Genomic DNA, 57,671 nt, shown 5'->3' with positions numbered 1-57,671 from the left:
CGTCACCAGTGGCGATAAGTTTTCCCTTCATTGATGACCAAATTGATACAATTCATCCATGACCGATACGCTGAAAGATATTCCCGTTTTCGTTGCCTCCGTTGAGGCAGGAAGTTTTGCCCAGGCCGCCGTCCGTCTGCATTTGTCGCGCTCGGCGGTAGGAAAAAGCATTGCTCGTCTTGAAGAGAGGCTGGGGGTTCGTCTGTTTCATCGGACCACCCGCAGCCAGAGGCTGACCGATAACGGCGCGCTTTTTTATGAACGCTGCCTGCGCGCGCTGGAAGAGATCCGTGGCGCTGAATCGCAGCTTGAAACCGGAAAACATCAGGTCAGCGGTCGGCTGCGTGTTGCCATGCCGGTGCTGTTTGGTCGCCAGTGTATCGCCCCGCTGCTAATAGAGCTGGCGCAGGAGCATCCCGGGCTTGAGCTTGAAATGTCCTTTAGCGACCGCATCGTGGATCTTGTGGAAGAAGGGTTTGATATGGCGGTGCGCAATGGCACCCTGGCTGACAGCGCCGTGCTGGTCGCCAGAAGGCTGGGAGTGCACCGAATGGTTCTGTGTGCCGCGCCGGATTATCTGCTTAAGAATGGCCAGCCGCAAAGCGTTGATGATTTACGCCAGTATACGGCCATTAACTACACGCGTGCGGGCAGAGTCTTACCCTGGCAGCTGATGGATTACGATGGCACGTCGCGCACGTTTATTCCCCGCTCATCCCTCAATATGGATGATTTGCAGGCGATCTGCGACGCGGCGCAGGCCGGCCACGGTATTGCATGGTTACCCTGCTGGATGGTCATCAAAGAAATTCATCAGGGAAATCTTGTCCCGCTCTTTAAGCAGGCCCCGGATGTACGCTTCGACGTTCATGCCGTCTGGCAGCAGACGCCACACCTGCCGCTAAGGGTAAGAATTGCCATAGATATGCTGGTCAAACGTTTACCGGCAGTGATGTCGCTGGAGTTTCCTGCGTCCATAAAAAAGCCGCGCTAAAGCGCGGCCAGTTATGTTGTCGTAAAGCGACGATTAAATATCGATATTCGCCGCCTTCAGGGCGTTCTCTTCGATGAAGGCGCGACGTGGTTCAACCGCATCGCCCATCAGGGTCGTGAACAGCTGATCCGCTGCAATCGCGTCTTTAACGGTAACGCGCAGCATGCGGCGGCTTTCCGGATCCATGGTGGTTTCCCACAGCTGATCCGGGTTCATTTCGCCCAGACCTTTATAACGCTGAATAGAGAGGCCGCGACGGGACTCTTTCACCAGCCATTCCAGCGCCTGCTCGAAGCTTGCCACCGGCTGACGGCGCTCGCCACGTTCGATGAACGCATCGTCTTCGATCAGACCGCGCAGCTTCTCGCCCAGGGTGCAGATACGGCGGTATTCCGGACCGGTAACAAACTCGTGCTCCAGCGGGTAGTCGGTATCGACGCCGTGGGTACGCACGCGGACGATCGGCTCGAACTGCTGCTCAGCGTTCTGCTGAACGTCGAACTTCCACTGGCTGCCGTGCTGCTCTTTCTCGTTCAGCTCGCTCACCAGGGTGTTCACCCAGCGGGTGACGGTCTGCTCGTTGCTCAGATCGGCTTCGGTCAGGGTCGGCTGGTAAATCAGCTCTTTCAGCAGCGCTTTCGGATAGCGACGCTCCATACGGCCAATCATTTTCTGCGTGGCGTTGAACTCGGAGACCAGACGCTCCAGCGGCTCACCGGCCAGCGCTGGCGCGCTGGAGTTTGCGTGCAGGGTCGCACCATCAAGGGCGATCGCGATTTGGTACTGATCCATCGCGTCGTCATCTTTAATGTACTGTTCCTGCTTGCCTTTTTTCACCTTGTACAGCGGTGGCTGCGCAATGTAGACGTGGCCGCGCTCAACGATTTCCGGCATCTGACGATAGAAGAAGGTCAACAGCAGCGTACGGATGTGCGAGCCGTCGACGTCCGCATCGGTCATGATGATGATGCTGTGATAACGCAGTTTGTCCGGGTTGTACTCGTCGCGACCAATGCCGCAGCCGAGCGCGGTGATGAGCGTCGCCACTTCCTGAGAAGAGAGCATCTTGTCGAAGCGCGCTTTCTCAACGTTGAGGATTTTACCCTTCAGCGGCAGAATCGCCTGGTTCTTGCGGTTACGGCCCTGCTTTGCAGAACCGCCCGCGGAGTCCCCTTCCACAAGGTACAGTTCAGACAGCGCCGGGTCGCGTTCCTGACAGTCAGCCAGTTTGCCCGGCAGGCCTGCCAGGTCCAGCGCGCCTTTACGACGGGTCATTTCACGCGCTTTACGCGCCGCTTCACGGGCACGCGCCGCATCGATAATTTTACCCACCACGATTTTCGCGTCGGACGGGTTTTCCAGCAGGTATTCGCTCAGCAGTTCGTTCATCTGCTGTTCAACCGCCGATTTCACCTCAGAAGAGACCAGCTTGTCTTTGGTCTGTGAGGAGAACTTCGGATCCGGCACCTTCACGGAGACCACGGCAATCAGGCCTTCACGGGCATCGTCACCGGTGGCGCTGACTTTCGCTTTTTTACTGTAGCCTTCTTTGTCCATGTAAGCGTTCAGGGTACGGGTCATCGCCGCGCGGAAGCCCGCAAGGTGCGTACCGCCGTCGCGCTGTGGAATGTTGTTGGTGAAGCAGTAAATGTTTTCCTGGAAACCGTCGTTCCACTGCAAGGCCACTTCCACGCCGATACCGTCTTTTTCAGTAGAGAAGTAGAAGATATTCGGGTGAATTGGCGTTTTGTTCTTGTTCAGATACTCAACGAACGCCTTGATACCACCTTCGTAATGGAAGTGGTCTTCTTTGTTGTCGCGTTTGTCGCGCAGACGAATCGACACGCCGGAGTTCAGGAACGACAGTTCACGCAGGCGTTTCGCCAGAATGTCGTACTCGAATTCGGTGACGTTGGTGAAGGTTTCAAGGCTCGGCCAGAAACGCACCATGGTACCGGTTTTCTCGGTATCGCCCGTGACGGCCAGCGGCGCTTCAGGCACGCCGTGCTGGTAGATCTGACGGTGAATTTTGCCTTCGCGCTGGATAACCAGCTCCAGCTTCTGCGACAGGGCGTTTACTACGGATACGCCTACGCCGTGCAGACCGCCGGAAACTTTATAGGAGTTATCATCGAACTTACCGCCTGCGTGCAGAACGGTCATGATCACTTCCGCAGCAGATACGCCCTCTTCCGGGTGAATACCGGTTGGGATGCCACGGCCGTCATCGGTAACGGACACGGAGTTGTCCGCATGGATCGTGACCACGATGTCTTTACAGTGACCCGCGAGCGCTTCGTCGATAGCGTTATCTACCACCTCGAATACCATGTGGTGCAGACCGGTGCCGTCATCCGTGTCGCCGATATACATACCCGGGCGCTTACGCACCGCATCCAGCCCTTTCAGGACTTTGATACTGGAGGAGTCATAAGAATTCGACATCAACGTTTCTCGCTCATTTCAACTTGGGTTAATCCGTTATTTTACCCTTTTCCACGGTAAACATCTTCGAATTTTCGTCCGACATGTCCATAACGTGTTCAGCGCTAATGGCGCTGACGAAAACCTGCGACTGCGTGGCTTTCAGGCGGCTGGCAAGCAGCCCGCGCCGCGCGTCGTCAAGTTCCGAGGCAAAATCATCTATCAGGTACAGGCAGCGTCGCCCACTTTCGCGGGTGAGGAACTCCCCCTGCGCCAGGCGCAGCGCACACATCAGGAGCTTCAGCTGCCCGCGCGACAGCGTGTCTTCCACCGGCGCACCGTCGGCACGAATGCGGAAGTCCGCCTTGTGCGGGCCGTGCGCGGTGTAGGTCAGCATGCGGTCGCGCTCGAAGCTTCTCTCTAACACCTCGGCATAATCCGTCTCTTTCTCCCAGCCGCGCTGGAAAGAAAAGGTGAGAGAGAACTCGGGTAAAAACTGTTTGCAGGTGTCGGCCATGTCTTCGGCGATACCTGCGCTGTATTCGGCACGCCAGCGGCTGATTTGTTCCGCTAGAGGGATGAGTTCCATGTCCCACGGACGCAGCTGGGCGTAGCGCGTGACCTGGCGCAATGCGGCGTTACGCTGTTTAAGCAGACGCTTCAGGTTGCTCCAGGCGTTAAAGAAACCGGCTTCATTGTGAAAGCATCCCCAGTCGAGGAACGCTCTTCTGTATTTGGGGCCGCCGTTGAGTAAAGTAAACCCCTCGGGCGTAATCAGCTGCATCGGCATCAGCAGCGCCAGCTCCGCCACCTTGTGGCCATCGGTGCCGTCGATGCGCACCTTGCTGTCGCCCTGCTTGTCTTTGGTCAGGCCGATGGCGGTTTCCCGCTCTGCGCCCTGCAAACGCCCATGCAGCACAAACGCATCCTGTTCGTGGCGAATCACGCGACCAATCTGCAAACTGCGAAACGCCCGGCCGTGGCCGAGCGTATAGATGGCTTCCAGCACGCTGGTTTTGCCGCTGCCGTTCGCGCCAACCAGGAAGTTAAAGCCAGGGGATAAAGCGAGATCCGCGCTTTCGATATTGCGAAAGTCGCGGATCAACAGACGGGTGAGCGACATTACAGTCTCATTGGCATGACAACATAAGCAGCCGACTGTGATGCGGCATCTTCAATCTGTACGCTCGAAACGGAGTCAGTCAGCAGGATGCGAACGTTCTCGCATTTCAGTGCATTCAGCACATCCAGCACGTAGCTGACGTTGAAGCCGATTTCCATCTCAGCCCCGGCGTAGGTGACGTCCAGTATCTCTTCTGCCTCTTCCTGCTCCGGGTTGTTGGCGGTGATTTTGATCTGGTTTTCACTCACGTACAGACGTACGCCGCGGAATTTCTCGTTCGAGAGAATAGCGGCACGCGCAAACGCCTGCTTGAGGATGTCGCAACCCGCCTCCAGCGTTTTGTCCGGATTCTTCGGCAATACGCGGCGATAATCCGGGAAACGACCGTCTACCAGCTTCGATGTGAAGACAAAATCGCCCACGTGGGCACGAATATTGTTGCTGCCAATCTGCACGCGCAGTGGGGTATCGCCGCCGTCGAGCATGCGCATCAGTTCAATTACGCCTTTACGCGGTACGATCACCGAATGGTTTGGCAGTGAATCGCCAATCGGCATGGAACAGACCGCCAGACGGTGACCGTCGGTCGCCACGGTACGCAGCTCTTCACCTTCGGTTTCGAACAGCATGCCGTTTAAGTAGTAACGAACGTCCTGATGCGCCATGGAGAACTGCGTGGCTTCAATCAGACGCTTCATCGTCGCCTGCGGCAGGGTAAATTCAACTTCGCTCTGCCAGTCATCCAGGTTCGGGAAGTCCGCAGCGGGCAGCGTGGAGAGGGAGAAACGGCTGCGGCCAGAGCGCACCAGCATGCGGTCGCCCTCCAGCTGCACGGCGATTTCAGCGCCTTCCGGCAGCCCACGGCAAATATCAAAGAATTTACGTGCCGGAACCGTGGTCGCGCCCGCGTCGTGCGGCTGAGTCAGCGTAACGCGCGCGATCATTTCCATTTCCAGATCTGTGCCGGTCAGCGACAGCGTACCGTCCGCGACCTGAAGCAGCAGGTTTCCAAGAATAGGCAGCGTAGGGCGGCCGCCTAATGGGCCACTCACCTGTTGCAGCGGTTTTAATAAATGTTCACGTTCAACGGTAAATTTCATAGCGTCACGATGATAATGTTCTGATTAAATTGGAAAAATCTTCTTTTATGTCGTGGCTTTCTTCGCGTAGCTGCTCGATCTTGCGACAGGCGTGCAGCACGGTCGTATGGTCACGGCCACCAAACGCATCACCGATTTCCGGCAGGCTGTGGTTGGTGAGCTCTTTTGCCAGCGCCATCGCCATCTGACGCGGACGCGCCACCGAGCGGGAACGACGTTTAGACAGTAAATCTGCCACTTTGATCTTGTAGTACTCAGCCACCGTCTTCTGAATATTGTCGATAGTGACCAGTTTTTCCTGCAAAGCCAATAAATCGCGCAGCGCTTCACGCACAAAATCGATGGTGATCGCACGACCGGTGAAGTTGGCGTTAGCGATAACGCGGTTCAGCGCCCCTTCCAGCTCACGCACGTTGGAACGCAAGCGCTTGGCAATAAAGAACGCCACTTCACCCGGCAGGCGAATGTCGTTCTCGTCGGCTTTTTTCATCAGGATCGCGACGCGGGTTTCCAGTTCCGGCGGCTCGATCGCCACGGTCAGGCCCCAGCCGAAGCGGGATTTGAGACGATCTTCAACGCCGTTGATCTCTTTTGGATAACGATCCGAGGTCAGAATGATCTGCTGATTGCCTTCCAGCAGGGCGTTAAAGGTATGGAAAAACTCTTCCTGCGATCGTTCTTTATTGGCAAAGAACTGAATGTCATCGATCAGCAGCGCATCAACGGAACGGTAGTAGCGTTTAAACTCTTCGATCGCATTGTTTTGCAGGGCTTTTACCATGTCCTGAACGAAGCGTTCGGAGTGCATATACACTACTTTGGCATTGGGCTTACGCGCCATAATGCCGTTGCCCACCGCATGCAACAGGTGCGTTTTACCGAGACCCGTGCCGCCATACAGGAACAGCGGGTTGTAAGCGCCACCGGGGTTATCGGCAACCTGGCGAGCCGCCGCGCGCGCCAGCTGGTTCGACTTACCTTCAACGAAGTTATCGAACGTGTGTTTCACGTTAACGTTAGAGCGGTAGGTAGGCTCAGCGGGGGCCGGAACGTTATCCCAACCCTGACGAGCCGGTGCAACGCGAGGCGCTGGAGCGGGCGCCGCCTGTGCAGGGGCTGCCACATTGACAACTTCACGAACGGTTTGGGTGACCGGCTTTGTGCCCACTTCAAAACGCAGCTGTGGGGCATCTGACCCGCAGAAATCGTTCAGCAGTCCATTGATGTTATTAAGGTATTTATCCCTTACCCAATCGAGCACGAAACGGTTTGGCGCATACAAAGCCAGCGTGTTATCGCTCAGTTCCGCCTGCAACGGGCGGATCCACATACTGAATTCTGTGGCTGGTAACTCATCCTGCAATCGGGCAAGACACTGCTGCCAAAGCGAAAGTGACACGGCGGACTCCACTCGAACAATAAAAGAAAACTATTGAATATTCATGATTGTTGGCGCACATCGACATGACCCCATCAGGGTGATGTGCGAACCGCTATCTGCGGTTATACACGCTATCGTTGATACAGCCTGAACGATGTTGTGTTTATGCCCGACCAGGATCGCTGGATCCCGATCGGGACCGCGGATCATAGCCTAAACTGAGCCAGAGATCTTCTGTTTCTCACAGATTCTTCCCGATTTATCCACAGGAAGATCCGGAATCGGGTAAGTGTAAACGATCCTGACGCGAGTGCCTCGCGATTTAGGCCGCATATTGGAAAATTTAATGAGCACAGACAATTTTTGGCTTAAATGATCTAACGAAGATCCGGGACGATCCTTGCGCTTTGTTGGCGAGCCCGTATAATCCTCGACCCGGCGCGTGATGCTCATCTTCCTGCGTCGTCCGTTGCTCATTTTCCACGCGAAATCGTGCGGAAATACGCGGGAAATAAGGAAAGAGAATTGACTCCGGAGTGTACAATTATTACAATCCGGCCTCTTTAATCACCCACGCTGAGGCGTTAGTCGTTCGAATCTCGTTCGGGTATACGCAAAAGTCAGTGAATTTATTCAAGTTTAGGTAGAAATCGCCATGAAACGCACTTTTCAACCGTCTGTACTGAAGCGCAACCGTTCTCACGGCTTCCGTGCTCGTATGGCTACTAAAAATGGTCGTCAGGTTCTGGCACGTCGTCGTGCTAAAGGCCGCGCTCGTCTGACCGTTTCCAAGTAATAAAGCTAACCCCTGAGTGGTTAAGCTCGCATTTCCCAGGGAGTTACGTTTGTTAACTCCCACTCATTTCACTTTCGTCTTCCAGCAGCCACAACGGGCTGGCACGCCGCAAATCACCATCCTCGGCCGCCAAAATTCGCTGGGGCATCCCCGCATCGGTCTCACAGTCGCCAAGAAAAACGTTAAGCGTGCGCATGAACGCAACCGGATTAAACGTCTGACGCGTGAAAGTTTCCGTTTACGTCAGCACGAACTGCCTTCAATGGATTTCGTGGTGGTGGCGAAAAAAGGGGTTGCCGACCTCGATAACCGTGCTCTCTCGGAAGCGTTGGAAAAATTATGGCGCCGCCACTGTCGCCTGGCTCGCGGGTCCTGATAGCCCTCATTCGGGTCTATCAACGCCTGATTAGTCCGCTACTCGGGCCACACTGCCGTTTCACGCCAACATGCTCAAGCTACGGAATTGAGGCATTGCGCAGGTTTGGAGTGATAAAAGGCAGTTGGTTGACGGTGAAACGCGTATTAAAATGCCACCCTTTACACCCAGGTGGAGACGACCCCGTCCCTCCAGGACCTTTTGATACCAGAGAACACTAACGATGGATTCGCAACGCAATCTTCTTATCATCGCTTTGTTGTTCGTGTCTTTCATGATCTGGCAGGCATGGGAGCAGGATAAAAATCCTCAACCCCAGCAGCAGACCACGCAGACCACGACCACCGCAGCGGGTAGCGCCGCCGACCAGGGCGTACCGGCCAGTGGCCAGGGGAAACAGATTACGGTTAAGACCGATGTGCTTGAGCTGACTATCAACACCCGTGGTGGTGATGTTGAGCAGGCGCTGCTGTTGACCTACCCGAAAGAACTGAAGTCTACCGAACCGTTCCAGTTACTGGAAACCACGCCTGAATTTATCTACCAGGCGCAGAGCGGCCTGACCGGTCGTGATGGCCCGGATAATCCGGCTAACGGTGCGCGTCCACTGTATAACGTCGAGAATGACACGTTTGTACTGGCTGATGGTCAGAACGAACTGGTTATCCCGATGACCTACACCGACGCGGCAGGCAACACCTTCACCAAAACCTTCACCCTGAAACGCGGTGAGTATGCGGTGAACGTGGGCTACAGCGTACAGAACGCCGGTGCGAAACCGCTGGAAATCTCTACCTTTGGTCAGCTGAAGCAGTCCATCAATCTGCCGTCTCACCGTGATACCGGAAGCAGCAACTTTGCGCTGCATACCTTCCGTGGCGCGGCTTACTCCACGCCAGATACCAAGTACGAGAAATACAAATTCGACACCATTGCCGATAACGAAAACCTGAACGTCAGCTCTAAAGGCGGTTGGGTCGCAATGCTGCAACAGTATTTCGCGACGGCGTGGGTACCGAATAACGACGGTACGAACAACTTCTACACCGCGAACCTCGGCAACGGTATTGCAGCCATCGGCTACAAATCTCAGCCGGTTCTGGTGCAGCCGGGTCAAACCGGTAAACTGGCAAGCACCCTGTGGGTCGGCCCGGAAATCCAGGACAAAATGGCTGCCGTTGCGCCGCACCTGGATCTGACCGTGGATTACGGTTGGTTGTGGTTCATCTCTCAGCCGCTGTTTAAGCTGCTGAAGTTCATCCACAGCTTCCTGGGTAACTGGGGCTTCTCCATCATCGTTATCACCTTTATCGTTCGTGGCATCATGTACCCGCTGACTAAAGCGCAGTACACCTCCATGGCGAAGATGCGTATGCTACAGCCGAAGATTCAGGCTATGCGTGAGCGTCTGGGCGATGACAAACAGCGTCAGAGCCAGGAGATGATGGCCCTGTATAAAGCAGAGAAAGTGAACCCACTGGGTGGTTGCTTCCCGCTGCTGATTCAGATGCCAATCTTCCTTGCGCTGTACTACATGCTGATGGGTTCCGTTGAGCTGCGCCACGCGCCGTTCGCCCTGTGGATCCATGACCTGTCCGCACAGGACCCGTACTACATCCTGCCGATCCTGATGGGCGTGACGATGTTCTTCATTCAGAAGATGTCTCCGACCACCGTGACCGACCCGATGCAGCAGAAGATCATGACCTTTATGCCGGTCATCTTCACCGTGTTCTTCCTGTGGTTCCCGTCAGGTCTGGTGCTGTACTATATCGTCAGCAACCTGGTGACCATCATCCAGCAGCAGCTGATTTACCGTGGTCTGGAAAAACGTGGCCTGCATAGCCGCGAAAAGAAAAAGTCCTGATTCGGTAACTTAACGCTAAAATAAGGGCGGTCGATTGACCGCCTTTTTTATTTGTATTGAACGAGAGCAACCATGAGCCATAACGACACTATCGTCGCCCAGGCAACCCCACCGGGACGCGGTGGTGTAGGCATTCTGCGTATCTCCGGCCTGAAGGCGCGTGAGGTGGCCGAAGCGGTGCTGGGTAAACTGCCAAAGCCGCGCTACGCTGATTATCTGCCGTTTAAGGATGCCGACGGCACACCGCTGGACCAGGGCATTGCGCTGTGGTTCCCCGGCCCAAACTCCTTTACCGGCGAAGATGTGCTGGAACTTCAGGGCCACGGCGGCCCGGTGATCCTCGACCTGCTGTTAAAACGTATTCTGACCCTGCCTGGCCTGCGCATTGCGAAGCCGGGTGAGTTCTCCGAGCGTGCTTTCCTCAACGATAAGCTCGACCTGGCGCAGGCCGAGGCGATTGCTGATCTGATCGACGCCAGCTCCGAACAGGCGGCCCGCTCCGCGCTGAACTCGTTGCAGGGCGCGTTTTCCGCACGCGTGAATCACCTTGTGGAAGCACTTACTCACCTGCGAATCTATGTCGAAGCGGCTATCGACTTCCCGGACGAGGAGATCGACTTCCTCTCAGACGGTAAAATTGAAGCTCAGCTCAACCAGGTGATGAACGATCTCGATGCCGTCCGCGCCGAAGCGCGCCAGGGCAGCCTGCTGCGTGAAGGCATGAAGGTGGTCATTGCCGGACGCCCCAACGCCGGGAAATCGAGCCTGCTGAACGCCCTGGCGGGCCGTGAAGCGGCGATCGTCACCGACATAGCCGGCACCACCCGCGACGTGCTGCGCGAGCATATCCACATCGACGGAATGCCGCTGCACATCATCGACACCGCTGGCCTGCGCGATGCGAGCGATGAAGTCGAGCGTATCGGTATCGAACGCGCCTGGCAGGAGATCGAGCAGGCCGACCGCGTGCTGTTTATGGTGGACGGCACCACAACCGACGCCGTTGACCCGGCTGAAATCTGGCCAGACTTTATCGCCCGTCTCCCGGCTAAACTGCCGATCACCGTGGTGCGCAATAAGGCCGACGTGACCGGCGAAACGCTGGGCATCAGCGATGTGAATGGTCACTCACTTATTCGCCTGTCGGCCCGTACCGGTGAAGGCGTGGAAGCCCTGCGTAGCCATCTCAAACAGAGCATGGGGTTCGACACCAGCATGGAGGGTGGCTTCCTGGCGCGTCGTCGTCACTTGCAGGCGCTGGAAGAGGCGGCTCGCCACCTTGAGCAGGGTAAAGCCCAGCTGATCGGCGCGTGGGCCGGTGAACTGCTGGCGGAAGAGCTGCGTCTGGCGCAACAGAATCTGAGCGAGATCACCGGGGAGTTTACGTCGGACGATCTGCTTGGACGGATTTTCTCGAGCTTCTGCATCGGTAAGTAATTCACGTTAATACAGGGTGATTTCCTCCAGGGAAATCACCATTGTCCAAATGGCAACTCGCCTAATCCCCTTTCACCCCCTATCCTGCATGCCTGCATCTATGGGGGGTTTATGGCGCGTTTTCTGTTTTGTAGTTTCGCATTAGTTCTGCTTTATCCGTCCGGCATTGATATGTATCTGGTAGGGCTACCGCATATTGCCCGCGATCTGGGTGCCAGCGAGGCGCAACTGCACATCGCGTTTTCGGCCTACCTCGCGGGAATGGCGTCGTCGATGGTATTTGCCGGGAAAATCGCGGATAAAGCAGGCCGCCAGCCCGTCGCGATTACGGGTGCAGTTATCTTTGCGCTGGCATCAGTACTCTGTTCAGTGGCTCAGGAAAGCACAATGTTCCTGTCAGGACGTTTTATCCAGGGCATTGGCGCAGGCGGCTGTTACGTGGTGGCCTTTGCCATTCTGCGCGATACCTTGAGCGCCCAGCGCCGCGCCAAGGTGCTGTCGATGCTGAACGGCATTACCTGCATCATCCCGGTGCTGGCACCGGTTGTAGGCTACCTGATTATGCTTAAATTTCCGTGGCAGAGTCTTTTCTGGACCATGGCAGCCATGGGCGCCATCGTCTTTATCCTGTCCGTGACGGTGCTGAAAGAGACCCATCCCGGTTCGCAACAGCCATATCACACCGCAACCCTCCATCCGGCTGAAAAGCTGGTGAATCGCTTTTTCCTGAGTCGGCTGGCAATCACCACGCTTAGCGTGGCGGTGATCCTCACCTATGTAAACGTTTCCCCGGTGTTGCTGATGGAGACGATGGGCTTCGATCGCGGTGAGTATTCGACGGTGATGGCGCTAACCGCGATGGTGAGCATGGCGGTTTCATTCTCAACGCCCTTTGCGCTCAACATCTTCCGCCAGCGCACGCTGATGCTCACCTCACAGACGCTGTTTCTCGCCGCAGGCGTGATCCTGGCGACCGCCACCTCACACGCTGTAATGCTGGTGGGCATTACTCTGATCTGCGCCGGATTCTCCGTCGGCTTTGGTGTGGCGATGAGTCAGGCGCTTGGCCCCTTCTCGCTGCGGGCTGGCGTGGCCAGCTCGGTGCTGGGCATTGCGCAGGTCTGCGGTTCTTCGCTATGGATTTGGCTGGCGGCGGTGATCGGCCTTAACGCGCTGAATATGCTGATCGGGGTTCTGATTGGCTGTAGCATACTCTGCATTACCTTACTTATGGTCATCCAGCCCGCGGCGCACTATGAAGAAGCCCATCAGCAGTCTCGATCTTAATCTTTTACTTTGCCTGCAACTTTTGTTGCAGGAGCGCAGCGTCACCAAAGCCGCGAAGCGGATGAACGTGACGCCGTCAGCGGTGAGTAAATCGCTGGCGAAGCTGCGCGACTGGTTCGACGATCCGCTGTTTGTGAAAACGCCTTTAGGGCTACTGCCCACGCCTCTGACGGTGAGTCTGGAAAAGGATTTGGCCGACTGGATGCAGATTGGCAACCAGATCCTCGATAAATTCCACCATAGCTCTCCAGGCGGGCTTAAGTTTGTGCTCGCCGCCGAAACACCGCTGATGCTGATCCGCTTTAATACCCTGCTGGAGCAGGTGAACGAGCGCTACCCACAGGCGACGGTGAAGCTGCGGCAATGGGATTACGATTCGCTGGACGCCATTACGCGCGGAGAAGTGGATCTGGGCTTCACCGGGCGTGAAACGCACCCTCGCTCGCGCGAACTGCTAAAGCTGATGCCGTGGTTTATCGACTACGAAATCCTGTTCAGTGACCGTCCGTGCGTGTATTTGCGCGAGGATCATCCCGCGCTCCAGGAAGCGTGGGATCTGGAGACGTTTCTGCGCTACCCGCATATCAGCATCTTCTGGGAACGCAGTGACACCTGGGCGCTCGACGAGGTGCTAAGGGAGATGGGCCGGGAGCGTAACATCGCCATGAGTTTGCCCGGTTTTGAACAGTCGATGTTTATGGCGGCCCAGCCGGATCACAACTACATAGCCACTGCGCCGCACTACTGCCATCACTACAATCAACTCCACCAGCGTAATCTGGTCTGTCTGCCCATTCCCATCGATGAGGCGCAGGCAGAAAACCTCACCGTACCCTTCACGCTGATCTGGCATAAACGGAACAGCCATAATCCGAAAATCCTCTGGCTGCGTGAGACGATTAAAGCGCTGTATACCGCACCAGATCAGGTTTTTGCCTAAGATAATGTAAAGTTCGGTGCTCAGGCTTCTCTTATTTCCATTTACTGATTAAAACAGAAGCTAAGTTAAGCGATAATCATGTAACCGTTTAACCGACTACGACCATTATCAAGGAGCGAAAAATGGCTACGCACTTTGCACGAGGAACATTAACGGAAGGGCATCTCGTATCGGCCAGACTTTCTTCAGCCTGTCACAGTGAGGCGCTCAAACTACCTGAACACCGCAGGACGCGGTTTTTAGCTTCCAGAGCGCTCCTCGCAGAACTGCTTTTTATGCTCTACGGCACTAGCGAACTACCGGACATACTCACCCAGCCAGAAGGTCGCCCGGTTTTTGCGGACCCGGCACTCCCCCATTTTTCCATTGCGTACACCGGCAACATTGTTGGCGTCGCGCTGACGACTGAAGGTGATTGTGGCCTGGATATGGAGCTGCAACGCGTCACGCGTAGCTTCCATGGTGCTAACGCGCTCGATGAATACCCGCTCTCCAGCAATGAAAAGTTGTGGATACGTAACCAGAACGACCCTGTTGAAGCCAGAGCGCAGCTCATCACCCTTCGCCAGAGCATCCGCAAACTGAACGGCGCGGCGTCAGACGACGCCAGCCTGTTGCAGCTGCTCCCCGGCTCCGGACGCCTGCGCGCGACAAAAGCCTCGCTGGTAGAGGCGCTCAGCGACGCTGAGGACGTACTGATCTGGTCCGTTGCGGTGAGCCCCGCCATCGAACGGCTGAAAATCTGGGAATTTGACAGTATTCGCGGTTGGCGTAGTCTTCCGGATGTCCCTGAGCGCGCCAACGAGCCCGCCGCGCGCCTGATGCGATTAACCAGTTTACCGGCAGAAAAAGCATACACCCATAGCTGATCCGTCCAGGGTCATCATGATGAAACAGGAGTAATCATGTCTGATACGTTGAAAGTTGTTACGTTACTGGGAAGCCTGCGCAAAGGTTCTTTTAACGGGATGGTTGCCCGTACGCTGCCGCAGCTGGCGCCTGCGGGAATGGAGATCAGTGCCCTGCCGTCCATTGGCGACATCCCGCTTTATGATGCTGACGTTCAGCAGGAAGAAGGGTTCCCGCAAAGCGTGGAAGCGATAGCCGAGCAGATCCGTCAGGCTGACGGCGTGGTGATTGTGACGCCTGAGTATAACTACTCGGTGCCGGGTGGTCTGAAGAACGCCATTGACTGGCTGTCCCGTTTACCGGAGCAGCCGCTGTCTGGTAAACCTGTGCTGATCCAGACCAGCTCAATGGGCGCCATTGGCGGCGCGCGCTGCCAGTATCACCTGCGTCAGATCCTGGTGTTCCTGGATGCGATGGTGATGAACAAGCCGGAATTTATGGGCGGCCTGATTCAGAACAAGGTCGACCCGCAGACGGGTGAAGTGGTGGATCAGAGTACGCGTGACCATCTCTCTGGCCAGCTGACCGCGTTTGGGGATTATATTAAGCGGGTGAAGGCGTAAGCCTTTACCCTAACCCTCTCCCACAGGGAGAGGGAACTTTGCCCGTAGGTCAGGTAAGCGAAGCGCCACCTGACACCACCAGCATCTTAGTGTGAATCAATAAACACAATCTTCAACACAAACAGCAGCGCAACAATAATCACGCACGGGCTGAGTTCGCGGAAGCGGCCGGTACCGATCTTCATCACGCAGTAAGAGATAAAGCCCAGCGCGATACCTTCGGTGATCGAGAAGCTGAATGGCATCATCACCGCGGTAATAAACGCCGGAACGGCTTCCGTCAAATCTTCCCACTTCACGCGCGCCAGGCTTGAGGTCATCAGCACGCCGACGTAAATCAGCGCGCCAGCTGCCGCGTATGGTGGCACCATCCCCGCCAGCGGAGAGAGGAAGATCACTAGCAGGAACAGCAGACCCACAACTACCGCCGTCAGGCCAGTACGACCGCCCACGGACACACCGGAAGAGGATTCAATGTAAGCGGTAACAGACGAGGTGCCGATGAAAGAGCCAGCGACGGACGAGATGCTATCCACATACAGCGCCTGCTTCATGCGCGGGAATTTGCCTTTTTCATCCGCCAGACCCGCTTTGTCGGTCACGCCAATCAGCGTACCGGAGGAGTCAAACAGGTTGACCAGCATGAAGGAGAAAATCACCCCGGCCAGACCCAGGTTCAGCGAGCCCGCCAGATCAACGTGGCCAATCACGGTAGAGACGCTTGGTGGCGCAGAGACGATACCGTTGTAATGTACGTCACCCAGCATCCAGCCCAGCAGCGTGGTCACAATGATAGAGACCAGCACCGCAGCATGGATGTTGCGCGACGCCAGGATCGCGATGATAAAGAAGCCCAGCACGCCCAGCAGCACGCTGTGAGAGGTCAGGTTACCAATGCTCACCAGCGTTTCCGGGTTCGCCACGATAACGCCAGCGTTTTTCAGCCCCATCATGCCGATAAACAGACCGATACCGCTGGTGATACCCACGCGCAGGCTCACGGGAATGTTCGCAATCATCCAGTAGCGCACGCGGAAGATGGTCAGCAGCAGCAGGCCGACCGCGCCCCAGAAAATAGCGCCCATCCCGACCTGCCACGGCAGGCCCATCGCCTGAACCACCACGAACGCAAAGAACGCATTCAGACCCATTGCCGGGGCCAGCGCCACGGGCAGATTAGCGAAAACGCCCATCAGGATGCTGCCAAGCGCCGCGATCACACAGGTGGTCACGAAGACGGCGCTGGTGTCCATGCCAGCCACGCCCAGAATTTGCGGGTTAACGAAAACGATATAGACCATCGTCAGGAAGGTAGTAAAACCGGCGATCACTTCGGTGCGTGCCGTTGTGCCGTGCTCGCGCAGTTTGAACACGCGCTCAAGCAGCCCCTGACCAGACGTCTGGGTAGTGTGTTGTTGACTCATCATCAATTTCCGAACAAGGAGGGAAAATTCGTCGCTATCCTATACCAAAATGCGACAATAGTGGCGGTTACGGGATACTTTTTTCATTGATTTTGCTTATACGGCAACGATTGCGTCCCGGTGAACTGCCGTACGAAAACGTTAAACTTGTTAAAAGGGAAAGGCATGTCCGGAATTGAAGCGGTATTTTTCGACTGTGACGGTACGCTGGTCGACAGTGAGGTCATTTGTTCCCGCGCGTATGTCGCCATGTTCCAGGAATTTGGTATTACGCTCGATCTCGAAGAGGTGTTTAAACGCTTTAAGGGCGTGAAGCTGTACGAGATCATCGACATCATTAACGAAGAGCACGGGGTGGATCTGGCGAAAGCGGATCTGGAACCGGTGTACCGCGCCGAGGTCGCACGCCTCTTCGACGCCGAGCTGGAAGTTATCGCTGGCGCTAACACGCTGCTGGATGCGATGACGGTGCCGATCTGCGTGGTCTCTAACGGCCCGGTCAGCAAAATGCAGCACTCGCTCGGCAAGCTGAATATGTTGCACCACTTCCCGGAAAAACTGTTCAGCGGCTACGATATCCAGCGCTGGAAGCCGGATCCGGCATTGATGTTCCACGCGGCGAAGGCGATGAACGTCAACGTGGAGAACTGCATCCTGGTGGATGACTCGTCTGCGGGCGCGCAGTCGGGGATTGATGCGGGGATGGAGGTGTTTTACTTCTGCGCCGATCCGCACAACAAGCCGATCGATCATCCAAAAGTGACGACCTTTACCGATCTGGCGCAACTGCCAGCGTTGTGGAAGGCGCGCGGGTGGGATATTACTCGCTGAGTTTTCCCCTCACCCCGGCCCTCTCCCACAGGGAGAGGGAGAAAACCGAATGGTCCCCTCTCCCTGTGGGAGAGGGTTAGGGTGAGGGTAAAAATCACTCTTTCGGATCTTTGCCCGCCAGCAGCTTGTCCAGCTCGTCGCCGCCCACGTGTCGGAAATCCTGCCCCTTCACGAAGTAGAAGATGTATTCGCAAATGTTCTGGCAGCGGTCGCCAATACGCTCGATTGAGCGCGCGCAGAACAGCGCGGTGAGTACGCTTGGAATGGTACGGGAATCTTCCATCATGTAGGTCATCAGCTGACGCACTATGCCTTCGTATTCCTGGTCAACTTTCTTGTCTTCACGGTAGATACGGACCGCTTCGTCCAGATCCATGCGCGCGAAAGCGTCCAGCACGTCGTGCAGCATCTGCACGGTGTGGCGACCGAGAGACTCCAGACTCACCAGCAGCGGCTGGTGCTGCTGGGAGAATTTCTCCAGCGCGGTGCGGCAGATTTTATCCGCCACGTCACCAATACGCTCCAGCTCGGCGATAGTTTTGATGATCGCCATCACCAGACGCAGGTCGCTCGCCGTCGGCTGACGCTTCGCAATGATGCGCACGCAGGCTTCGTCGATGGCGACTTCCATCATATTGACGTTGTGGTCGCCTTCAATAACGCGCTTCGCCAGCTCGCTGTCCTGGTTGTGCATCGCCGTGATCGCATCAGAAAGCTGCTGCTCGACCATGCCGCCCATGGTCATCACCTGGGTGCGAATGCTTTCCAGCTCTGCGTTAAACTGGCCGGAAATGTGTTTATTAAGATTGAGGTTGTCCATGGTTTCTCCACATGCACTAAGGCAAATCAACCGTAGCGGCCAGTAATATAATCTTCGGTTTGTTTCTTCGCCGGACGGGTGAACAGCGCATCCGTATCGCTGAACTCAATCAACTCGCCCAGGTACATAAACGCCGTGTGGTCAGAACAACGTGCAGCCTGCTGCATGTTGTGGGTCACGATCACCACGGTGTAATCCTGCTTCAGCTCGGTGATCAGCTCTTCGATACGCCCGGTTGAGATAGGGTCCAGGGCTGAGCACGGCTCATCCAGCAGCAAGACTTCCGGGCGAATGGCGATACCGCGCGCAATGCACAGACGCTGCTGCTGGCCACCGGAGAGAGAGTACCCGCTCTGGTGAAGTTTATCTTTGGTTTCGTTCCATAATGCGGCCTTGGTCAATGCCCACTGCACGCGCTCGTCCATATCCGCACGGGAGAGCTTCTCAAACAGACGCACACCAAAGGCGATGTTGTCATAGATCGACATCGGGAACGGCGTGGGTTTCTGGAATACCATCCCCACTTTCGCACGCAGCAGGGCGATATCCTGGGTATTGGTCAGGATGTTGTCACCGTCCAGCAGAATTTCACCTTCTGCGCGCTGCTCCGGATAGAGCGAATACATTTTGTTAAAGGTGCGCAGCAGCGTGGATTTACCACAGCCGGACGGACCGATGAATGCCGTTACCTGGTTCTTCGCGATATCCAGATTGATATTCTTCAGGGCATGGAATTTGCCGTAGTAGAAGTTCAAATCACGAACCTGAATCTTACCCGGGGCAGTATCAACCATACTCATTGACTCATTTCCTCATTCGGCGCCGCGAGCTGCCGCGCCGTAAAAATTTAACCGTGTTTCTTCTTCGCGAAAATGACGCGCGCCAGAATGTTCAGCAACAGTACGCAAAGGGTGATGATCAGCACCCCGGCCCAGGCCAGCTGCTGCCATTCCGCGAATGGGCTCATCGCAAATTTAAAGATCGTCACCGGCAGGTTGGCGATCGGCTGCATCATGTCCGTGCTCCAGAACTGGTTGGAGAGGGCGGTAAACAGCAGCGGTGCGGTTTCACCGGCGATACGGGCGATAGCCAGCAGGATACCGGTCATGATCCCCGAGACGGATGCTTTCAGGGTGATCGCCGAAATCATTTTCCATTTCGGCGTGCCCAGCGCGTAAGCCGCTTCACGCAGGCTGTCCGGCACCAGTTTCAGCATGTTTTCAGTAGTACGAATAACGATAGGCACCTGCAACAGCGCCAGCGCAATCACACCCGCCCAGCCGGAGAAGTGTTCCATTTGCGCCACCACGATGGTGTAAACAAACAGACCCACGACAATCGACGGGGCAGAAAGCAGAATGTCGTTAATAAAGCGGATGACTTCAGCGATCCAGGACTTGCGCCCATACTCCGCCAGATAGATACCCGCCATAATGCCCAACGGTGTACCGAAAACGGTCGCCCACAGGATCAGCAGGCCGCTACCCGCCAGGGCGTTTGCCAGACCACCGCCCGCCGTGTTCGGCGGCGGCGTCATTTCCGTGAACAGCGCCAGGGACATTCCATCGATGCCGCGGGTGATGGTTGACATCAGGATCCAGATCAGCCAGAACAGGCCAAACGCCATCGTCGCCATGGAAAGCGTCAGCGCAATGCGGTTTTTAATCCGGCGCTTTGACTGCATTTTGCGACGGGATTCCGCAAGCTGAGCGGTATTTTGCATATCGAGAGTCGCCATTAGCGTGCCCCCTCGTTTTTAGCCAGACGCATAATCATCAGCTTGGAGATAGCCAGCACAATAAAGGTGATAACAAACAGGATCAGGCCCAGTTCCATCAGCGCCGCGACGTGCAGCCCGGATTCCGCTTCGGCAAATTCGTTCGCCAGCGCAGAAGTAATACTGTTCCCCGGCATATAGAGCGAAGCGCTGTCGAGCTGGTAGGTGTTGCCGATGATAAAGGTGACCGCCATGGTTTCACCGAGCGCGCGCCCTAAGCCCAGCATAATGCCGCCAATCACCCCATTTTTGGTGAACGGAAGGACGATGCGCCAGATAACTTCCCAGGTGGTGCAGCCGATGCCGTAGGCGGACTCTTTCATCATCACCGGGGTTTGTTCGAAGACATCGCGCATGACCGCCGCAATGTACGGAATAATCATGATGGCGAGGATCACACCCGCCGCCAGAATGCCGATACCGAATGCCGGGCCGGAGAACAGCGCCCCCACAAACGGAACGGCAGAAAGCACGTTACCGACCGGCTCCTGGAAGTACGTTGCAAACAGCGGAGCAAAAATAAACAGGCCCCACATGCCGTAAACGATACTTGGGATGGCCGCCAGCAGTTCAATGGCGATACCCAGCGGACGCCGCAGCCAGCCTGGCGCCAGTTCCGTCAGGAACAAGGCAATACCGAAGCTCACCGGAACCGCAATTAGCAGGGCGATAAAAGAGGTCACCAGCGTGCCGTAAATCGGCACCAGCGCACCGTAAATATCGTTCGGCGCATCCCACTCTTTGGTCCACAGGAAGGCGAAACCAAATTTTTGAATGCTCGGCCAGGAGGAGAAAATCAGGGACACGATAATGCCGCCCAGCAGCAATAGCACAATCAGCGCAGCCAGTTTCACCAGCGCGCTGAAAATCATGTCACCTTTTTTACCCGGAGGGTTAAATGCAGGCTTGGTTGCAGCCATAAATTACTCTTCTTTATGAGACGTCTTACGAATATGCCCGGTGGCGCTGACGCTTACCGGGCCTACAGAGTAAACCGTAGGGCGGGATCGCTGCGCGCCACCCGCCATCTTCGTTAAAAATATCCTGTTAGTACAGCGCTTTACCGCTGCTGTCTTTCACGTTGGTTTTCCATGCAGCACGAATCTGCTCAACCACGCTGTCTGGCAGGCTGGCGTAATCCAGGTCATTAGCCTGTTTGCCGCCGTTTTTGTATGCCCAGTCGAAGAACTTCAGCACTTCTGCGCCCTGCTCTGGTTTCTTCTGCTCTTTGTGAACCAGAATGAAGGTGGTAGAGGTGATTGGCCACGCGTCTTCACCTTTCTGGTTAGTCAGGTCCTGAGCGAAGGATTTGCTCCAGTCAGCGCCTTTGGCGGCGTTGGCGAAGTTCTCTTCGGTCGGGCTAACCGGTTTGCCGTCGGCAGAAACCAGTTTGGTGTAGGCCAGATTGTTCTGCTTAGCGTAGGCGTACTCTACGTAGCCGATAGAGCCAGGCAGACGCTGTACGAAGGCTGCGATACCGTCGTTGCCTTTACCGCCCAGACCGGTTGGCCAGTTAACGGTAGAGCCGGAACCGACTTTAGATTTCCACTCTTCGTTCACTTTCGCCAGGTAGCTGGTGAACACGAAAGAGGTACCAGAGCCGTCAGCACGACGAACCACCGCGATATTCTGCGAAGGCAGCTTAACGCCTGGGTTCAGCTTAGTGATGGCTTCGTCATCCCATTTTTTGATTTTGCCCAGGTAGATGTCACCCAGGGTTTTGCCGTCCAGCACCAGCTCGCCTGATTTCAGGCCAGGGATGTTAACAGCCAGCACAACGCCGCCAATCACGGTCGGGAACTGGAACAGGCCTTCCTGATTCAGTTTCTCATCAGACAGCGGAGCGTCGGATGCGCCGAAATCAACGGTATTCGCGGTAATTTGTTTTACGCCACCGGAGGAGCCGATACCCTGATAGTTGACCTTGTTACCGGTCTCTTTCTGGTAGGTATCCGCCCATTTGGCATACACCGGCGCAGGGAAGGTTGCACCAGCGCCAGTCAGGCTTGCTGCTGCGAAGGCAGAGAAAGCGCTCATCGATAAGGTCGCGGCGACAACAGTTGCGACAGTGGTACGCATAACTTTCATAATGTCTCCTGCAAGGATTTCGTAAATCATTGTTTAAGTGGCTACGATGAGCAAAATAGGACAAACAGGTGACAGATAAATGTACGAAATATGACAGTTTTATGACAATCAAGGCGTTGGATATAAGTCATTGAAAATGATAATTATATATTCAACCCCCTGCCATAAAATTGTCACAATAAGCATGTTTAGTCTGGTTCAAAAAGCGCAATATGACAACGGCTGTCATAAACAGCCGTTGACGAATCAGTTTTTAATTTCCATCGTAATGGTGGCAGTCGCGGTAAACGTTCCTGGCTCAGGCCTAGCTCCCGTCGCGCTCGCCGGCGCAGCAGAAAAATTAAACTCACCCGTCTCCACACCCAGTCGAGAACGGGTTCCCATGTCCGTTTCCATGCGTCCGCCGTTAACATCCACTTCTTGATTAAACTCGTCGTAGACCTTAATACCCACATCCTGGTTTGTTGTCTCAATCATGGTTGAAAACGCGCCTGCCTGGGTGGCATGGAGTGAAACTTCAACATCTTGCCCTGAGCTCATCCCAGTGCATCTTACCGACGCCTTGATGGGTATTTTCTTATCGGAAAGGCCAGTGCCCGCTACAGATGAAAATGAAGACGCAGAGATTTTACCAAAATCCACTTCAATGATTTGACCGCCGTTAACTTCACACTCCTGCGGCGCGGTAATATCCCCTTGAATAAAAACATCAGCCAGTTTATTGCCATAGTCGGTGGCTAATACACTAGAAGTATTAGCATACAGCGAAGCGAGTAACGTCAACGGAATAGTAACGGTGCCGATAAACGGTTCTTTGACATAAAAATAAATGGTTGCGTCGGAACCGCTTGTAAAGGTGGTCGTATTAAGGGAATTAACGCAGTTGTAATAACCACTGGGGTTGTTAGGCCGGTCCTCAAAGGGAACGTTGATATAACCGCGCCCCATGATCATGATCGACAATCCAACATCTAAATACTCATCTAATACATAGTATTGCACTTTATTTCGGCTGACGCTTTTCCGCAAGGCGGGGTTATCTTTGGCTGTAAAGTAAACATAGTTATAATCGCGATTACAGTGGCATACCCCTTCATACTGACCACCGTTATCTACTTGTTTGCTAATTGTCTGGCCAGCTTTATTCTGTGAGGCGCTGAGCGTAGTGCCGGAAAACGAAAGTATGCTGTGGTGTGTACCGCCTTTAGCTTCGCAATATGTATCCGCAGACCATGCGTGCTGGCACACTGCGCAGATGCACAGCACGATGATTAATTTAACGATATTCAATTTGATACTCCGTTATTAGCGCATGTTACCGGCAGTTGTAACAGCCCATTGTCCTTTGGCGCTTCGAGATGATACTCAACCTGGCAGATGGATTGACCAGTAATATTAAAACGGCCAACTAAGGGCATTCCTGAAAGATAAAGCTCGCCGTTATCCCCCACAATCCCGGTTACCGTTCCCGTATCCAGATCGGCCGTCGCCATTGCGCCAAACGGCGCAGGTTTGCCGTTAGCCATAATGACGCTGAATAAAACGCGATAGCCGATGCGAGTTTTAAACGCTGCTTTCACTACCGCGCCGCGGGTAGGTACAAGATTAACAACGGTATTATCCAGTTCGACGTTAGCACGTGAAAAATAGTTGCTGTTAATCGCTATACGGTTTTCTTCGTAAGGATTAAGCTGCGTTTTGACGGTGTATCCACGCCAGTCCGTCGCTACCCCGGTCGTGTTTTCAACCGACAGGCCGCCCGCTCCTGGCGCTTCCACTAGCGCCACCGTTTCACCCAACTCCTGGGAAAAGGTCACGCCGTCGCGGTGAATCAGAATACCGCCACGCGCCCCGTAGTTTATACGCTGCGAATCCTGGCTATAGGCGTAGCTGCCATTTACCGATCCGTAGGTGCCGTCGTAGTTCAGGCTGGCATTGCTGCTATGGGTATTATTCGATGTATTCGTCCAGGACTCCTGCACGCTATACGCCAGATTGTGGCCTTCCAACAGAGTGCCGCCGATCCCGGCCTGCATGCTACTGTCGTTATGATTATTCTGGGTCATGGAGTAGTTAACGTAACTCCCTTCCAACCAGCCAGAGAGCGGCAAAGAAACCGTGAACATAAAAATATGTTCGCTATCGGTGTAGTCGTCGCTGTGGCTGCCGCTGGAATAGCGGTTGATCGAGTCGGTATAATTCCATGTCAGGTTCCATGATATCTGCCGCCAGTTATTGCTGTAACCAAGCTGAAGCAGACGCTCGACCTCATCGGTGTGCCAGTACTGCTGACGGCTCAGCGTCAGGTAGAAATTTCCCCGATCGGGCCCCAACGATTGGGTCCAGGTACCTTCCAGGCGACTACGCCGGTTTCCCATGTTCCAGAAATCAGAAACATCATTCTGGCGAGATGCCCACTCGGTTAGTGAATAAAAGCCTTCTGTAGAGTACCGGTATCCTACGAGACGAAAATTGGTATCTGTATCATCAAATCGTTTGGAATAGAGGAAACGGTATGATTGCCCTTTTTCCTCGTCGCCATTGTCAAAAGACGAGCGAGCCTGGGTTATATCTAGCGACATCGCACCCAGCGCACCCATATCCTTCCCCATCCCTATAGCTGCGGAGGCATAATCTTGCGCAACCTGCGTTCCACCGTAGAGCGTTAATCCCCACGGCATCCCGTGTAATACCTGCGCCTGTAACACATCGGGTGTAAAGCCGCTCTCAGCGCGCATTTCACCGACGCTGACATCAACGTCGGTCTGTCCTTCTCGTTTCAGTATTGCCAGAGAAGCGTAAGGCTGTGTAAAACGCTGCTCGCTGCCGTCTTCCTCTTTGATTGTTACGTCCAGATCGCCGCCACCGCTGGTGGTATTCAGATCGGTGATTTCAAACGCGCCCTGCGGTACCGCCGACTGATAGATCACATAGTTATTCTGGCGGATCGTCACGGTCGCGTTGCTTTTTGCGATACCGCGCACTATCGGCGCAAAGCCATTCTGACTGGACGGTAGCATGTCGTCATCGGTATAGAGTCTGACGCCGCGGATCTGCGTACTGTCAAAGATGTCGCTTGCGGTCCAGGTATCGCCAACCATGATCTGGCTGCGTAGCGCGGCGATATCTCGCTGCACATAGCTGCTGATGGAGTGGTACTCAGCGCTGCCTGCTGTCGAATCCACTGTGCTGTAGTTGCGAAGCCGCCAGGACCCGAGATTAAGACCATTGCGCAAATTCAGGTAGTAGCTGTCATCCTCCTCAGAATCATAATTTGATCGAAGAGTATGCGAACCGGAAAAGTCATAGTTGGTCATCAAGGCGTTAATGCCTTCATCCCATCGCGAGGGACTAATATAATCATACGCCGCTGAATCAAGATAAATTTGTGGAATGGAGATGTTCAACACCAGCTTGTTGCCGTCGAATAGCCAGCGTGATCCCTCCACCAACGGAGCGGGGTTGACGCAGGCGGTGCTATCCACTCCACGCAGCGTTTTCAACGCCTCAACCTTTACGCCGTAAGATATAAGGACATCATTGATAGCGACGTAGCAAGGATGGAGTTCGTCCTCGGGAGCATCCTGCACAAACGTCACTTCCTTACGTTCAAAAAATTTGCCGTTAATGAATACATCAACTTTATAGCTGCCAGGGGGAAGCGCGTTGGAACGGTTAAATTGACGAATATCGACATCGACCGGATGATCGATTTCCAGAAGTTTCGGGTTAAACAGGCTGTCCTGTGCTAACGACTGAACAGGAATGCTCAGACATAACCCCGATATCATGGCAATGCAGTGACGTAAGCCAATCATTAAGACATCCCTATCAGAATATTAAAGCACCTGTTTTACTGGGTTGCTGACGGCGCCGTAATCATTAATAAAACGCCAAACAAGCGTATGGCCTGCACTTCCTGGTGGTAATGTCAGCGAGAGTTTTTCAAAGGGTTTGATCATATTGACTGGTATGTCTTTACCATCAACTGATACATCCATGATATTGATATGGATAGGATTATTATTCTGAACAATAAGTTGCCGACCTTGTTTTGACCATGCGACGTTCGCTACCGCCTTCTCAGGGATTAACGTAATAGCCGCCGGTCGCCAGAACAGTTTGATACGTGTCTTAATCGCAATTTCCAGCGAGCTGGTCTCTTTTTTACTGCTGGATGGCGGAATATTTTTTATGTTCAGCCAAAAAACGGATTCGCGATCGGTGGGCAACGTCCCGGCCATTTTAAGTACGCGTAAGACCTTTTCTTGCATTGGCTCAAGCCTGGAAACGGGTGGTATGACGGTAAAAGGCGGTTTATGTTTATCTTCTTTGTCAAAGGGGTCGACCCAGGTTTGTATCAGGTACGGCAGATCGCTCTCTTTGTTGTAAATCGATATGGTGGCATCAGGACTATCAGCCAAAAAAATGACGCGCGTGCCGCCGACAATGATGCCTGCACAGGCTATTGACGAGCTGAGACACATTGTCGCAGCCATGAATGTTTTAAATAAACGTGTAAAAGCAACCATACAGCCTCTCATTAGTTGACGCCCTTAAAATGTTTATTATTAGCAACGCGAATAAGGGCGTCTTTTAACTAATAAATGTAATTATTTCACATATTCAACGGTGAACTGAGAGTCAGCGTTAGCTGTACCTGGCGTTACGGTCGTAGAGGTTGCAATATAACGTGCAATGAATTTTAAATCGGCCTTAGTATCCACAATATCAGTTGTGGCAGAATCTTTGTATAACTCAACCTGAGAGTTGTCTGCGCGGTTATAGATACGAATCGCTACGCCCGTTGCAGTGACCGCGTCGCCTGTACCCGTAAAGTCGCCTGGCGTGCCTGTTTTTTCCGGGTTACCTATCGCCAGATCGCCATTGCCAGCTTCAGTACCGTCAAATCGAACCGATGCCTTGGTATAGGTTGGCGGGCATTTCTCCAGGCTGATAGTGAATTGCGTTGGTGCGGAGGTGCTGCCTACACCGTTGAATGCCGTTTTACTGACTTTACCTAAATCAACGTTTTGTTCTTTCGTAACGGTGGTAATTTCACAAGCGCTATCAATGATCTCACCACGGAAATGTACAGTACCATCAGATGCCAGAGCAGCACCAGATAATATGGATGAAGACAAGATTATTGCGCTGGCGATAGCATTTAGTTTCATGACAACCCCTATTAATTTTATATCGCTGATATTTTATTTATTAACCAAATAAAATGATTAAATTTGAAGCGGCGTAATATTACGATCCTAAAAACGCCTCTGACAAATAAGTTTTCCAGCTTGTAATATTTTATTTTAAGAAGGATGAATGAAATGTATCAGATTCAATCATGTTATAAATATCAGCCACAAACAATAAATGCGATATCTACTGGCAGGAGGATTATTTTAGGAATATATTAATATCTTAATAATAAACAATTATTATTTGATCGTTTTTGCAACAGCACAAGTCCAAAAAACGGAGAGCGAAAAAAATGTAACCACATGTTTTACATGAAACATTTTACGCCATAGGGTACACAAGAAAGTAAAAATGAGGCGTGTAAAGAAGTAGCAACAAATAAAAAGGCTGCCACGCAAATGGCAGCCTTTTTACAGGAAGTGATTACTCAACGGTAACCGATTTAGCCAGGTTACGTGGCTGGTCTACGTCGGTGCCCTTGATCAGCGCGACGTGATAAGCCAGCAGTTGCAGCGGTACGGTGTAGAAGATCGGCGCAATCACCTCTTCCACATGCGGCATCTCGATGATGTGCATGTTGTCGCTGCTGGCGAAACCGGCATCTTTATCCGCAAAGACGTACAGAACACCACCACGGGCGCGCACTTCTTCGATGTTAGATTTCAGTTTTTCCAGCAGTTCGTTGTTAGGTGCCACCACGATAACTGGCATATCCGCATCGATCAGCGCCAGCGGGCCATGCTTCAGCTCGCCTGCCGCATAGGCTTCAGCGTGAATATAAGAGATCTCTTTGAGCTTCAGTGCGCCTTCCAGCGCAATCGGATACTGATCGCCACGCCCCAGGAACAGGGAGTGATGTTTGTCAGAGAAATCTTCAGCCAGCGCCTCAATGCGTTTGTCCTGAGACAGCATCTGCTCAATACGGCTCGGCAGCGCCTGAAGGCCATGCACGATGTCGTGTTCAACGGAAGCATCCTGGCCTTTCAGACGCGCCAGTTTCGCCACCAGCATCAGCAGAACGGTCAGCTGAGTAGTAAACGCTTTGGTGGAAGCCACGCCGATTTCGGTACCCGCTTTGGTCATCAGCGCCAGATCGGATTCACGTACCAGCGAAGAGCCCGGCACGTTACAAATGGCCAGCGAGCCGAGGTAACCCAGTTCTTTAGACAGACGCAGCGCCGCCAGGGTATCGGCCGTTTCGCCAGACTGAGAAAGGGTGATCATCAGGCTGTTACGACGCACCGCAGATTTGCGATAGCGGAACTCAGAGGCGATTTCCACATCACACGGCACACCCGCCAGGGATTCAAACCAGTAGCGCGAGACCATACCGGAGTTGTAAGAGGTACCGCAGGCCACGATCTGAATGTGCTCGACTTTGCTCAGCAGTTCGTTGGCATTGGCGCCCAGCTCGCTCAGATCCACTTCACCATGGCTGATGCGACCAGTCAGGGTGTTTTTAATGGCGTTTGGCTGTTCGTAGATCTCTTTCTGCATGTAGTGACGGTAAGCACCTTTGTCGCCCGCGTCGTATTGCAGGTTTGATTCGATCTCCTGACGCTTAACCTGCTCGCCTTTTGTGTCGAATACGGTCACGCTGCGACGTGTCACCTCGGCAATGTCTCCCTCTTCCAGGAAGATAAAGCGACGGGTAACCGGCAGCAGCGCCAGCTGGTCGGAAGCGATAAAGTTTTCACCCATGCCCAGACCAATCACCATCGGACTACCGGAACGCGCGGCCAGCAGCGTGGACGGGTCGCGGGAATCCATGATCACCGTACCGTAAGCACCACGTAGCTGAGGGATAGCGCGCAGCACCGCATCACGCAGTGTACCGCCCTTTGCCAGCTCCCAGTGCACCAGGTGAGCAATCACTTCGGTGTCGGTTTCAGAGACGAAGGTATAGCCGCGCGCTTTCAGTTCTTCACGCAGCGGTTCGTGGTTTTCGATAATGCCGTTATGCACGACCACGATGTGTTCAGACACATGCGGGTGTGCGTTGCCTTCAGATGGCTCACCGTGGGTAGCCCAGCGGGTATGCGCAATACCGGTGCCACCGTGCAGCGGATGTTCTTCCGCAGCCTGGGCCAGCATCTGCACTTTACCGAGACGGCGCAGACGGGTCATATGACCTTCTGCATCAACGACAGCCAGCCCGGCTGAGTCGTAACCACGGTATTCCAGACGACGTAAACCTTCGAGAAGGATTTCAGCAATATCACGCTGCGCAACTGCGCCAACAATTCCACACATAGTTATATTTCCTGATTATGGCGTTATGCCATGCGTTGTCGCTGACCTGTATTTGCCCTTTCCGGGCGCCCCGAGCCTTGTAGAGAGTGGGGTTATTTTTATGGGTACTGCTTGTGGGGGGAGGATTATGTTATCCCCTCACCCCGGCCCTCTCCCCAAAGGGGCGAGGGAGAAAAACACCGCACCGAACAATCCCCTCTCCCCTGTGAGGAGAGGGTTAGGGTGAGGGGTATAAATCCGTTACTTCTGCTTCACCGGGCGTTTCCAGCCCTGCTTGCTGACCTGCGGAACGCGGCTTAACACCAGCTCGTTCTCGGCCACATCGCGCGTAACGGTTGTCCCGGCGGCAATGGTCACGCCTTTGCCCACGGTAACAGGCGCCACCAGCTGGGTATCGGAGCCTACAAACACGTCATCACCAATGATGGTTTTAAACTTATTGGCGCCGTCATAGTTACAGGTAATCGTCCCTGCACCAATGTTTACGTTGTCGCCAATTTCCGCATCGCCCAGATAGGTCAGATGACCCGCTTTAGAGCCCTTACCCAGACGCGCTTTTTTCATTTCCACGAAGTTACCTACGTGAGCACCTTCCAGCAGCTCAGCGCCCGGGCGCAGACGCGCAAATGGGCCAATCGTACAGGCCGCCTCAAGATGGGCATCTTCCACCACGCTGTACGGGCTGATTTCGCAGTCGTCACCGATCGCGCTGTTTTTAATCACACAGCCGGTGCCGATTTTGACGCGGTTGCCCAGCGTGACGTTACCTTCCAGGATAACGTTAGTATCTATTTCAACGTCGCGCCCGTGGGTCAGCGTGCCACGCAGATCGAAACGCGCCGGATCGCGCAGCATAACGCCCGCGAGCAACAGCTTTTCTGCCTGCTCGGACTGGTAAATACGCTCAAGACGGGAAAGCTGGAGACGGTTGTTTACCCCGTCCGTTTCGCTGATACGCGCCGGATGAACGGCAGCAATCTCACGCCCTTCCTGGTAAGCCATCGCAATGATGTCGGTGATGTAGTATTCACCCTGCGCGTTGTTATTGTTGAGTCTGGACAGCCAGCGCTTCATATCCGCACCGTTCGCAATCAGGATGCCGGTGTTGATCTCCTGAATCTGGCGCTGTTCGTCAGTGGCATCTTTATGCTCAACAATCCCCGTCACGTTGCCGTTTTCACGCGTAATGCGGCCATAGCCGGTTGGATCGTCCAGCACGACGGTCAACAAACCGATGCCACCCTGCGGTTTGGCTTCACGCAGCCGAGTAAGGGTTTCAACGGAGATCAGCGGGACGTCGCCGTAGAGCATCAGGATATCTTCATCATCAGCGAAGAAGGGTGCAGCCTGCTGCATTGCATGACCCGTACCCAGCTGTTCTGCCTGAAGCACCCAGTTGAGATTGTCGTCACGCAGCGTTTTTTTCAGCAGATCGCCGCCATGTCCATAAACCAGATGCACCTGGCTGGCGCCTAATTCATTCGCTGCATCAATAACATGCTGAACCATTGGCTTTCCTGCCAGCGTGTGGAGCACTTTAGGCAGATCGGAATACATGCGGGTACCTTTGCCTGCGGCAAGGATCACCACGCTCATCGCACTGTTTAACATACGCATCCTGACGGTAGTTTGTGTGAGAAGTAAAAACGTTTGATGCTTAAAATTCTACATCTTTTTCATCATGAATTAAGGCCGAAAAAAAAAGCCAGCCTGGGATCCAGACTGGCTTTTGTGCTTTTCAAGCCGGTGTTACATCGCTTTTTTGGTCAACTCGATAACGCGCAGTTTCGCGATCGCTTTGGCCAGCTCCGCAGACGCCTGAGCGTAATCCACGTCACCATGAGAGCTGTTAATGTGCTCTTCAGCCTTACGCTTCGATTCCAGGGCTCGCGCTTCGTCGAGATCCTGGCCACGAATAGCGGTATCGGCCAGAACGGTCACACTGCCTGGCTGCACTTCAAGAATGCCGCCGGACAGATAGATAAACTCTTCATGACCGAACTGTTTAACGATGCGGATCATACCAGGCTTAATGGCGGTGAGCAGCGGTGCGTGACCCGGGAAAATACCCAGTTCACCTTCACTACCCGTTACCTGGATTTTCTCGACCAGACCAGAGAACATTTGTTGCTCTGCGCTGACGACGTCCAGGTGGTAAGTCATTGCCATATCACCCTCCGATTAAGGCGTTAAAGTTTTTTGGCTTTTTCCACGGCTTCTTCGATGGAACCAACCATGTAGAACGCCTGCTCTGGCAGGTGATCGTATTCGCCTTCCATGATGCCTTTAAAGCCACGGATGGTGTCTTTCAGGGAAACGTATTTACCTGGAGAACCGGTGAATACTTCCGCAACGAAGAACGGCTGGGACAGGAAGCGCTGGATCTTACGCGCACGTGCTACCACCAGTTTGTCTTCTTCAGACAGTTCATCCATACCCAGGATGGCGATGATGTCTTTCAGTTCCTGATAACGTTGCAGCAGGGACTGTACGCCACGCGCGGTGTCGTAGTGCTCCTGGCCAACAACCAGTGGATCCAGCTGACGGCTGGTGGAGTCCAGCGGGTCAACGGCCGGGTAGATACCCAGAGACGCGATCTGACGGCTCAGTACCACGGTTGCATCTAAGTGAGCAAAGGTGGTGGCTGGAGATGGGTCAGTCAAGTCATCCGCAGGTACGTATACCGCCTGAACGGAAGTGATAGAACCAGTTTTGGTAGAGGTGATACGTTCCTGAAGAACACCCATCTCTTCCGCAAGCGTAGGCTGATAACCTACCGCTGAAGGCATACGACCCAGCAGTGCAGATACTTCAGTACCGGCCAGGGTGTAACGGTAGATGTTATCAACGAACAGCAGAACGTCACGGCCTTCGTCACGGAACTTCTCAGCCATCGTCAGGCCAGTCAGCGCAACGCGCAGACGGTTTCCTGGTGGCTCGTTCATCTGGCCGTAAACCAGGGATACTTTATCCAGAACGTTGGAGTCGGTCATTTCGTGGTAGAAGTCGTTACCCTCACGAGTACGTTCACCTACGCCCGCAAACACGGAGTAACCGGAGTGCTCGATCGCGATGTTACGGATCAGCTCCATCATGTTTACGGTTTTACCTACACCCGCACCACCGAACAGACCGACTTTACCGCCCTTCGCGAACGGACACATCAGGTCGATAACTTTGATGCCGGTTTCCAGCAGTTCCTGAGAGCTGGACAGCTCTTCGTAGGAAGGTGCCGCGCGGTGGATAGCCCAACGCTCTTCTTCACCGATGTCGCCTTTCATGTCGATTGGTTGACCCAATACGTTCATGATACGACCCAGTGTTGCTTTACCTACCGGGACTTCGATCGGGTGCTCAAGGTCTTTTACTTCCAGACCACGACGCAGACCGTCGGAAGAACCCATGGCGATGGTACGCACGATACCGCCGCCGAGCTGCTGCTGAACTTCCAGCACCAGGCTCTCGTTACCATTCTGTACCTCAAGCGCGTCGTACACGCGTGGTACGGCGTCCTGAGGGAACTCGACGTCCACCACGGCGCCGATTACCTGGACAATCTTTCCAGTAGCCATCTTGAATCCTCTACGTAATTCGTAAACCTGGTTAAACCGCGGCGGCCCCCGAGACGATCTCGGTGAGTTCCTGAGTAATGCTGGCCTGACGAGCTTTGTTGTAAACCAACTGCAGCTCTTTAATCAGGCTGCCGCCATTATCGGTCGCGGCTTTCATCGCCACCATTCGTGCGGCCTGCTCGCTGGCCAGGTTTTCTACAACGCCCTGATAAACCTGAGATTCAACGTAACGACGCAGCAGGGTATCCAGCAGCGGTTTCGGATCGGGTTCATACAGGTAATCCCAGGCTTTCTGTTTCAGCTCGTCATCTTCTGATGCCGGTAACGGCAGCATCTGAGTGAGCGTAGGCACCTGAGACATGGTGTTAATAAATTTGTTGCTGACAACGTACAGTCTGTCCAGACGGCCTTCATCGTAGGCCTGCAACATCACTTTAACCGGGCCGATCAGTTCGGACAGGGACGGGTTATCACCCATACCGGTCACCTGAGCGACAATGTTGCCACCAACGGAGTTAAAGAAAGAGACGCCTTTAGAGCCAATCAGTGCCAGATCGCACTGAACGCCTTTATCGGACCAGCCTTTCATATCCGCCAGCAGTTTTTTGAACAGGTTAATGTTCAAGCCGCCACACAGACCACGGTCAGTCGACACCACCAGGTAGCCCACGCGCTTAACGTCGCGTTCTTCCAGGTAAGGGTGCTTATATTCCAGATTACCGTTTGCAAGGTGACCAATCACTTTGCGCATGGTCTCTGCATAAGGACGGCTGGCCGCCATGCGATCCTGCGATTTACGCATTTTGGAAGCGGCGACCATCTCCATCGCTTTAGTGATCTTTTGCGTGTTCTGGACGCTTGCGATCTTACTACGTATCTCTTTTGCGCCGGCCATGAGCTTCTCCTCAATGCCAGACGGCTTGTCCTGAGACAAGCCGCCGGACGATTACCAGGATTGGGTTGCTTTGAAGGAATCGAGGATAGCTTTCAGCTTGCCTTCGATTTCGTCGTTATAGCCACCGGTCTGGTTGATCTCTTGCATCAGCGGAGCGTGATCACGGTCGACGTAAGCCAGCAGAGCGGCTTCGAAGCTACCGATTTTCGCCAGTTCCACATCTTCGAGGTAACCGCGTTCAGCCGCGAACAGTACCAGGCCCTGCTGAGCAACAGACATTGGCGCGTACTGTTTCTGCTTCAGCAGCTCGGTCACTTTCTGACCGTGGCTCAGCTGTTTACGGGTTGCTTCGTCCAGATCGGATGCGAACTGAGAGAACGCAGCCAGTTCACGATACTGTGCCAGCGCGGTACGGATACCACCGGACAGTTTCTTGATGATCTTGGTCTGAGCAGCACCACCCACACGGGATACGGAGATACCCGGGTTAACCGCCGGACGAATACCGGAGTTAAACAGGTTGGTTTCCAGGAAGATCTGACCATCGGTAATGGAGATTACGTTGGTCGGAACGAACGCAGAAACGTCACCCGCTTGGGTTTCAATGATCGGCAGGGCGGTCAGAGAACCTGTTTTACCCTTCACTTCACCTTTGGTGAAGTTCTCGACGTATTCCGCGTTAACGCGGGAAGCACGCTCCAGCAGACGAGAGTGGAGGTAGAATACGTCGCCCGGGAATGCTTCACGTCCTGGTGGACGACGGAGCAGCAGGGAAACCTGACGATAAGCAACAGCCTGTTTAGACAGGTCATCGTATACGATCAGCGCATCTTCACCGCGGTCACGGAAGTATTCGCCCATTGCGCAACCGGCGTATGGTGCCAGGTATTGCAGTGCAGCAGATTCAGACGCGGTTGCTACCACAACGATGGTGTTAGACAGTGCGCCGTGCTCTTCCAGTTTACGAACCACGTTGGAAATGGTGGACGCTTTCTGGCCGATAGCCACGTACACACATTTGATGCCGGAATCACGCTGGTTGATGATGGCGTCGATTGCCATCGCGGTTTTACCGGTCTGACGGTCACCGATGATCAGTTCACGCTGACCACGACCGATTGGGATCATGGCATCAACGGACTTATAACCCGTCTGTACTGGCTGATCAACAGACTGACGGTCGATAACGCCTGGTGCGATAACTTCGATTGGGGAGAAGCCATCGTGCTCAACCGGACCTTTACCGTCGATTGGCGCACCCAGGGTGTTAACAACGCGACCCAGCAGGCCACGGCCAACCGGCACTTCAAGAATACGGCCAGTACACTTAACCTTCATGCCTTCGGCGAGGTCAGCGTATGGACCCATCACAACGGCACCTACGGAGTCGCGCTCCAGGTTCAGTGCGATAGCGTAACGGTTACCCGGCAGGGAAATCATCTCACCCTGCATACAATCGGCCAGGCCGTGGATGCGGATAACACCGTCACTTACAGAAACAATAGTACCTTCGTTGTGAGCTTCACTCACAACATTGAACTGAGCAATGCGCTGCTTGATCAGTTCGCTGATTTCGGTGGAATTCAGTTGCATGCTCCAGTCCCCTTAAGACTGCAAGACGTCTGCAAGGCGCTCAAGACGGCCGCGTACGCTGCCATCAATGACCATATCACCCGAGCGGATGATTACGCCTGCCATTACAGACTTATCGATTTTGCAATTCAGCTTAACTTTGCGTGACAGACGTTTTTCCATCGCGGCGGTGATTTTCGCAAGCTGTTCGTCACTCAGTTCAGTCGCGGAAGTTACTTCAACTTCAGCGGTAGCTTCACTAAGGGCACGTAAGTGCTCAAACTGCTCGAGAACATCCGGGAGCACACGGAGACGACCATTTTCCGCCATCACCTTAATCAGGTTCTGGCCGTTGGCATCCAGTTGCTCTCCGCACACGGCGATAAACGACGCGGCGAGGGTTTCAGGCGCTAACGCACCAGAAAGCAACTCGGCCATTTGTTCGTTTTTCGTCACCTCAGCGGCAAACGCCAGCATATTCTGCCAGCGATCGACATTTTGGTGTTCGACAGCAAAGTCAAAAGCTGCTTTGGCGTAGGGGCGAGCTACCGTAACAAATTCAGACATCAGCCCCTCCCTCCTTACAGTTCAGCGACAAGTTTGTCCACGATGTCGCTGTTAGCAGCTTCATCCACGGAACGTTCGATGATCTTCTCGGCGCCAGCAACAGCCAGAATCGCAACCTGCTTACGCAGTTCTTCACGAGCACGTTTACGCTCAGCTTCAATTTCAGCCTGAGCCTGTGTCACGATCTTAGTACGTTCCTGTTCTGCTTCAGCTTTGGCTTCGTCCAGGATCTGAGAACGGCGTTTGTTAGCCTGTTCAATGATTACCTGAGCTTCAGCTTTCGCTTTTTTCAGCTGGTCTGTCGCGTTGGCCTGTGCAAGGTCCAAATCTTTCTTAGCGCGTTCTGCGGAAGCCAGACCGTCAGCAATTTCTTTCTGACGTTTTTCGATGGCAGCCATTAAAGGCGGCCATACATACTTCATGCAGAACCAGACAAAGAGAATAAACGCGATGGCCTGGCCGAGGATTGTTGCGTTCATGTTCACAGCACAATACCTCTTAAATTTCTGTGGCTTGGGGTTTTAAAACAACTACTACGCGACAGCAAACATCACGTACAGACCCAGACCTACAGCGATCATTGGGATTGCATCCACCAGACCCATAACGATAAAGAACTGAGTACGCAGCAGAGGAATCAGATCAGGTTGACGCGCTGCGCCTTCCAGGAATTTGCCCCCGAGGATGCCGATACCGATCGCAGCACCGATAGCCGCCAGACCCATCATCACAGCGGCAGCCATGTACAGCAGATCCATATTCAGGTTTTCCATGACAGTCTCCAGTTTGTTTCAATTAAAACGTAGTAGTGTTGGTAAAAAATCAGTGCTCTTCAGACGCCATCGACAGATAGACGATCGTCAGAACCATGAAGATAAAGGCTTGCAGCGTAATGATCAGGATGTGGAAAATGGCCCATGGCACATTCAGAATCCACTGTGACCACCACGGCAGAAGACCCGCGATCAGAATGAAAATCAGCTCACCCGCATACATGTTGCCGAACAGTCGCAGACCCAGTGAAACAGGTTTGGACAGCAGGCTAACGCCTTCCAGAATCAGGTTGACCGGAATAAACGCCCAGTGGTTGAACGGCTGCAAGGTAAGCTCTTTCACAAAGCCGCTTACGCCTTTCATTTTGATGCTGTAGAACAGAATGAGGATAAATACGCCCAGCGCCATCGACAGGGTGATGTTCACGTCGGCAGACGGAACCACGCGCAGTGCAGGCAGGCCGAGTACGTGCTCACCGATCCAAGGTAAGAAATCGATAGGCAGGAGGTCCATCAGGTTCATCAGGAAGACCCAAACGAACACGGTCAGGGCCAGCGGAGCAATCAGTTTGCTCTTACCATGGTACATGTCTTTCACGCTGCCATGGACGAAGCCGATGATCATCTCGATGAACGTCTGGAATTTCCCTGGAACACCGCTGGTCGCCTTTTTAGCAACGCTACGGAACATGGCCAGGAACAGAAGACCCAAAACCACCGAGAAGAACATGGAGTCGATGTTGATCGTCCAGAAGGTGGCCGGGGGGTTATGTGGATCCACCAGCGAGAATGTACGCAGGTCCAGCTGAAGGTTATTCAGATGGTGACCTATGTAATCCTGCGGCGTCATATTTTCTGAAGCCATGATGCCTTTTACCCTTTGTTATTGATTACAGCTGGAGCCAGAACTTGTACCACCAGCACCAAAACCCACGTTGCTATCAGCGGCATGAATACCACTTTCAAAACCGCCAGCGCCATCACCAGTAGAGCAAAGGTCAGCAACACCTTACACACTTCGCCGAGAGCGAAGGACCAGGCCACGCGGCCTTTGGCAGGTGTATGCGCCTGATGACGCCAGGCAAAAATCATAAACAACACGTTTGGCAGAACCACCGCCAAACCTCCGCACGCGGCGGAGATGCCCCAGAAGGGGTCTTTGAGGCTAAACAGCAGTCCACTTGCTATCACAGCCAGAAACTGAATGAACAGAAGCTTACGAGCAACGTTTCTACTCAAGAGCGACACAGACATCACGTTTTTACTCCTGCTCCCTTCGAGGTATGCCGCGTGTCGTATAAAACGTCCTTTAAGGCTCAGAGTCAAGCATCAAAAAGCGGTCAAATTATACGGTGCGTACCCGTGATTTCAAACATTAAGTAGCGAAAAGGTGAATAAATGTTTAAATATTTTTCCCCAGTCCTATTTTTCAACTTTTGACCTAAGCGTTGACCTTCAGGCAAAACTGCAAACAGCGCGGAAACGTTGGTGATAAAGCGTGCACGAGATCACAAAATACACATTTGCGATAAAGTGGTATTTATCAAAGACGTAAAACGATTAATTTCATCTGCATGAAATTAAAGCAAAAAAACCGCAACTATTTTTAAAACAGAGCCGTATACAACAAAAACCTTTTATTGACATTCTTAATAAATATTTAACATTCCATTCTTGTTGCTTTTACCCACTTTTAGCAGACTGATAATTTCATGGTTGACTATCCTCTGAGTGAACGAATCACGTCAGGTTAACCATAAGAAAATACATGGTAACAACAAGGTTAAATTAACGACGACCAAATCAGACTGAATGTGCTGCTTTTTAACACGATCAGAACAGCACAAATTCCACATTTTTTATTAATTTTTTAAAAAGTGTTTGGCTTAATTATCACCAGATGACGCTCACCTTCGAGCTGAGGGATCTGGAGTTTCTCAATGGATTCGACAACAAAACCGTCCGGAAGCTGCTCGATTTCGTCCCCCGGAAGTTGCCCTTTCAGCGCATAAAAACGCCCCTTCTCCGCTGGCAGGTGTTTGCACCAGCTCACCATGTCATTGAGTGAGGCAAACGCGCGGCTGATAACACCGTCAAACGGTGGCTCTGCCGGGAACTCCTCTACCCTGCTCTGTACGGGCGTAATGTTTTCCAGCTTCAGCTCATGCTGAACCTGGCGTAAAAAGCGTACGCGCTTGCCCAGGCTGTCCAGCAGCGTGAAATGACTCTCCGGTCGAACAATAGACAACGGAACGCCCGGCAAGCCCGGACCGGTGCCCACATCGATAAAACGTTCACCGTTCAGATACGGCGCCACGACGATGCTATCGAGAATATGGCGAATCAGCATCTCGTTGGGATCGCGTACGGAGGTGAGGTTGTACGCTTTATTCCATTTGTTCAGCATATCGACATAGGCCACCAGCTGATTTTTCTGGTGATCGGTGAGCGAAATACCTGCCTGTTCCAGCAGACGAGAGAGTTTATTGAGCACGGTGGATACCTGTTGAGAAACTTAAGTGGCGGGTGGCGCTTCGCTAACCCGCCCTACGGGTTCAGTAGGCCCGGTAAGCGCAGCGCCACCGGGCTATTTACAGAGCATTACGCGCTACGGCGCAGCATGCCCTGCTTTTTCAGCCACACCAGCAGAATCGAAATCGCGGCAGGTGTGACGCCAGAGATACGTGAGGCCTGGCCAATCGATACAGGTTTGTGATCGTTCAGCTTAGCGATCACTTCGTTGGAAAGGCCCGTCACCTGACGGTAGTCCAGCATTTCCGGCAGCAGCGTGTTTTCGTTGCGCTGCTGTTTTTCGATCTCATCCTGCTGACGCGCGATGTAGCCTTCGTACTTCACCTGAATTTCGACCTGCTCGGCCGCTTCAGCGTCTTCAAGGCCCGGTGCGAACGCCGTCAGTTTGACCAGATTCTCGTAGGTGACTTCAGGACGGCGCAGCAGATCTTCCCCACTGGCTTCGCGCGACAGCGGTGCTGTTAAGTGAGCATTCACTTCAGCAGCAGTTTCCGCCTGCGGATTCACCCAAGTGGTTTTCAGGCGCTGACGTTCCTGTTCAATGTGTTCCAGCTTCTCGTTGAAGCGCGCCCAGCGCTCGTCATCCACCAGACCCAGCTCGCGGCCCACCTCGGTCAGACGCAGATCGGCATTGTCTTCGCGCAGCATCAGGCGATATTCCGCACGAGAAGTAAACATGCGGTACGGTTCTTTGGTCCCCAGCGTGCAGAGATCGTCGACCAGAACGCCCAGGTAAGCCTGAGAACGCGCCGGTGCCCAGCCCTCTTTCTCGGCAGAGAAGCGAGCGGCGTTCAGACCGGCCAGCAGCCCTTGCGCGGCAGCTTCTTCGTACCCGGTGGTGCCGTTAATCTGGCCTGCGAAGAACAGACCCTGAATGAATTTGCTTTCCAGCGTCGGCTTCAGGTCACGCGGATCGAAGAAATCGTACTCAATAGCGTAGCCAGGACGAACGATCTTCGCGTTTTCCATGCCCTGCATTGAACGCACAATCTGCATCTGCACGTCGAACGGCAGGCTGGTGGAGATGCCGTTCGGGTAAATTTCGTTAGAGGTCAGCCCTTCCGGTTCGAGGAAGATCTGGTGCTGATTACGATCGGCAAAGCGCATCACTTTGTCTTCGATCGACGGGCAATAACGCGGACCGATCCCTTCGATCACACCAGCATACATTGGGCTGCGATCGAGATTATTGCGGATCACGTCATGGGTTTTTTCATTGGTGTGCGTGATGTAGCACGGCACCTGCTGCGGATGTTGCGCCGCATTGCCCATGAACGAGAACACCGGCATCGGGTTATCGCCGTGCTGCTGTGCCAGCACGCTGAAATCAATGGTGCGCGCATCAATACGCGGCGGCGTGCCGGTTTTCAGGCGGCTTACGCGCAGCGGCAGCTCACGCAGACGACGAGATAACGGAATTGACGGCGGATCGCCAGCACGACCACCGCTGTAATTGTCCAGACCAATATGGATTTTACCGTCCAGGAATGTCCCGACCGTCAGCACCACCGCTTTTGCGCGGAATTTGAGACCCATTTGGGTCACGGCGCCAACAACACGATCGTTTTCCACGATAAGATCTTCTACCGCCTGCTGGAAGATCATCAGGTTCGGTTGGTTTTCCAGCGCGGTGCGCACAGCCTGACGGTAAAGCACACGGTCTGCCTGTGCACGGGTGGCGCGAACAGCCGGACCTTTACTCGCGTTTAGTATCCTAAACTGAATACCCGCATGATCGATCGCTTTCGCCATCAGGCCGCCAAGTGCATCCACTTCTTTTACCAGGTGTCCTTTCCCAATGCCGCCAATCGCCGGATTACAGGACATTTGTCCCAGCGTGTCGATATTGTGTGTCAAAAGCAGGGTCTGCTGACCCATTCGCGCTGCGGCCATTGCGGCCTCAGTGCCTGCGTGACCCCCGCCAATGATGATGACGTCAAAAGGATCCTGATAAAACATGGTGGTCTGCCTCGCGTAAAGCGGTATGAAAATGGATTGAAGCCCGGGCCGTGGATTCTACTCAACTTTAGTCTTTCGAGAAAGCATTGGTATCCTGGGCTATTAAAAAGAAGATCTTTTTATTTAGAGATCTGTTCTATTGTGATCTCTTATTAGGATCGCAGACCTTTGTGGATAAGTCCGATCCCATAAATAAGATCATGCAGTTAGGAAGGATCGTTTGCTGTGAATGATCGGTGATCCTGGACCGTATAAGCTGGGATCAGATCGCCACTTTATACACAGGTCAAAAACTAAACCAACGTTGTTATTTGGATAACTACGGCTTAATACGAGCTTTTAACCAGAGTTATCCACATCTGTTCGCACGATCTTTAATCGTTTTTGAGTAAATTTTTCCATTCCGCGAGCCAGATCTCGGCTGGATCTTCGGGAATATCATGATCGAGGATGTTGATCTTCAGCGTTTCACCCAGCTGTTTTGCTCCGCAGGCGGTCACCGCAGCTTCTACTTTCTCTATGGCGCCACAGAAAGTGTCATATTCACGGCTGCCGATCCCCACAGCGCCAAACCGGACGTTTGACAGATCGGGCTGTTGTTCCAGCAGTTCGTCATATAAAGGTTGCAGGTTATCTGGCAGATCGCCCGCGCCGTGCGTGGAGGTGATCAGCAGCCAGACCCCGTCAGTCGGGAGATCTTCCAGCAGCGGTCCGTGCAGCGTTTGTGTAGAAAAGCCCGCGTCTTCCAGCTTCTCAGCCAGATGTTCCGCTACATATTCCGCACCGCCCAGGGTGCTGCCGCTGATAAGAGTAATGTCCGCCATTGATCGCTCGCTCAGATAAAGAGGCGGCCATTGTACGCTGTGAACGAGCTGGGATCTACCTGTGGAAAATGTGGGAATGAAATTTCCCGATCACGGGCGGATAGTACGCATGATCGGGTTTTGCAGGGAGATCAGGGTTTCAGTGGACTGAATTTCATCGATTGTTTGGATCTTGTTGATAAGTACCTGCTGGAGGGCGTCAATGGATCGGCACATGACCTTTATAAAGATGCTGTAGTGCCCGGTGGTGTAGTACGCCTCAGTGACTTCATCCAGCGCGTTCAGTTTCTCCAGCGCGGAGGGGTAATCTTTGGCGCTTTTCAGAATAATGCCAATGAAGCAGCAGACGTCGTAGCCGAGTTGCTTCGGGCTGACATCAATGCGTGCGCCGGTGATGATCCCGGCCTGCTTCATTTTCTCTACGCGAACGTGAATGGTCCCCGGGCTGACGCCAAATTGTTTAGCCAGTTCGGCATACGCGGTGCGTGCGTTGGCCATGAGCGCTTCCAGAATGCCGCGGTCCAGATTGTCGATCTGATAATTTTCCATAGGTTTTTCTTATGAAGATTAATGATTCCTTCTATTCTAGCGTCTTATTTTAACGAATCAAAAGTGAAGGAGGCTTTTTGTTGATGGGTTATTGAATTAAGCGCCTGTTCTGTTGCTTAATCAGTATCAACAGGACGCAGGAGTATAAATAATGAAAACCGCTTACATCGCAAAACAACGCCAGATCAGTTTCGTTAAATCCCATTTTTCCCGCCAGCTGGAAGAGAAGCTTGGCCTTATTGAAGTTCAGGCGCCGATTCTGAGCCGCGTGGGTGACGGGACGCAGGATAACTTGTCTGGTTGCGAAAAAGCGGTACAGGTAAAAGTGAAAACACTGCCAGACGCCCAGTTCGAAGTGGTTCATTCCCTGGCGAAGTGGAAGCGTCAAACCCTGGGACAACACGACTTCAGCGCGGGCGAAGGGCTTTACACGCACATGAAAGCCCTTCGCCCCGATGAAGACCGTCTCTCCCCAATTCACTCTGTCTACGTTGACCAGTGGGACTGGGAGCGCGTAATGGGTGACGGCGAGCGCCACGTTGGCACGCTGAAGTCTACCGTTGAGGCGATCTACGCCGGGATCAAAGCGACCGAAGCGGCCGTGAGCAAAGAGTTTGGTCTGGCACCGTTCCTGCCGGAAACGATCCACTTTGTTCACAGTCAGGAATTGCTGAGCCGTTTCCCGGATCTGGATGCCAAAGGCCGTGAACGCGCGATTGCCAAAGAGCTTGGCGCGGTATTCCTGATCGGCATTGGCGGAAAATTGTCTGATGGTAAACGTCACGACGTCCGTGCGCCGGATTACGATGACTGGAGCACAGTGGGCGAAAGCGAATATGCTGGTCTGAACGGCGATATTCTGGTCTGGAACCCGGTTCTGGAAGATGCGTTTGAACTCTCTTCAATGGGGATCCGCGTGGATGCTGAAGCACTGAAGCGTCAGCTGGCCGTGACCGGTGATGAGGATCGTCTGCAACTGGAATGGCACCAGGCGCTGCTGCGCGGTGAAATGCCGCAGACCATCGGCGGTGGTATTGGCCAGTCTCGTCTGACCATGCTGCTGTTGCAACTGTCCCATATCGGTCAGGTGCAGTGTGGGGTCTGGCCGCAGCAGGTACGTGAGAGCGTCGGTTCTCTTCTTTAATTAACGTCGCCAGCGTCTGAGCAGGCGGCTACGCAACCCGGTATCAAAGCGCCAGATATGATCGAAGATGCGCATGATGCCGGGTTTTCCATGTGCAGACATCGCCACGGCATGGAAACGGTGCTGGTGCACGCGCTGCATCTCCTTCACTTTATTCACGACGTCGTCCGGCAGCCGCTGGGCAATAAAATCGGAAATCACCACCGCATCCGCGTCGTACCAGTCACCGCCCTGCATGCGCTCAATGATACTGCGAAAACAGCTGGCCAGATCGGTGCCGCCGCGAAAGCGCCGGCTTAAAAAGCGGATCGCCTGCTCCAGCCCCTGCGGGCTGGTCAGTTCATACCCCACCACTTCGCTGGAAAAGAGCATGATGTAGCAGCGACGACGATCGGCGAGCGCCACGCGCATCAGGGCCAGGCAGAACGCTTTTGCGCACTGTTCATTAAAGCCCCCCATCGATCCGGACGTATCGACGCAAACAATGAATGGGCCGCGCGGTTGCTCATCAAAATCCTGGTGCACCACCGGACGCTGGCTGATCTTCTCGCGCCAAGCTTCGCCATGCAGTCGATAGGTAATGAGCTGTTTTTCCACCAGCCGACGATAAAACTCATACTCCAGTTCGGTCATTCCCAGCGTGCTGAGTTCCGTAGGCAGCAGACGCAGGATGTCATCGCTTTGCTGTAACCCGTCCACCTGCTCCGGTACGGTGGAGGGCTCGCGTACCAGCGTTCGGAAGGTCTCCATCGGCGCATCTTTCTTTGGGACCGACCGGGCCTCCCGGGAGCGGCCGAGCTGTTCTGCGAGCTTCATCAGCTCCGGCTGTTGCGCCAGAAAGTCGCCGTACTTCACGATCAGCTGATAATCGCCCCGCTTTAACTGGCCGGCACTCATATCCCAGAGTCGACCAGCGGCGTTTTCATTCTCCACCAGCACCTGTTCTAACTGGCCGCTCAGGGTCATTCGCTCCTGGGCCTCACTGAGCAACTGTTCGCGCTCTTCGTCCAGCAACTGCTGATTGAGGGCCGTGGCCTGGACCACAAGGCTCAGTCGCCAGCGCTGTAAAAACAGCGTATGCAGGGCGGGAGTGAAGCTGGGGTTGTCCGTGACCAGCGCTCTGGCCTGGCTGGCAAACGGGGAGTGAACGTTATCAAGCAGCGTCAGGGTTTGCTGTAGCTGGGCAATAAACTGCGGCGTTGAAAGCCGCTGGCACTGCTGGTAACCAGCCACTTCCTCTGTCAGTTCCGGCGGGACTTCCGTCTCCTTAAACCGCTGGCGCAGGTTATCGCGCCAGCGGGGAAGATCGTCCGTCATTGCTTTTCGAAGCTTCGGGAATTTTTCAAAGAAGGCCGCCAGCTGCGGTGAAGCGAGCAGGGTAATGACGACCTCTTCGATCAACCCTTCCTCGCTAACCGCCAGCATGACGTTAAGCGTGTCCAGCGTTAGCATTGACGAGCCTGTTTGATCTGCGCGCTGACATCCTGCAAGCTGGCTTCAATGCGACCTAACCAGTCGCTATGGATAAAGAGGCATTTCTGCTGCTCGCTGAAGCGGGTGTGCTGCTGATGCCATTCGTTATCCAGCGCGTCGAGCTGCTGTTTGATCTCCTCCGGCACAGTGTCGGAGGCCGTGCCCGGCAGAGCCAGGCGCGATCCCTGAAGGCTGACGTCGCGGATCACAAGGTGCTGGCTGCTGTCGACTTCCATCGACAACGGCTGTGCAAAGCCGATACCGTTGAGTTTACCGCGGATCTCACCGCCCTTATCCAGCCACTGAACCAGCGCAACGCGTTCGATAGTCACATGCACAACCTGCATATCATGAAGCTTCAGCGGCTGCTGAAGAAGAAGCGTTAGCGAGGCGTCAGTCAGCCCGGCTGGCAGTTCGTAGTGCGGTTTACGGGCAAACATCCCGCCAAGACGGTTCACCTTCAGCGCGGTTTTGTCACTTTGCTGCTGCTGGAGCTGAAGGCGACGTTGAGCAATCGCCCCCAGTTGATTAAGCATGGATTGCTGACCCCACGCGTGTCCGGTCATCAAAACGTCCAGCTGCTGCTGCATCAGATTCATCCCTTCTGCGTCGTGCCACAGGCAGTCTTTCAGCAGGATTAGATCGATGGGAGCGACAGCATCGCGGCCGCTAAACAGCGCGCTTGCCTGGAGCAGGCGAATTGCTTTTTTCCAGCGACGATCGGAGACGTACGGCGCGGAGGGCAGTAAATCAAGCTGCTGGCGCAGCATGAAGATCAGCTCAAAAACGGGATCGGGCAGTTTTATCTTGCCGATCTCCTCCTGCCACTGGTGGTATTCCTCGTCCGTGACCTGCAATGACGCTGCCACCGGATTTTCGTTTTCATCCTGCTGGCTTACCAGCATAGAACGGAAGTTTGATTTATCCTGGACTTTATCCAGCCACAGGCGGATCAACATACGGTCATACAGCGCTTCCAGGCTGCTGTCGGCTTCGGGCAGTTCGTTTGACGCGGCCACCAGCAGGCGCATGGGGATCTTCTCTTCGCTGGCGCCGTTGCGGAATCGGCGTTCGTTAATTGCCGTCAGCAGGGTATTCAGAATGGCCGGGCCGGCTTTCCAGATCTCATCAAGAAAGACGATTTCCGCTTCCGGGAGATAGCCCGCCGTCAGACGTTCATAGCGTCCCTCATCTTTTAGCGCCTGAATGGAGAGTGGGCCGAAAACTTCTTCCGGCGTGGAGAAGCGCGTCATCAAATACTCGAATGCGCGCGCGTTCTGGAAAGCGAATTTGAGGCGGCGTGCGATCAGACTTTTGGCAATGCCCGGCGGCCCCAGCAGAAACACGCTTTCCCCGCTCAGCGCCGCCAGTAAACAGAGGCGAATGGCGTGGCTACGCTCGTAAAGGCCTTTTTCCAGCGCACTGCTGAGGCGGGAAATTCTTTCTGCTAATAAATGTGAGTGAGCCATAATAGTTTTGCATCCTTTCGCCGTCGTGGCGGCTAATTGAAGCGAGTATAGACGTTTCGGTCTGGCCTGGTAATAGGCTGAAGTGCGGCGCTATTTTCTTTGCGCTACATTAATGTGGCTGCATTTAGGGGTACGATTTTGCATTGAATCGTGCATACTGTGCGCTTTTTGTGGGCCAAGGGACTAAGCACACATTTGTTATTCAAACGAAAAGACTAGTCTATGAGCACTGATAATAAGCAATCATTACCCGCAGTAACGCTTGCGGCGATCGGGGTTGTCTACGGTGATATCGGCACCAGCCCGCTTTATACGCTTCGTGAATGTCTGTCCGGTCAGTTTGGTTTTGGTGTAGAGCGTGACGCCGTATTTGGTTTCCTCTCGCTCATCTTCTGGCTGCTGATCCTGGTGGTCTCCCTTAAGTATCTCTCTTTCGTTATGCGGGCTGATAACGCGGGCGAGGGCGGTATTCTGACCCTGATGTCCCTTGCCGGGCGCAATACGTCTGCAAGAATGACCTCCGTGCTGGTCATCATTGGCCTGATTGGCGGCAGCTTCTTCTATGGAGAAGTCGTGATTACGCCGGCGATTTCGGTAATGTCGGCCATAGAGGGGCTGGAGATTGTCGCGCCACAGCTTGATACGTGGGTGGTGCCACTCGCTATTATCGTGCTGACGTTACTGTTTGCTATACAAAAACACGGTACCGGGCTGGTGGGTAAGCTGTTCGCGCCTATTATGCTGGCCTGGTTCCTGATCCTGGCGGCGCTGGGCTTACGCAGTATTATCGCCAACCCGGATGTCCTGCACGCGCTGAACCCATTGTGGGCGGTGCATTTCTTCCTGGAATATAAAGTGGTGTCGTTTGTGGCGCTGGGCGCGGTGGTACTTTCCATTACCGGTGTTGAAGCGCTGTATGCGGATATGGGCCACTTCGGGAAACTCCCTATTCGCGTCGCATGGTTTAGCGTGGTCTTGCCTTCACTGGTGCTGAATTATTTCGGTCAGGGCGCGCTGCTGCTTGCACACCCTGAAGCGATTAAAAACCCGTTCTTCCTGCTGGCGCCGGACTGGGCGCTGGTTCCGATGCTGATCCTGGCGACGCTGGCGACGGTCATTGCCTCTCAGGCTGTCATTTCCGGCGTATTCTCCCTGACGCGTCAGGCCGTGCGGTTGGGTTATCTCTCCCCAATGCGCATTATCCATACCTCAGAGATGGAGTCTGGCCAGATCTACATTCCGTTCGTCAACTGGCTGCTCTACTTCGCGGTGGTGATTGTCATCGTCAGCTTTGAGCACTCCAGTAATCTGGCGGCGGCGTACGGTATCGCGGTAACCGGAACGATGGTGTTGACCTCTATTCTCTCCACCACCGTGGCGTACCGTAACTGGCACTGGAATAAGTTCCTCGTGGGGCTGATCCTGGTTGGCTTCCTCTGTATCGACGTGCCGCTGTTTTCTGCGAATCTCGACAAGATTGTCTCCGGTGGCTGGCTGCCGCTGACGCTGGGTCTGGTGATGTTTATTGTGATGACGACGTGGAAGAGCGAACGTTTCCGCCTGCTGCGTCGTATGCATGAGCACGGTAACTCTCTGGAGGCGATGATTGCCTCGCTGGAGAAATCCCCACCGGTGCGCGTGCCGGGCACGGCGGTGTATATGTCTCGCGCGCTGAACGTAATCCCGTTTGCGCTGATGCATAACCTCAAGCACAACAAAGTGCTGCACGAGCGCGTGATCCTGCTGACGCTGCGTACTGAAGATGCGCCGTACGTTCACAACGTGCGTCGCGTACAGATTGAACAGCTGTCGCCAACCTTCTGGCGCGTGGTGGCAAGCTACGGCTGGCGCGAAACGCCGAACGTGGAAGAGGTGTTCCACCGCTGCGGTCTGGAAGGCCTGAGTTGCCGCATGATGGAGACGTCGTTCTTTATGTCCCACGAGTCGCTGATCATCGGCAAGCGCCCATGGTATCTGCGCCTGCGCGGCAAGCTGTATCTCATTCTGCAACGTAACGCCCTGCGTGCGCCTGACCAGTTTGAGATCCCGCCTAATCGCGTGATTGAGCTGGGCACGCAGGTCGAGATTTAAGACTCCGTGCGGGCTGATGCCCTCACCCCGACCCTCTCCCACAGGGAGAGGGCGCAACCATAAAATACGGTAACCTGACGGTTACCGTTTTGCATTTACCTCCTCTGCATTTCACTTAGCGAAACGTTTCGACGTTGATCACAAATCCGTTACGTCATGATGGTTTTCTGAACACTTCTGCGGCTACACTGTTTTTAGCGAAACGTTTCGCTAGTGGAGCAAAAAATGAAGAAAGGCACAGTACTCAACTCAGAAATCTCATCGGTGATTTCCCGTCTTGGGCATACCGATACGCTGGTGGTTTGCGATGCAGGCTTACCGGTTCCGCGCAGCACAACCCGTATCGATATGGCGTTAACGCAGGGCGTGCCCTCGTTCATGCAGGTACTGGAAGTGGTCACCGCGGAGATGCAGGTTGAGGCGGCCATTCTCGCGGCGGAAATCAAACAACATAATCCGCAACTCCACGAAACGTTGCTCAGCCACATTGAGCAACTGCAACAGCACCAGGGAAACACCATAGAAATTCGTTACACAACGCACGAGCAGTTCAAACAACAAACCGCAGACAGTCAGGCGGTGATTCGCAGCGGGGAGTGTTCCCCGTATGCGAATATCATTCTCTGTGCTGGCGTCACCTTCTGAGGCCATCATGGACGCATTACTGCAACTCAAAGGGATCGATAAATCGTTCCCGGGCGTAAAAGCCCTCTCCGGCGCGGCGCTGAACGTCTATTCCGGGCGCGTCATGGCGCTGGTGGGCGAAAACGGCGCCGGCAAATCCACCATGATGAAAGTGCTGACCGGTATCTACCAACGCGATGCCGGTTCGCTGCTGTGGCTGGGTAAAGAGACCACCTTCAACGGCCCTAAATCCTCTCAGGAAGCGGGCATCGGCATCATCCACCAGGAGCTGAACCTGATCCCGCAGCTCACCATTGCGGAGAACATCTTCCTCGGCCGTGAGTTCGTGAACCGGTTTGGCAAAATCGACTGGAAAACCATGTATGCCGAAGCGGACAAACTGCTGGCGAAGCTGAATCTGCGCTTTAAGAGCGACCGACTGGTGGGCGACCTTTCCATCGGCGATCAGCAGATGGTGGAAATCGCGAAGGTGCTGAGCTTCGAGTCGAAGGTCATCATTATGGATGAACCGACCGACGCCCTGACCGATACCGAAACCGAATCCTTGTTCCGCGTGATCCGTGAGCTGAAATCCCAGGGCCGCGGCATTGTCTATATCTCACACCGCATGAAAGAGATCTTCGAAATCTGCGACGACGTCACCGTCTTTCGCGACGGGCAGTTTATTGCCGAGCGCGAAGTAGCAACCCTGACCGAAGATTCGCTGATCGAAATGATGGTGGGACGTAAGCTCGAAGATCAGTATCCACATCTGGAGAAAGCGCCGGGTGAGATCCGCCTGAAGGTGGATAACCTCTGCGGACCGGGCGTGAATGACGTCTCCTTTACCCTGCGCAAGGGCGAGATCCTTGGCGTCGCGGGCCTGATGGGGGCGGGGCGTACTGAACTGATGAAAGTGCTCTATGGCGCACTGCCGCGCACCAGCGGCTACGTTACCCTTGACGGTCATGAAGTGGTCACCCGCTCGCCGCAGGACGGGCTGGCGAATGGCATCGTCTATATCTCTGAAGACCGTAAGCGCGACGGCTTAGTGCTGGGCATGTCGGTAAAAGAGAACATGTCCCTGACTGCGCTAGGCTATTTCAGCCGCAGCGGCGGCAGCCTGAAACACAAAGATGAGCAGCAGGCGGTCAGCGATTTTATCCGTCTCTTTAACGTTAAAACCCCATCGATGGAGCAGGCGATTGGCCTGTTGTCCGGCGGTAATCAGCAGAAAGTGGCGATTGCCCGCGGGTTGATGACGCGCCCGAAAGTACTGATCCTCGATGAGCCCACCCGCGGCGTGGACGTGGGCGCGAAAAAAGAGATCTATCAGCTGATTAACCAGTTCAAGGCCGACGGTCTGAGCATCATTCTGGTCTCTTCCGAGATGCCAGAAGTATTGGGCATGAGCGATCGCATTATCGTCATGCATGAAGGGCATCTCGGCGGTGAATTCACTCGCGAGCAGGCCACCCAGGAAGTTCTGATGGCTGCCGCTGTGGGCAAGCTTAATCGCGTGAATCAGGAGTAAGAAGATGACTACCCAGGCTGTTTCTGGTCGCCGCTATTTCACAAAGACGTGGCTGATGGAACAAAAATCGCTGATTGCCCTGCTGGTGCTGATCGCGATTGTCTCGACCATGAGCCCGAACTTTTTTACCGTCAATAACCTGTTCAACATTCTTCAGCAGACCTCTGTCAACGCCATTATGGCGGTGGGGATGACGCTGGTGATTTTGACCTCGGGTATCGATCTGTCCGTCGGTTCCCTGCTGGCCCTCACCGGCGCGATCGCCGCGTCGATTGTCGGTATTGAGGTCAACGCGCTGGTGGCCGTTGCCGCTGCGCTGGCGGCAGGTGCGGCAATTGGCGCCGTAACCGGCGTAATTGTGGCGAAAGGTCGCGTTCAGGCGTTCATCGCCACGCTGGTGATGATGCTGCTGCTGCGCGGTGTGACCATGGTGTACACCAACGGCAGCCCGATTAATACCGGCTTTACCGATAACGCCGATCTGTTTGGCTGGTTCGGTATCGGTCGCCCGCTGGGTGTCCCGACCCCGGTCTGGATCATGGCTATCGTTTTCCTGGCGGCGTGGTACATGCTGCACCATACCCGTCTGGGTCGTTATATATATGCGCTGGGCGGTAACGAAGCGGCAACGCGCCTGTCCGGTATCAGCGTTAATAAAGTCAAAATTATCGTTTACTCCCTGTGCGGCCTGCTGGCGTCTCTGGCGGGCATCATCGAAGTGGCGCGCCTCTCTTCCGCACAGCCAACGGCGGGTACGGGCTATGAGCTGGATGCCATCGCGGCAGTGGTTCTGGGCGGTACGAGCCTTGCGGGCGGTAAAGGTCGCATTGTTGGGACATTGATCGGCGCACTGATCCTCGGTTTCCTGAATAATGGTTTGAATTTGTTAGGTGTTTCCTCCTATTACCAGATGATCGTTAAGGCAGTGGTGATTTTGCTGGCGGTACTGGTAGACAACAAAAAACAGTAACTGACGACACTACAGGACATCTTAGATATGAACATGAAAAAACTGGCTACCCTGGTTTCTGCTGTCGCGCTGAGCGCAACCGTAAGTGCTAACGCCATGGCGAAGGACACCATCGCGCTGGTTGTCTCTACCCTGAACAACCCGTTCTTCGTCTCCCTGAAGGATGGCGCGCAGAAAGAAGCAGATAAACTGGGCTACAACCTGGTGGTGCTGGATTCTCAGAACAACCCGGCGAAAGAGCTGGCTAACGTTCAGGACTTAACCGTTCGTGGCACCAAAATCCTGCTGATCAACCCAACCGATTCCGACGCGGTCGGTAATGCCGTGAAGATGGCAAACCAGGCGAAGATCCCGGTAATCACCCTTGACCGTCAGGCAACGAAAGGGGATGTGGTCAGCCACATTGCGTCTGATAACGTACTGGGCGGAAAAATCGCCGGCGACTACATCGCGAAGAAAGCCGGTGAAGGCGCGAAAGTGATTGAGTTGCAGGGTATCGCCGGGACTTCCGCGGCCCGTGAACGTGGTGAAGGTTTCCAGCAGGCTGTAGCGGCGCACAAATTCAACGTGCTGGCGAGCCAGCCGGCAGACTTCGACCGTACAAAGGGTCTGAACGTCATGCAGAACCTGCTGACCGCGCATCCTGATGTGCAGGCCGTATTCGCACAGAACGACGAAATGGCGCTCGGTGCGCTGCGTGCGCTCCAGACTGCGGGTAAATCAGATGTGATGGTTGTCGGATTTGACGGCACGCCGGATGGTGAAAAAGCAGTAAATGATGGCAAACTGGCTGCGACCATCGCTCAGCTGCCTGAGCAGATTGGCGCGACTGGCGTGCAAACTGCCGATAAAGTGCTGAAGGGCGAAAAAGTTCAGGCCAAATATCCTGTTGACCTGAAACTGGTCATTAAGCAGTAAAGGCGATTCAGGCAGTCGCTGGCTGCCTGAGGGACACCAAATAAAAGAAAAGTGTGGCATACGCCACCGGGTAATACCGGTGGCGCTCTCAGATGGACACCTCAATACATGAAAACCGCAGGCAACCTCGTCGTCCTTGGCAGTATCAATGCCGATCACATTCTTAACCTTGAAACGTTCCCCACTCCGGGCGAAACCGTCACCGGCAATCAGTATCAGGTGGCGTTCGGCGGTAAGGGCGCAAACCAGGCGGTTGCCGCCGGACGCAGCGGGGCGAATATCGCGTTTATCGCCTGTACGGGTGATGACGATACCGGCGAGCGCGTACGCAAACAGCTCGCAAGCGACAACATCGACATCGCACCCGTCAGCGTGGTTGCAGGGGAGTCTACCGGCGTGGCGCTGATTTTCGTCAATGCGGAAGGTGAGAATGTCATCGGTATTCATGCGGGGGCTAATGCCGCGTTAACGACTGAACGCGTCGAAGCGCAGCGTGGAATCATCGCCGGAGCGGAAGCCCTGCTGATGCAACTGGAGTCACCGGTTGAAAGCGTGCTGGCCGCTGCGAAAATTGCGCATGAAAATCATACCTCTGTCGTACTTAACCCGGCACCTGCCCGTGTATTATCAGACGAGCTGCTGGCGCTGGTGGATATTATCACCCCGAACGAAACCGAAGCGGAAAAGCTGACGGGTATCCGTGTCGAAAATGATGACGATGCAGCGCGTGCCGCGCTTGCGCTGCATGATAAAGGCATCGGCACCGTGATCATCACCCTCGGCAGCCGTGGGGTGTGGGCTAGCGTCAATGGCGAAGGTCGTCGCGTGCCGGGCTTTAAGGTCAAAGCCATTGATACCATCGCCGCAGGAGACACCTTCAACGGTGCGCTGGTAACGGCGCTGCTGGAAGGAAAAGCAATGGATGACGCGATCCGCTTCGCGCATGCCGCCGCTGCGATCGCGGTGACGCGTAAAGGCGCTCAGCCTTCTGTTCCATGGCGTAAAGAGATTGATGAATTCTTAAGTCAGCAGGGGTAACGCTTGGCCACAATGAAAGATGTCGCCCGTATGGCGGGCGTTTCTACCTCGACTGTTTCCCACGTTATCAATAACGATCGCTTCGTCAGCGAGGCGATTCGGGAGAAAGTTGACGCTGCAATTAAAGAACTCAACTATGCGCCGTCCGCGCTGGCGCGCAGCCTGAAGCTTAACCAGACGCGCACCATCGGCATGCTGATCACGGCCAGTACCAATCCTTTCTATTCTGAACTGGTGCGCGGCGTGGAGCGCAGCTGCTTCGAGCGCGGCTACAGCCTGGTGCTGTGCAATACCGAAGGCGATGAGCAGCGCATGAACCGTAACCTGGAAACGCTGATGCAAAAACGCGTCGACGGGCTGCTGCTACTCTGTACCGAAACGCATCAACCTTCGAAAGAGATCATCCAGCGCTACCCTTCTATTCCCACGGTGATGATGGACTGGGCGCCGTTCGACGGCACCAGCGATCTGATCCAGGATAACTCGCTGCTGGGCGGCGATATGGCGACTCAGCATCTGATCGATAAAGGTCATACCCGCATTGCCTGTATTACCGGCCCGCTGGATAAAACCCCGGCGCGCTTGCGTCTGGAAGGCTATCTTTCGGCCATGGAACGGGCGGGGCTTGCCATTCCTGATGGCTATCGCATCACCGGCGATTTCGAATTTAACGGTGGATTTGAAGCAATGCAGAAACTGCTGGCGCAAGAGCCGCGCCCGCAGGCGGTGTTTATCGGTAATGATGCGATGGCATTCGGAGCTTATCAGGCGCTTTATCAGGCGGGATTACGTGTCCCGGACGACATGGCGATCGTCGGTTACGATGATATCGAACTGGCGCGCTACATGACGCCGCCGCTGACCACCATCCATCAGCCGAAAGATGAACTGGGCGAGCTGGCCATCGATGTGTTGATCCACCGCATGGCCCAGCCCACGCTGCAACAGCAACGTTTGCAGCTTACTCCTGTTCTGATGGAACGCGGTTCGGTTTAGCCTTCTCTTTGTGACGCTCTTTAATCAGGTTCCGGCCGTCTTTTGGTTTTAACAACATAAAGACCACCGCCGATACCACGGTAAGCGCGCCCATGGTGATAAAGGTATAGTGGAACTGCTCAACGGTATTTGTACCGTCAAACCCTTCATAAAATCGCAGTACCGCCGCGCTCACGGCAACCCCGAGGCTGATCGACAGCTGTTGAGTGACCGCCAGTACGCTGTTGCCGCTGCTGGCATTCTCGTCGGTGAGGTCCGCAAGGGTGATGGTGTTCATCGACGTAAACTGCGTCGACATGGCCATACCCAGCACAAACAGCGGCAGGATCAGCATCCAGATTGGTAACGCCGCAGATTGCAGAGAGAACTGCGCAATCATCAATCCGATAAAGATCGTCACGCCAACCAGCGTCTTACGATAGCCAAACCAGCGCAGCACCTGCGTGACCGTCGATTTTGCCAGAATCGAGCCCATCGCCGTGGGCGCCATCATGCAGCCAGCAATCAGGGCCGGATAGCCGAAACCGACCTGGAGCATCAGCGGCATCAGGAACGGTACGCAGCCCGTGCCCAGACGTGAGGCAATGTTGCCCGCAATCCCGACGGAGAACGTTCGGGTGTTAAACAGAGATAAAGAGATAAGCGGTGTCGGATGGCGACGCGCATGACGTATATATAGAAGGAACAGCAGAATCCCGCTAAGGATGACGGCCAGCGCCAGCCACGTCGCTACGATTTTCTCGCCAAACAGCTCCATCCCGCTGGAGAACAGGACCAGGCTCAGGCCAAACAGAAAGAAGCCGCCCATATCGAAGCTGCGTCTTGGCGTGGTGAAGTTCGGCATATATTTGCGAGCATAAATCAGCCCTGCCACACCAATCGGAATATTAATCAGGAAGATCCAGTGCCAGCTTGCCCAGGTCACCAGGACGCCGCCGAGAACCGGGCCAAGTATCGGGCCGACCAGCCCCGGCATAGTCACAAAGTTGAGCACCGGGAGCAGTTCGCTGCGCGGATAGGCGCGCAATAACGCCAGACGCGCGACGGGCATCATCATCGCGCCGCCTATCCCCTGTAGAACGCGGAAGATAACCAGTTCCGTCAGAGAGGTGGAGAGGGCGCAAGCCAGAGAACCGAGGGTGAACAACGTCACCGCCAGCATGAATACTTTACGCGTGCCGAAACGATCGGCCAGCCAGCCGCTGACCGGAATAAGCATCGCCACCGTCAGGGTGTAGCTGATGATGGCGGATTGCATCGCCAGCGGGGAGCGGTTAAGGCTTTGGGCTATGGCGGGAAGGGCGGTATTGAGGATAGTGGCATCAAGTGCCTGCATAAAGAACGCCATGGCTGCAATCCACGGCAATCCGGCCATACTGCGTGCTTTTTTCTCTGTCATTTATTTACCTGCTGGTGGGTTGGCGCGGCCAGCAACGCCTGGCACGCACTCAGGGCTCGCTGCCCGTCGCTCTCCTGAATGGCATCGACTATCGCCTGATGCAGATCCAGCTTCACCACCTCATCCTGTGTGATAGAGGTAAAGTAAGTGTGGTACACAGAATGGAATAAAGAAGCAAAGGAGGTCAGGAAAGGATTTCCGCTCATATTATAGATATGTTCATGCCAGGCCATATCGACCGCTATCCAGCGCTCGCGGTTAAAGTGCTTTTTCAGATCCACCATCTCTTCCATCAAAGTATTGAGCTGCGCTTTTTGCTCTGCTGTGCCGAGCGTGGCGGCAAGCAGACAGGCCTGAGGTTCAAGACTGCTGCGCATGACCAGAAAGTGATCGACGACCTGATTAAAGTTATCTTCGGTCATCCACCAGGTGAGCAACTCCTGATCGAGAAAGTTCCAGTTTCCCTGAGGCATAACGCGGGTGCCAATGCGCGGGCGTGGAAGCACCATCCCTTTCGCCGTTAATGTTTTTACCGCTTCGCGAACGGCTGTACGGCTAACGCCAAACTGATCTCCCAGCTCCATCTCGCTGGGCAGGATGCTACCTGGAGCATATTTACCCGCTAAGATCAGCTGCGCCAGTTTCTCTGCCAGCACATAGGACAGGTTTTTTTGAGCTGCCAGCTGTTGTGCGCTTAATGGCATCGCTTTTATTCCTTAGATATTGATGCGGCTAATTATGCCATCTCAGGTGTGATTGTGGTTGCAGATACATCAAATAGAACAATTTGTAGCTGGATCTCATCGCTTTTGGTGAAAAAAAACACGGTCAGAAATTTTTTTTAAATTTCCTCTTGTCACTTCAGAAGAACTCCCTATAATGCGCCTCCACTGACACGGAACAACGGCACACACGCCGCCGGGTCAGCAGAGAAAAGCAAAACAAACGCTTGACTCTGAAGCGGGAAAGCGTAATATGCACACCCCGCGCCGCAGCGAAAACGAAGCGGCACTGCTCTTTAACAATTTATCAGACAATCTGTGTGGGCACTCAAAGTGACATGGATTCTTAATGTCCTCGGACACTAAATGAATACCAAGTCTCAACGAGTGAACACGTAATTCATTACGAAGTTTAATTCATTGAGCATCAAACTTTTAAATTGAAGAGTTTGATCATG

General features: G+C 54.2%; 52 protein-coding genes and 1 pseudogene. 20 read left to right on the top strand and 33 right to left on the bottom strand.

Annotated features, from left to right (window positions below; genetic code table 11):
* The first annotated feature begins 58 nt into the window (after positions 1-58).
* Positions 59-994, top strand: a complete 936-nt coding sequence (locus ACOTXL_RS10690; RefSeq protein ID WP_045350378.1) for a LysR family transcriptional regulator — start codon at positions 59-61, stop codon at positions 992-994.
* 33 nt (positions 995-1,027) lie between these two features.
* Here ACOTXL_RS10690 and gyrB read toward each other — a convergent pair whose 3' ends face one another.
* Genes gyrB through dnaA form a run of 4 tightly spaced genes read right to left on the bottom strand, consistent with a single transcriptional unit; the run spans position 1,028 to position 7,040 of the window.
* A complete protein-coding gene (gene gyrB, locus ACOTXL_RS10685) occupies positions 1,028-3,439 on the bottom strand; it encodes a DNA topoisomerase (ATP-hydrolyzing) subunit B (protein ID WP_003861119.1) in 2,412 nt (803 codons plus the stop codon).
* Positions 3,440-3,467: 28 nt separating this feature from the next.
* Positions 3,468-4,541, bottom strand: a complete 1,074-nt coding sequence (gene recF / locus ACOTXL_RS10680; protein WP_022646527.1) for a DNA replication/repair protein RecF — start codon at positions 4,539-4,541, stop codon at positions 3,468-3,470.
* The gene (dnaN, locus tag ACOTXL_RS10675) at positions 4,541-5,641 is read right to left on the bottom strand and encodes a DNA polymerase III subunit beta (protein WP_003861122.1); all 1,101 of its coding nucleotides are present in this window, start codon (positions 5,639-5,641) and stop codon (positions 4,541-4,543) included. The genes recF and dnaN overlap by 1 nt, the downstream gene beginning before the upstream one ends.
* A gap of 4 nt (positions 5,642-5,645) precedes the next feature.
* Positions 5,646-7,040 carry a chromosomal replication initiator protein DnaA gene (dnaA, locus tag ACOTXL_RS10670; protein ID WP_003861124.1) on the bottom strand — a complete coding sequence of 465 codons (1,395 nt, stop codon included), beginning with the start codon at positions 7,038-7,040 and terminating at the stop codon, positions 5,646-5,648.
* 358 nt (positions 7,041-7,398) lie between these two features.
* Here dnaA and ACOTXL_RS10665 point away from each other — a divergent pair.
* The 10 genes and pseudogenes from ACOTXL_RS10665 to ACOTXL_RS10620 form a co-directional block, all read left to right on the top strand.
* Positions 7,399-7,449: pseudogene (locus ACOTXL_RS10665) on the top strand (hypothetical protein); the annotation flags it as partial.
* A 228-nt stretch (positions 7,450-7,677) separates the two neighbouring features.
* The gene (gene rpmH, locus ACOTXL_RS10660) at positions 7,678-7,818 is read left to right on the top strand and encodes a 50S ribosomal protein L34 (RefSeq protein ID WP_000831330.1); all 141 of its coding nucleotides are present in this window, start codon (positions 7,678-7,680) and stop codon (positions 7,816-7,818) included.
* A 16-nt stretch (positions 7,819-7,834) separates the two neighbouring features.
* On the top strand, positions 7,835-8,194 hold the full coding sequence (rnpA, locus tag ACOTXL_RS10655; RefSeq protein WP_003861126.1) for a ribonuclease P protein component: 360 nt from the start codon (positions 7,835-7,837) through the stop codon (positions 8,192-8,194).
* Entirely contained in the window at positions 8,158-8,415 is a 258-nt protein-coding gene (yidD, locus tag ACOTXL_RS10650; protein WP_001307474.1) for a membrane protein insertion efficiency factor YidD, read from the top strand. Before rnpA ends, yidD begins: the two co-directional genes overlap by 37 nt.
* Before the next feature lie 2 nt (positions 8,416-8,417).
* Complete coding sequence (gene yidC / locus ACOTXL_RS10645; protein ID WP_003861138.1) at positions 8,418-10,061, top strand: membrane protein insertase YidC; 1,644 nt, start codon at positions 8,418-8,420, stop codon at positions 10,059-10,061.
* 72 nt (positions 10,062-10,133) lie between these two features.
* Positions 10,134-11,498, top strand: a complete 1,365-nt coding sequence (gene mnmE / locus ACOTXL_RS10640; protein WP_015570136.1) for a tRNA uridine-5-carboxymethylaminomethyl(34) synthesis GTPase MnmE — start codon at positions 10,134-10,136, stop codon at positions 11,496-11,498.
* A gap of 111 nt (positions 11,499-11,609) precedes the next feature.
* Positions 11,610-12,785 (top strand): MFS transporter, encoded by a 1,176-nt coding sequence (locus tag ACOTXL_RS10635; RefSeq protein ID WP_003861141.1) that lies wholly within the window; start codon positions 11,610-11,612, stop codon positions 12,783-12,785.
* Entirely contained in the window at positions 12,754-13,725 is a 972-nt protein-coding gene (yidZ, locus tag ACOTXL_RS10630) for an HTH-type transcriptional regulator YidZ (RefSeq protein ID WP_045350379.1), read from the top strand. Before ACOTXL_RS10635 ends, yidZ begins: the two co-directional genes overlap by 32 nt.
* Before the next feature lie 122 nt (positions 13,726-13,847).
* The gene (locus ACOTXL_RS10625; protein WP_003861145.1) at positions 13,848-14,594 is read left to right on the top strand and encodes a 4'-phosphopantetheinyl transferase family protein; all 747 of its coding nucleotides are present in this window, start codon (positions 13,848-13,850) and stop codon (positions 14,592-14,594) included.
* A 36-nt stretch (positions 14,595-14,630) separates the two neighbouring features.
* Positions 14,631-15,197 (top strand): NADPH-dependent FMN reductase, encoded by a 567-nt coding sequence (locus ACOTXL_RS10620; RefSeq protein ID WP_045350380.1) that lies wholly within the window; start codon positions 14,631-14,633, stop codon positions 15,195-15,197.
* 86 nt (positions 15,198-15,283) lie between these two features.
* Here the strand turns inward: ACOTXL_RS10620 and adeP are convergent, their stop codons facing one another.
* Entirely contained in the window at positions 15,284-16,621 is a 1,338-nt protein-coding gene (gene adeP / locus ACOTXL_RS10615) for an adenine permease AdeP (protein ID WP_139154814.1), read from the bottom strand.
* 165 nt (positions 16,622-16,786) lie between these two features.
* Here adeP and yieH point away from each other — a divergent pair, with 165 nt between their 5' ends.
* Positions 16,787-17,452: a 6-phosphogluconate phosphatase gene (yieH, locus tag ACOTXL_RS10610; RefSeq protein WP_003861151.1), complete on the top strand. Its 666-nt coding sequence runs from the start codon at positions 16,787-16,789 to the stop codon at positions 17,450-17,452.
* 94 nt (positions 17,453-17,546) lie between these two features.
* On the opposite strand, the gene phoU is transcribed toward yieH, so the two are convergent.
* The 24 genes from phoU to asnC all read right to left on the bottom strand — a co-directional run bounded on the left by phoU (position 17,547) and on the right by asnC (position 42,835).
* Positions 17,547-18,272: a phosphate signaling complex protein PhoU gene (phoU, locus tag ACOTXL_RS10605; RefSeq protein WP_003861153.1), complete on the bottom strand. Its 726-nt coding sequence runs from the start codon at positions 18,270-18,272 to the stop codon at positions 17,547-17,549.
* A gap of 26 nt (positions 18,273-18,298) precedes the next feature.
* Positions 18,299-19,072 carry a phosphate ABC transporter ATP-binding protein PstB gene (gene pstB, locus ACOTXL_RS10600; protein WP_003861154.1) on the bottom strand — a complete coding sequence of 258 codons (774 nt, stop codon included), beginning with the start codon at positions 19,070-19,072 and terminating at the stop codon, positions 18,299-18,301.
* 47 nt (positions 19,073-19,119) lie between these two features.
* Positions 19,120-20,010, bottom strand: a complete 891-nt coding sequence (pstA, locus tag ACOTXL_RS10595; RefSeq protein WP_003861156.1) for a phosphate ABC transporter permease PstA — start codon at positions 20,008-20,010, stop codon at positions 19,120-19,122.
* Positions 20,010-20,969 (bottom strand): phosphate ABC transporter permease PstC, encoded by a 960-nt coding sequence (pstC, locus tag ACOTXL_RS10590; RefSeq protein ID WP_003861158.1) that lies wholly within the window; start codon positions 20,967-20,969, stop codon positions 20,010-20,012. The genes pstA and pstC overlap by 1 nt, the downstream gene beginning before the upstream one ends.
* A 127-nt stretch (positions 20,970-21,096) precedes the next feature.
* The gene (gene pstS, locus ACOTXL_RS10585) at positions 21,097-22,137 is read right to left on the bottom strand and encodes a phosphate ABC transporter substrate-binding protein PstS (protein WP_022652104.1); all 1,041 of its coding nucleotides are present in this window, start codon (positions 22,135-22,137) and stop codon (positions 21,097-21,099) included.
* Between the two features lie 246 nt (positions 22,138-22,383).
* On the bottom strand, positions 22,384-23,427 hold the full coding sequence (locus ACOTXL_RS10580) for a fimbrial protein (RefSeq protein WP_052686666.1): 1,044 nt from the start codon (positions 23,425-23,427) through the stop codon (positions 22,384-22,386).
* Positions 23,424-25,955: a fimbria/pilus outer membrane usher protein gene (locus tag ACOTXL_RS10575; protein ID WP_032608135.1), complete on the bottom strand. Its 2,532-nt coding sequence runs from the start codon at positions 25,953-25,955 to the stop codon at positions 23,424-23,426. Before ACOTXL_RS10575 ends, ACOTXL_RS10580 begins: the two co-directional genes overlap by 4 nt.
* Before the next feature lie 21 nt (positions 25,956-25,976).
* Complete coding sequence (locus ACOTXL_RS10570; RefSeq protein WP_044596304.1) at positions 25,977-26,669, bottom strand: fimbrial chaperone; 693 nt, start codon at positions 26,667-26,669, stop codon at positions 25,977-25,979.
* Positions 26,670-26,750: 81 nt separating this feature from the next.
* A complete protein-coding gene (locus tag ACOTXL_RS10565) occupies positions 26,751-27,314 on the bottom strand; it encodes a chaperone-usher fimbrial major subunit (RefSeq protein ID WP_023315071.1) in 564 nt (187 codons plus the stop codon).
* A 448-nt stretch (positions 27,315-27,762) separates the two neighbouring features.
* Positions 27,763-29,592 carry a glutamine--fructose-6-phosphate transaminase (isomerizing) gene (gene glmS / locus ACOTXL_RS10560; protein WP_023315070.1) on the bottom strand — a complete coding sequence of 610 codons (1,830 nt, stop codon included), beginning with the start codon at positions 29,590-29,592 and terminating at the stop codon, positions 27,763-27,765.
* Positions 29,593-29,832: 240 nt separating this feature from the next.
* Positions 29,833-31,203: a bifunctional UDP-N-acetylglucosamine diphosphorylase/glucosamine-1-phosphate N-acetyltransferase GlmU gene (glmU, locus tag ACOTXL_RS10555; protein WP_023315069.1), complete on the bottom strand. Its 1,371-nt coding sequence runs from the start codon at positions 31,201-31,203 to the stop codon at positions 29,833-29,835.
* Positions 31,204-31,341: 138 nt separating this feature from the next.
* Positions 31,342-31,761: a F0F1 ATP synthase subunit epsilon gene (locus tag ACOTXL_RS10550; RefSeq protein ID WP_003862360.1), complete on the bottom strand. Its 420-nt coding sequence runs from the start codon at positions 31,759-31,761 to the stop codon at positions 31,342-31,344.
* 20 nt (positions 31,762-31,781) lie between these two features.
* Positions 31,782-33,164: a F0F1 ATP synthase subunit beta gene (gene atpD / locus ACOTXL_RS10545; RefSeq protein WP_003862362.1), complete on the bottom strand. Its 1,383-nt coding sequence runs from the start codon at positions 33,162-33,164 to the stop codon at positions 31,782-31,784.
* A 31-nt stretch (positions 33,165-33,195) separates the two neighbouring features.
* Positions 33,196-34,059: a F0F1 ATP synthase subunit gamma gene (atpG, locus tag ACOTXL_RS10540; RefSeq protein WP_003862364.1), complete on the bottom strand. Its 864-nt coding sequence runs from the start codon at positions 34,057-34,059 to the stop codon at positions 33,196-33,198.
* Between the two features lie 51 nt (positions 34,060-34,110).
* Positions 34,111-35,652, bottom strand: coding sequence for a F0F1 ATP synthase subunit alpha (gene atpA, locus ACOTXL_RS10535; protein ID WP_003862367.1), 1,542 nt, complete (start codon positions 35,650-35,652; stop codon positions 34,111-34,113).
* A gap of 12 nt (positions 35,653-35,664) precedes the next feature.
* Positions 35,665-36,198 carry a F0F1 ATP synthase subunit delta gene (gene atpH, locus ACOTXL_RS10530; RefSeq protein ID WP_003862369.1) on the bottom strand — a complete coding sequence of 178 codons (534 nt, stop codon included), beginning with the start codon at positions 36,196-36,198 and terminating at the stop codon, positions 35,665-35,667.
* A gap of 14 nt (positions 36,199-36,212) precedes the next feature.
* Entirely contained in the window at positions 36,213-36,683 is a 471-nt protein-coding gene (gene atpF / locus ACOTXL_RS10525; RefSeq protein ID WP_003862370.1) for a F0F1 ATP synthase subunit B, read from the bottom strand.
* Between the two features lie 48 nt (positions 36,684-36,731).
* Positions 36,732-36,971: a F0F1 ATP synthase subunit C gene (gene atpE / locus ACOTXL_RS10520; protein WP_000429386.1), complete on the bottom strand. Its 240-nt coding sequence runs from the start codon at positions 36,969-36,971 to the stop codon at positions 36,732-36,734.
* A 49-nt stretch (positions 36,972-37,020) separates the two neighbouring features.
* Positions 37,021-37,836 carry a F0F1 ATP synthase subunit A gene (gene atpB, locus ACOTXL_RS10515; protein ID WP_003862373.1) on the bottom strand — a complete coding sequence of 272 codons (816 nt, stop codon included), beginning with the start codon at positions 37,834-37,836 and terminating at the stop codon, positions 37,021-37,023.
* 8 nt (positions 37,837-37,844) lie between these two features.
* Entirely contained in the window at positions 37,845-38,225 is a 381-nt protein-coding gene (gene atpI, locus ACOTXL_RS10510; protein ID WP_003862375.1) for a F0F1 ATP synthase subunit I, read from the bottom strand.
* Positions 38,226-38,841: 616 nt separating this feature from the next.
* On the bottom strand, positions 38,842-39,465 hold the full coding sequence (rsmG, locus tag ACOTXL_RS10505; RefSeq protein WP_003862377.1) for a 16S rRNA (guanine(527)-N(7))-methyltransferase RsmG: 624 nt from the start codon (positions 39,463-39,465) through the stop codon (positions 38,842-38,844).
* 107 nt (positions 39,466-39,572) lie between these two features.
* A complete protein-coding gene (gene mnmG / locus ACOTXL_RS10500) occupies positions 39,573-41,462 on the bottom strand; it encodes a tRNA uridine-5-carboxymethylaminomethyl(34) synthesis enzyme MnmG (RefSeq protein ID WP_022652098.1) in 1,890 nt (629 codons plus the stop codon).
* Between the two features lie 374 nt (positions 41,463-41,836).
* Positions 41,837-42,286 carry an FMN-binding protein MioC gene (mioC, locus tag ACOTXL_RS10495; protein ID WP_003862381.1) on the bottom strand — a complete coding sequence of 150 codons (450 nt, stop codon included), beginning with the start codon at positions 42,284-42,286 and terminating at the stop codon, positions 41,837-41,839.
* 90 nt (positions 42,287-42,376) lie between these two features.
* Complete coding sequence (asnC, locus tag ACOTXL_RS10490) at positions 42,377-42,835, bottom strand: transcriptional regulator AsnC (RefSeq protein WP_003862383.1); 459 nt, start codon at positions 42,833-42,835, stop codon at positions 42,377-42,379.
* Positions 42,836-42,986: 151 nt separating this feature from the next.
* On the opposite strand from asnC, the gene asnA reads away from it, so the two are divergent.
* Positions 42,987-43,979: an aspartate--ammonia ligase gene (asnA, locus tag ACOTXL_RS10485; protein ID WP_003862385.1), complete on the top strand. Its 993-nt coding sequence runs from the start codon at positions 42,987-42,989 to the stop codon at positions 43,977-43,979.
* Here asnA and viaA read toward each other — a convergent pair whose 3' ends face one another.
* Positions 43,980-45,431, bottom strand: a complete 1,452-nt coding sequence (viaA, locus tag ACOTXL_RS10480; RefSeq protein ID WP_045617385.1) for an ATPase RavA stimulator ViaA — start codon at positions 45,429-45,431, stop codon at positions 43,980-43,982.
* The gene (gene ravA / locus ACOTXL_RS10475; protein ID WP_003862389.1) at positions 45,425-46,921 is read right to left on the bottom strand and encodes an ATPase RavA; all 1,497 of its coding nucleotides are present in this window, start codon (positions 46,919-46,921) and stop codon (positions 45,425-45,427) included. The genes viaA and ravA overlap by 7 nt, the downstream gene beginning before the upstream one ends.
* 222 nt (positions 46,922-47,143) lie before the next feature.
* Between ravA and kup the strand changes: the two genes are divergently transcribed.
* The 7 genes from kup to rbsR all read left to right on the top strand — a co-directional run bounded on the left by kup (position 47,144) and on the right by rbsR (position 55,092).
* Positions 47,144-49,012: a low affinity potassium transporter Kup gene (gene kup, locus ACOTXL_RS10470; RefSeq protein ID WP_003862390.1), complete on the top strand. Its 1,869-nt coding sequence runs from the start codon at positions 47,144-47,146 to the stop codon at positions 49,010-49,012.
* 225 nt (positions 49,013-49,237) lie between these two features.
* Positions 49,238-49,657: a D-ribose pyranase gene (gene rbsD, locus ACOTXL_RS10465; protein WP_003862392.1), complete on the top strand. Its 420-nt coding sequence runs from the start codon at positions 49,238-49,240 to the stop codon at positions 49,655-49,657.
* Positions 49,658-49,664: 7 nt separating this feature from the next.
* Positions 49,665-51,170 (top strand): ribose ABC transporter ATP-binding protein RbsA, encoded by a 1,506-nt coding sequence (gene rbsA, locus ACOTXL_RS10460; protein ID WP_003862393.1) that lies wholly within the window; start codon positions 49,665-49,667, stop codon positions 51,168-51,170.
* A gap of 4 nt (positions 51,171-51,174) precedes the next feature.
* Positions 51,175-52,140 (top strand): ribose ABC transporter permease, encoded by a 966-nt coding sequence (rbsC, locus tag ACOTXL_RS10455; RefSeq protein WP_023315066.1) that lies wholly within the window; start codon positions 51,175-51,177, stop codon positions 52,138-52,140.
* A gap of 27 nt (positions 52,141-52,167) precedes the next feature.
* Complete coding sequence (rbsB, locus tag ACOTXL_RS10450) at positions 52,168-53,058, top strand: ribose ABC transporter substrate-binding protein RbsB (RefSeq protein WP_003862397.1); 891 nt, start codon at positions 52,168-52,170, stop codon at positions 53,056-53,058.
* A 108-nt stretch (positions 53,059-53,166) separates the two neighbouring features.
* Positions 53,167-54,096 carry a ribokinase gene (gene rbsK, locus ACOTXL_RS10445; protein ID WP_003862399.1) on the top strand — a complete coding sequence of 310 codons (930 nt, stop codon included), beginning with the start codon at positions 53,167-53,169 and terminating at the stop codon, positions 54,094-54,096.
* Positions 54,097-54,099: 3 nt separating this feature from the next.
* Complete coding sequence (rbsR, locus tag ACOTXL_RS10440; RefSeq protein WP_003862402.1) at positions 54,100-55,092, top strand: ribose operon transcriptional repressor RbsR; 993 nt, start codon at positions 54,100-54,102, stop codon at positions 55,090-55,092.
* Here rbsR and mdtD read toward each other — a convergent pair.
* Together mdtD and ACOTXL_RS10430 are read right to left on the bottom strand one after the other, a co-directional pair.
* Entirely contained in the window at positions 55,058-56,491 is a 1,434-nt protein-coding gene (mdtD, locus tag ACOTXL_RS10435) for a multidrug transporter subunit MdtD (protein ID WP_003862403.1), read from the bottom strand. The two genes, rbsR and mdtD, sit on opposite strands and share 35 nt — an antisense overlap.
* Entirely contained in the window at positions 56,488-57,195 is a 708-nt protein-coding gene (locus tag ACOTXL_RS10430; RefSeq protein ID WP_003862405.1) for a FadR/GntR family transcriptional regulator, read from the bottom strand. The genes mdtD and ACOTXL_RS10430 overlap by 4 nt, the downstream gene beginning before the upstream one ends.
* Positions 57,196-57,671: the final 476 nt, after the last annotated feature.

It is taken from the genome of Enterobacter cloacae complex sp. IR5402 (genome assembly GCF_049238125.1).
Classification (GTDB): domain Bacteria; phylum Pseudomonadota; class Gammaproteobacteria; order Enterobacterales; family Enterobacteriaceae; genus Enterobacter; species Enterobacter hormaechei_C.
This window is presented reverse-complemented; position numbering and strand designations above follow the sequence as displayed.

Coding starts and splice junctions, on each gene's coding strand:
- ACOTXL_RS10690 (WP_045350378.1), top strand. CDS start 59: ATGACCGATACGCTGAAAGATATTCCCGTTTTCGTTGCCTCCGTTGAG.
- gyrB (WP_003861119.1), bottom strand. CDS start 3,439: ATGTCGAATTCTTATGACTCCTCCAGTATCAAAGTCCTGAAAGGGCTG.
- recF (WP_022646527.1), bottom strand. CDS start 4,541: ATGTCGCTCACCCGTCTGTTGATCCGCGACTTTCGCAATATCGAAAGC.
- dnaN (WP_003861122.1), bottom strand. CDS start 5,641: ATGAAATTTACCGTTGAACGTGAACATTTATTAAAACCGCTGCAACAG.
- rpmH (WP_000831330.1), top strand. CDS start 7,678: ATGAAACGCACTTTTCAACCGTCTGTACTGAAGCGCAACCGTTCTCAC.
- yidD (WP_001307474.1), top strand. CDS start 8,158: ATGGCGCCGCCACTGTCGCCTGGCTCGCGGGTCCTGATAGCCCTCATT.
- yidC (WP_003861138.1), top strand. CDS start 8,418: ATGGATTCGCAACGCAATCTTCTTATCATCGCTTTGTTGTTCGTGTCT.
- mnmE (WP_015570136.1), top strand. CDS start 10,134: ATGAGCCATAACGACACTATCGTCGCCCAGGCAACCCCACCGGGACGC.
- ACOTXL_RS10635 (WP_003861141.1), top strand. CDS start 11,610: ATGGCGCGTTTTCTGTTTTGTAGTTTCGCATTAGTTCTGCTTTATCCG.
- yidZ (WP_045350379.1), top strand. CDS start 12,754: ATGAAGAAGCCCATCAGCAGTCTCGATCTTAATCTTTTACTTTGCCTG.
- ACOTXL_RS10625 (WP_003861145.1), top strand. CDS start 13,848: ATGGCTACGCACTTTGCACGAGGAACATTAACGGAAGGGCATCTCGTA.
- ACOTXL_RS10620 (WP_045350380.1), top strand. CDS start 14,631: ATGTCTGATACGTTGAAAGTTGTTACGTTACTGGGAAGCCTGCGCAAA.
- adeP (WP_139154814.1), bottom strand. CDS start 16,621: ATGAGTCAACAACACACTACCCAGACGTCTGGTCAGGGGCTGCTTGAG.
- yieH (WP_003861151.1), top strand. CDS start 16,787: ATGTCCGGAATTGAAGCGGTATTTTTCGACTGTGACGGTACGCTGGTC.
- phoU (WP_003861153.1), bottom strand. CDS start 18,272: ATGGACAACCTCAATCTTAATAAACACATTTCCGGCCAGTTTAACGCA.
- pstB (WP_003861154.1), bottom strand. CDS start 19,072: ATGAGTATGGTTGATACTGCCCCGGGTAAGATTCAGGTTCGTGATTTG.
- pstA (WP_003861156.1), bottom strand. CDS start 20,010: ATGGCGACTCTCGATATGCAAAATACCGCTCAGCTTGCGGAATCCCGT.
- pstC (WP_003861158.1), bottom strand. CDS start 20,969: ATGGCTGCAACCAAGCCTGCATTTAACCCTCCGGGTAAAAAAGGTGAC.
- pstS (WP_022652104.1), bottom strand. CDS start 22,137: ATGAAAGTTATGCGTACCACTGTCGCAACTGTTGTCGCCGCGACCTTA.
- ACOTXL_RS10575 (WP_032608135.1), bottom strand. CDS start 25,955: ATGATTGGCTTACGTCACTGCATTGCCATGATATCGGGGTTATGTCTG.
- ACOTXL_RS10570 (WP_044596304.1), bottom strand. CDS start 26,669: ATGGTTGCTTTTACACGTTTATTTAAAACATTCATGGCTGCGACAATG.
- ACOTXL_RS10565 (WP_023315071.1), bottom strand. CDS start 27,314: ATGAAACTAAATGCTATCGCCAGCGCAATAATCTTGTCTTCATCCATA.
- glmS (WP_023315070.1), bottom strand. CDS start 29,592: ATGTGTGGAATTGTTGGCGCAGTTGCGCAGCGTGATATTGCTGAAATC.
- glmU (WP_023315069.1), bottom strand. CDS start 31,203: ATGTTAAACAGTGCGATGAGCGTGGTGATCCTTGCCGCAGGCAAAGGT.
- ACOTXL_RS10550 (WP_003862360.1), bottom strand. CDS start 31,761: ATGGCAATGACTTACCACCTGGACGTCGTCAGCGCAGAGCAACAAATG.
- atpD (WP_003862362.1), bottom strand. CDS start 33,164: ATGGCTACTGGAAAGATTGTCCAGGTAATCGGCGCCGTGGTGGACGTC.
- atpG (WP_003862364.1), bottom strand. CDS start 34,059: ATGGCCGGCGCAAAAGAGATACGTAGTAAGATCGCAAGCGTCCAGAAC.
- atpA (WP_003862367.1), bottom strand. CDS start 35,652: ATGCAACTGAATTCCACCGAAATCAGCGAACTGATCAAGCAGCGCATT.
- atpH (WP_003862369.1), bottom strand. CDS start 36,198: ATGTCTGAATTTGTTACGGTAGCTCGCCCCTACGCCAAAGCAGCTTTT.
- atpE (WP_000429386.1), bottom strand. CDS start 36,971: ATGGAAAACCTGAATATGGATCTGCTGTACATGGCTGCCGCTGTGATG.
- atpB (WP_003862373.1), bottom strand. CDS start 37,836: ATGGCTTCAGAAAATATGACGCCGCAGGATTACATAGGTCACCATCTG.
- atpI (WP_003862375.1), bottom strand. CDS start 38,225: ATGTCTGTGTCGCTCTTGAGTAGAAACGTTGCTCGTAAGCTTCTGTTC.
- mnmG (WP_022652098.1), bottom strand. CDS start 41,462: ATGTTTTATCAGGATCCTTTTGACGTCATCATCATTGGCGGGGGTCAC.
- mioC (WP_003862381.1), bottom strand. CDS start 42,286: ATGGCGGACATTACTCTTATCAGCGGCAGCACCCTGGGCGGTGCGGAA.
- asnC (WP_003862383.1), bottom strand. CDS start 42,835: ATGGAAAATTATCAGATCGACAATCTGGACCGCGGCATTCTGGAAGCG.
- asnA (WP_003862385.1), top strand. CDS start 42,987: ATGAAAACCGCTTACATCGCAAAACAACGCCAGATCAGTTTCGTTAAA.
- viaA (WP_045617385.1), bottom strand. CDS start 45,431: ATGCTAACGCTGGACACGCTTAACGTCATGCTGGCGGTTAGCGAGGAA.
- ravA (WP_003862389.1), bottom strand. CDS start 46,921: ATGGCTCACTCACATTTATTAGCAGAAAGAATTTCCCGCCTCAGCAGT.
- kup (WP_003862390.1), top strand. CDS start 47,144: ATGAGCACTGATAATAAGCAATCATTACCCGCAGTAACGCTTGCGGCG.
- rbsD (WP_003862392.1), top strand. CDS start 49,238: ATGAAGAAAGGCACAGTACTCAACTCAGAAATCTCATCGGTGATTTCC.
- rbsA (WP_003862393.1), top strand. CDS start 49,665: ATGGACGCATTACTGCAACTCAAAGGGATCGATAAATCGTTCCCGGGC.
- rbsC (WP_023315066.1), top strand. CDS start 51,175: ATGACTACCCAGGCTGTTTCTGGTCGCCGCTATTTCACAAAGACGTGG.
- rbsB (WP_003862397.1), top strand. CDS start 52,168: ATGAACATGAAAAAACTGGCTACCCTGGTTTCTGCTGTCGCGCTGAGC.
- rbsK (WP_003862399.1), top strand. CDS start 53,167: ATGAAAACCGCAGGCAACCTCGTCGTCCTTGGCAGTATCAATGCCGAT.
- mdtD (WP_003862403.1), bottom strand. CDS start 56,491: ATGACAGAGAAAAAAGCACGCAGTATGGCCGGATTGCCGTGGATTGCA.
- ACOTXL_RS10430 (WP_003862405.1), bottom strand. CDS start 57,195: ATGCCATTAAGCGCACAACAGCTGGCAGCTCAAAAAAACCTGTCCTAT.